The organism is Massiliimicrobium timonense (assembly GCF_002160865.1).
In the GTDB taxonomy this organism is placed as follows: domain Bacteria; phylum Bacillota_I; class Bacilli_A; order Erysipelotrichales; family Coprobacillaceae; genus Allocoprobacillus.
Genome location: NZ_NFLJ01000011.1, coordinates 1 through 57,671 on the forward strand (window position 1 = coordinate 1; position 57,671 = coordinate 57,671).

General features: G+C 30.0%; 51 protein-coding genes, 2 tRNA genes, 2 CRISPR repeat arrays and 1 other annotated feature (1 of these 56 running past the window's edge). Of the genes, 45 read left to right on the top strand and 8 right to left on the bottom strand.

Annotated elements, in window-relative coordinates; all coding sequences use genetic code 11:
* Positions 1–35: 35 nt before the first annotated feature.
* Positions 36–523: a CRISPR direct-repeat array (repeat unit 30 nt; unit sequence GCTTAATAACAACATATGATGTATTGAAAT).
* Between the two features lie 285 nt (positions 524–808).
* The 14 genes from cas6 to B5E75_RS04915 all read left to right on the top strand — a co-directional run bounded on the left by cas6 (position 809) and on the right by B5E75_RS04915 (position 22,795).
* Entirely contained in the window at positions 809–1,504 is a 696-nt protein-coding gene (gene cas6 / locus B5E75_RS04850; protein WP_087357661.1) for a CRISPR-associated endoribonuclease Cas6, read from the top strand.
* 18 nt (positions 1,505–1,522) lie between these two features.
* A complete protein-coding gene (locus tag B5E75_RS04855) occupies positions 1,523–3,313 on the top strand; it encodes a hypothetical protein (RefSeq protein WP_087357662.1) in 1,791 nt (596 codons plus the stop codon).
* Positions 3,306–4,232: a type I CRISPR-associated protein Cas7 gene (locus tag B5E75_RS04860; protein WP_087357663.1), complete on the top strand. Its 927-nt coding sequence runs from the start codon at positions 3,306–3,308 to the stop codon at positions 4,230–4,232. The genes B5E75_RS04855 and B5E75_RS04860 overlap by 8 nt, the downstream gene beginning before the upstream one ends.
* Before the next feature lie 2 nt (positions 4,233–4,234).
* Positions 4,235–4,939 carry a type I-B CRISPR-associated protein Cas5b gene (gene cas5b, locus B5E75_RS04865; protein WP_087357664.1) on the top strand — a complete coding sequence of 235 codons (705 nt, stop codon included), beginning with the start codon at positions 4,235–4,237 and terminating at the stop codon, positions 4,937–4,939.
* Positions 4,911–7,448, top strand: coding sequence for a CRISPR-associated helicase Cas3' (gene cas3 / locus B5E75_RS04870; RefSeq protein WP_162607634.1), 2,538 nt, complete (start codon positions 4,911–4,913; stop codon positions 7,446–7,448). Before cas5b ends, cas3 begins: the two co-directional genes overlap by 29 nt.
* A gap of 28 nt (positions 7,449–7,476) precedes the next feature.
* The gene (locus B5E75_RS04875; RefSeq protein WP_087357666.1) at positions 7,477–7,968 is read left to right on the top strand and encodes a CRISPR-associated protein Cas4; all 492 of its coding nucleotides are present in this window, start codon (positions 7,477–7,479) and stop codon (positions 7,966–7,968) included.
* A 15-nt stretch (positions 7,969–7,983) separates the two neighbouring features.
* Positions 7,984–8,985 carry a type I-B CRISPR-associated endonuclease Cas1b gene (cas1b, locus tag B5E75_RS04880; protein ID WP_087357667.1) on the top strand — a complete coding sequence of 334 codons (1,002 nt, stop codon included), beginning with the start codon at positions 7,984–7,986 and terminating at the stop codon, positions 8,983–8,985.
* Entirely contained in the window at positions 8,985–9,269 is a 285-nt protein-coding gene (cas2, locus tag B5E75_RS04885; RefSeq protein ID WP_087357668.1) for a CRISPR-associated endonuclease Cas2, read from the top strand. Before cas1b ends, cas2 begins: the two co-directional genes overlap by 1 nt.
* A 172-nt stretch (positions 9,270–9,441) precedes the next feature.
* Positions 9,442–11,236: direct repeats of the CRISPR family, unit length 30 nt; unit sequence GTTTAATATCAACATATGGTGTTTTGAAAT.
* 729 nt (positions 11,237–11,965) lie between these two features.
* A complete protein-coding gene (gene ltrA / locus B5E75_RS04890) occupies positions 11,966–13,264 on the top strand; it encodes a group II intron reverse transcriptase/maturase (RefSeq protein ID WP_087357669.1) in 1,299 nt (432 codons plus the stop codon).
* A 151-nt stretch (positions 13,265–13,415) separates the two neighbouring features.
* Positions 13,416–14,693: an IS1380 family transposase gene (locus B5E75_RS04895; protein WP_087357670.1), complete on the top strand. Its 1,278-nt coding sequence runs from the start codon at positions 13,416–13,418 to the stop codon at positions 14,691–14,693.
* 234 nt (positions 14,694–14,927) lie between these two features.
* Positions 14,928–16,415, top strand: a complete 1,488-nt coding sequence (locus B5E75_RS04900) for a TIGR02677 family protein (protein ID WP_087357671.1) — start codon at positions 14,928–14,930, stop codon at positions 16,413–16,415.
* Complete coding sequence (locus B5E75_RS04905; RefSeq protein ID WP_162607635.1) at positions 16,408–17,529, top strand: TIGR02678 family protein; 1,122 nt, start codon at positions 16,408–16,410, stop codon at positions 17,527–17,529. Before B5E75_RS04900 ends, B5E75_RS04905 begins: the two co-directional genes overlap by 8 nt.
* The gene (locus B5E75_RS04910) at positions 17,526–21,533 is read left to right on the top strand and encodes a TIGR02680 family protein (protein ID WP_087357673.1); all 4,008 of its coding nucleotides are present in this window, start codon (positions 17,526–17,528) and stop codon (positions 21,531–21,533) included. The genes B5E75_RS04905 and B5E75_RS04910 overlap by 4 nt, the downstream gene beginning before the upstream one ends.
* The gene (locus tag B5E75_RS04915) at positions 21,530–22,795 is read left to right on the top strand and encodes a TIGR02679 domain-containing protein (RefSeq protein ID WP_087357674.1); all 1,266 of its coding nucleotides are present in this window, start codon (positions 21,530–21,532) and stop codon (positions 22,793–22,795) included. The genes B5E75_RS04910 and B5E75_RS04915 overlap by 4 nt, the downstream gene beginning before the upstream one ends.
* A 49-nt stretch (positions 22,796–22,844) precedes the next feature.
* On the opposite strand, the gene B5E75_RS14540 is transcribed toward B5E75_RS04915, so the two are convergent.
* On the bottom strand, positions 22,845–23,021 hold the full coding sequence (locus B5E75_RS14540) for a hypothetical protein (RefSeq protein ID WP_162607636.1): 177 nt from the start codon (positions 23,019–23,021) through the stop codon (positions 22,845–22,847).
* A 212-nt stretch (positions 23,022–23,233) separates the two neighbouring features.
* A complete protein-coding gene (locus tag B5E75_RS04920; protein ID WP_087357675.1) occupies positions 23,234–23,980 on the bottom strand; it encodes a Type 1 glutamine amidotransferase-like domain-containing protein in 747 nt (248 codons plus the stop codon).
* A gap of 105 nt (positions 23,981–24,085) precedes the next feature.
* On the opposite strand from B5E75_RS04920, the gene B5E75_RS04925 reads away from it, so the two are divergent.
* The 3 genes from B5E75_RS04925 to B5E75_RS04935 are packed head-to-tail and all read left to right on the top strand — an operon-like array spanning position 24,086 to position 25,638.
* Entirely contained in the window at positions 24,086–24,697 is a 612-nt protein-coding gene (locus tag B5E75_RS04925; protein ID WP_087357676.1) for a hypothetical protein, read from the top strand.
* 40 nt (positions 24,698–24,737) lie between these two features.
* On the top strand, positions 24,738–25,259 hold the full coding sequence (locus B5E75_RS04930; protein WP_087357677.1) for a winged helix-turn-helix domain-containing protein: 522 nt from the start codon (positions 24,738–24,740) through the stop codon (positions 25,257–25,259).
* Positions 25,260–25,272: 13 nt separating this feature from the next.
* Positions 25,273–25,638 (top strand): restriction endonuclease, encoded by a 366-nt coding sequence (locus B5E75_RS04935; protein WP_275086204.1) that lies wholly within the window; start codon positions 25,273–25,275, stop codon positions 25,636–25,638.
* 359 nt (positions 25,639–25,997) lie between these two features.
* Here the strand turns inward: B5E75_RS04935 and B5E75_RS04940 are convergent, their stop codons facing one another.
* Positions 25,998–27,008 (bottom strand): HAD domain-containing protein, encoded by a 1,011-nt coding sequence (locus B5E75_RS04940; protein WP_087357679.1) that lies wholly within the window; start codon positions 27,006–27,008, stop codon positions 25,998–26,000.
* Positions 27,009–27,135: 127 nt separating this feature from the next.
* On the opposite strand from B5E75_RS04940, the gene B5E75_RS04945 reads away from it, so the two are divergent.
* From B5E75_RS04945 to B5E75_RS14825, 5 genes are all read left to right on the top strand, one after another.
* Positions 27,136–28,110: a hypothetical protein gene (locus tag B5E75_RS04945; protein ID WP_087357680.1), complete on the top strand. Its 975-nt coding sequence runs from the start codon at positions 27,136–27,138 to the stop codon at positions 28,108–28,110.
* A 102-nt stretch (positions 28,111–28,212) separates the two neighbouring features.
* Positions 28,213–28,908 (top strand): hypothetical protein, encoded by a 696-nt coding sequence (locus B5E75_RS04950; RefSeq protein ID WP_087357681.1) that lies wholly within the window; start codon positions 28,213–28,215, stop codon positions 28,906–28,908.
* An 11-nt stretch (positions 28,909–28,919) separates the two neighbouring features.
* Complete coding sequence (locus tag B5E75_RS14925) at positions 28,920–29,042, top strand: hypothetical protein (protein WP_275086203.1); 123 nt, start codon at positions 28,920–28,922, stop codon at positions 29,040–29,042.
* Positions 29,043–29,177: 135 nt separating this feature from the next.
* On the top strand, positions 29,178–32,414 hold the full coding sequence (locus B5E75_RS04955) for a DEAD/DEAH box helicase (RefSeq protein ID WP_087357682.1): 3,237 nt from the start codon (positions 29,178–29,180) through the stop codon (positions 32,412–32,414).
* 10 nt (positions 32,415–32,424) lie between these two features.
* On the top strand, positions 32,425–33,879 hold the full coding sequence (locus B5E75_RS14825; RefSeq protein WP_087357683.1) for a DNA-directed RNA polymerase subunit alpha C-terminal domain-containing protein: 1,455 nt from the start codon (positions 32,425–32,427) through the stop codon (positions 33,877–33,879).
* 6 nt (positions 33,880–33,885) lie between these two features.
* Here B5E75_RS14825 and B5E75_RS04965 read toward each other — a convergent pair whose 3' ends face one another.
* Positions 33,886–34,479: a metallophosphoesterase family protein gene (locus B5E75_RS04965; protein WP_087357684.1), complete on the bottom strand. Its 594-nt coding sequence runs from the start codon at positions 34,477–34,479 to the stop codon at positions 33,886–33,888.
* Between the two features lie 41 nt (positions 34,480–34,520).
* Between B5E75_RS04965 and B5E75_RS04970 the strand changes: the two genes are divergently transcribed.
* Positions 34,521–35,072 (top strand): RNA 2'-phosphotransferase, encoded by a 552-nt coding sequence (locus tag B5E75_RS04970; protein ID WP_087357685.1) that lies wholly within the window; start codon positions 34,521–34,523, stop codon positions 35,070–35,072.
* Between the two features lie 11 nt (positions 35,073–35,083).
* On the opposite strand, the gene B5E75_RS04975 is transcribed toward B5E75_RS04970, so the two are convergent.
* Positions 35,084–36,076: a WYL domain-containing protein gene (locus tag B5E75_RS04975; protein ID WP_162607637.1), complete on the bottom strand. Its 993-nt coding sequence runs from the start codon at positions 36,074–36,076 to the stop codon at positions 35,084–35,086.
* Between the two features lie 111 nt (positions 36,077–36,187).
* Between B5E75_RS04975 and B5E75_RS04980 the strand changes: the two genes are divergently transcribed.
* The 4 genes from B5E75_RS04980 (at position 36,188) to B5E75_RS04995 (ending at position 39,126) form a co-directional block, all read left to right on the top strand.
* Positions 36,188–36,484 carry an HIRAN domain-containing protein gene (locus B5E75_RS04980; protein ID WP_211964958.1) on the top strand — a complete coding sequence of 99 codons (297 nt, stop codon included), beginning with the start codon at positions 36,188–36,190 and terminating at the stop codon, positions 36,482–36,484.
* 76 nt (positions 36,485–36,560) lie between these two features.
* Complete coding sequence (gene ucpA, locus B5E75_RS04985; protein WP_087357687.1) at positions 36,561–37,361, top strand: SDR family oxidoreductase UcpA; 801 nt, start codon at positions 36,561–36,563, stop codon at positions 37,359–37,361.
* Positions 37,362–37,440: 79 nt separating this feature from the next.
* Positions 37,441–38,154 (top strand): DUF554 domain-containing protein, encoded by a 714-nt coding sequence (locus B5E75_RS04990; protein WP_241146623.1) that lies wholly within the window; start codon positions 37,441–37,443, stop codon positions 38,152–38,154.
* Between the two features lie 30 nt (positions 38,155–38,184).
* Entirely contained in the window at positions 38,185–39,126 is a 942-nt protein-coding gene (locus B5E75_RS04995; RefSeq protein WP_087357689.1) for a CobW family GTP-binding protein, read from the top strand.
* On the opposite strand, the gene B5E75_RS05000 is transcribed toward B5E75_RS04995, so the two are convergent.
* Positions 39,121–40,077: a biotin--[acetyl-CoA-carboxylase] ligase gene (locus tag B5E75_RS05000; RefSeq protein WP_087357690.1), complete on the bottom strand. Its 957-nt coding sequence runs from the start codon at positions 40,075–40,077 to the stop codon at positions 39,121–39,123. The two genes, B5E75_RS04995 and B5E75_RS05000, sit on opposite strands and share 6 nt — an antisense overlap.
* A gap of 94 nt (positions 40,078–40,171) precedes the next feature.
* On the opposite strand from B5E75_RS05000, the gene B5E75_RS05005 reads away from it, so the two are divergent.
* The 3 genes from B5E75_RS05005 to B5E75_RS05015 are packed head-to-tail and all read left to right on the top strand — an operon-like array spanning position 40,172 to position 41,914.
* Positions 40,172–40,672: a DMP19 family protein gene (locus tag B5E75_RS05005; protein WP_087357691.1), complete on the top strand. Its 501-nt coding sequence runs from the start codon at positions 40,172–40,174 to the stop codon at positions 40,670–40,672.
* Positions 40,673–40,730: 58 nt separating this feature from the next.
* The gene (locus B5E75_RS05010; RefSeq protein WP_087357692.1) at positions 40,731–40,952 is read left to right on the top strand and encodes an acyl carrier protein; all 222 of its coding nucleotides are present in this window, start codon (positions 40,731–40,733) and stop codon (positions 40,950–40,952) included.
* Between the two features lie 35 nt (positions 40,953–40,987).
* On the top strand, positions 40,988–41,914 hold the full coding sequence (locus B5E75_RS05015; RefSeq protein ID WP_087357693.1) for a magnesium transporter CorA family protein: 927 nt from the start codon (positions 40,988–40,990) through the stop codon (positions 41,912–41,914).
* Here B5E75_RS05015 and B5E75_RS05020 read toward each other — a convergent pair.
* Positions 41,909–43,246, bottom strand: a complete 1,338-nt coding sequence (locus B5E75_RS05020) for an aminotransferase-like domain-containing protein (RefSeq protein WP_162607638.1) — start codon at positions 43,244–43,246, stop codon at positions 41,909–41,911. The genes B5E75_RS05015 and B5E75_RS05020 overlap by 6 nt on opposite strands.
* A 123-nt stretch (positions 43,247–43,369) precedes the next feature.
* Here B5E75_RS05020 and B5E75_RS05025 point away from each other — a divergent pair, with 123 nt between their 5' ends.
* The 3 genes from B5E75_RS05025 (at position 43,370) to B5E75_RS05035 (ending at position 44,992) form a co-directional block, all read left to right on the top strand.
* Positions 43,370–44,698, top strand: a complete 1,329-nt coding sequence (locus B5E75_RS05025; protein WP_087357721.1) for a 6-phospho-beta-glucosidase — start codon at positions 43,370–43,372, stop codon at positions 44,696–44,698.
* 96 nt (positions 44,699–44,794) lie between these two features.
* Positions 44,795–44,885, top strand: a tRNA-Ser gene (locus B5E75_RS05030).
* Between the two features lie 30 nt (positions 44,886–44,915).
* Positions 44,916–44,992: transfer RNA gene (locus B5E75_RS05035), tRNA-Asp, on the top strand.
* A 72-nt stretch (positions 44,993–45,064) separates the two neighbouring features.
* Here the strand turns inward: B5E75_RS05035 and B5E75_RS05040 are convergent.
* Positions 45,065–45,595, bottom strand: coding sequence for an NUDIX hydrolase (locus tag B5E75_RS05040; RefSeq protein ID WP_087357695.1), 531 nt, complete (start codon positions 45,593–45,595; stop codon positions 45,065–45,067).
* A 225-nt stretch (positions 45,596–45,820) separates the two neighbouring features.
* Between B5E75_RS05040 and B5E75_RS05045 the strand changes: the two genes are divergently transcribed.
* The 12 genes from B5E75_RS05045 to B5E75_RS05095 form a co-directional block, all read left to right on the top strand.
* On the top strand, positions 45,821–46,801 hold the full coding sequence (locus B5E75_RS05045; RefSeq protein WP_087357696.1) for an RluA family pseudouridine synthase: 981 nt from the start codon (positions 45,821–45,823) through the stop codon (positions 46,799–46,801).
* A gap of 52 nt (positions 46,802–46,853) precedes the next feature.
* Complete coding sequence (locus tag B5E75_RS05050) at positions 46,854–47,774, top strand: ROK family protein (protein WP_087357697.1); 921 nt, start codon at positions 46,854–46,856, stop codon at positions 47,772–47,774.
* 92 nt (positions 47,775–47,866) lie between these two features.
* A complete protein-coding gene (mnmA, locus tag B5E75_RS05055; RefSeq protein WP_087357698.1) occupies positions 47,867–49,000 on the top strand; it encodes a tRNA 2-thiouridine(34) synthase MnmA in 1,134 nt (377 codons plus the stop codon).
* Positions 49,000–51,192: an SF1B family DNA helicase RecD2 gene (gene recD2, locus B5E75_RS05060; protein WP_087357699.1), complete on the top strand. Its 2,193-nt coding sequence runs from the start codon at positions 49,000–49,002 to the stop codon at positions 51,190–51,192. Before mnmA ends, recD2 begins: the two co-directional genes overlap by 1 nt.
* A gap of 42 nt (positions 51,193–51,234) precedes the next feature.
* Positions 51,235–51,372: a hypothetical protein gene (locus B5E75_RS14545; RefSeq protein ID WP_162607639.1), complete on the top strand. Its 138-nt coding sequence runs from the start codon at positions 51,235–51,237 to the stop codon at positions 51,370–51,372.
* A gap of 49 nt (positions 51,373–51,421) precedes the next feature.
* A complete protein-coding gene (locus tag B5E75_RS05065) occupies positions 51,422–52,459 on the top strand; it encodes an AI-2E family transporter (RefSeq protein WP_087357700.1) in 1,038 nt (345 codons plus the stop codon).
* Positions 52,460–52,515: 56 nt separating this feature from the next.
* Entirely contained in the window at positions 52,516–53,469 is a 954-nt protein-coding gene (locus B5E75_RS05070; RefSeq protein WP_087357701.1) for a Na/Pi cotransporter family protein, read from the top strand.
* 9 nt (positions 53,470–53,478) lie between these two features.
* Positions 53,479–54,006 (top strand): dihydrofolate reductase family protein, encoded by a 528-nt coding sequence (locus B5E75_RS05075; protein ID WP_162607640.1) that lies wholly within the window; start codon positions 53,479–53,481, stop codon positions 54,004–54,006.
* Between the two features lie 31 nt (positions 54,007–54,037).
* Positions 54,038–54,237 (top strand) — a binding site (T-box leader).
* A gap of 35 nt (positions 54,238–54,272) precedes the next feature.
* Entirely contained in the window at positions 54,273–56,882 is a 2,610-nt protein-coding gene (alaS, locus tag B5E75_RS05080) for an alanine--tRNA ligase (RefSeq protein ID WP_087357703.1), read from the top strand.
* A gap of 63 nt (positions 56,883–56,945) precedes the next feature.
* Positions 56,946–57,203 carry an IreB family regulatory phosphoprotein gene (locus B5E75_RS05085; RefSeq protein ID WP_087243145.1) on the top strand — a complete coding sequence of 86 codons (258 nt, stop codon included), beginning with the start codon at positions 56,946–56,948 and terminating at the stop codon, positions 57,201–57,203.
* Complete coding sequence (gene ruvX, locus B5E75_RS05090) at positions 57,203–57,625, top strand: Holliday junction resolvase RuvX (RefSeq protein WP_087357704.1); 423 nt, start codon at positions 57,203–57,205, stop codon at positions 57,623–57,625. Before B5E75_RS05085 ends, ruvX begins: the two co-directional genes overlap by 1 nt.
* Before the next feature lie 2 nt (positions 57,626–57,627).
* On the top strand, positions 57,628–57,671 hold the 5' end (the start) of the coding sequence (locus B5E75_RS05095) for a DUF1292 domain-containing protein (protein WP_087357705.1). The gene runs 205 nt beyond the window's last position; the window shows 44 of its 249 coding nt (coding positions 1–44); the start codon lies at positions 57,628–57,630; the stop codon falls past the right edge of the window.

Below are 57,671 nucleotides of genomic sequence, written 5' to 3' on the forward strand. Positions count from 1 at the left end.
TAACGAGTGTGATGTCTTAATATCAAAAGTCAAATGCTTAATAACAACATATGATGTATTGAAATTAAATTAATTTGCTATCGTTTGGAAAGAAATTATTAGCTTAATAACAACATATGATGTATTGAAATATCATTTTCATTCACCTTTTAATCTATAGTTATTTTGCTTAATAACAACATATGATGTATTGAAATAAGTTTTCATTCCCACTGCATGACGAGACTATCATGCTTAATAACAACATATGATGTATTGAAATATGTAGTAATATTGTGGTTCTAAACTATCCTTAACAGCTTAATAACAACATATGATGTATTGAAATATAGTTTTAGTGTGTTTTTATACTATTTTTATGTGCTTAATAACAACATATGATGTATTGAAATCTGACTTTTATGCTGCCTTCTTCCTTTCGTTCTGTAGCTTAATAACAATATATGATGTATTGAAATATATGAATATGCATGCCACAGGAGGAATTCGCTTTGTTTAATAACAACATGAGATGTTTTGAAATTATGGAAATGTAAAAGTTCATATGAACCTGAATAACAATTTACTTTATCAAAACAACTTATATAAGCATGTTAAAAAGTGATTTATATGTTTTAATAGTAGTAAGCTTATTGATGATTGTTACATTTGATATTTGTATTAATCAATTTTATTTACAGATAAGGAAGTGAGAGATATATGAAATATGTTTATAAATGGTTAATCATTTTACATTAGTATTAGATATGAGAATGTTTTGATATAGTATCTTTACTCAAAAAAATTACAAATGAAGTGAGGTTGAAAAATGAAAGTATATGAATACAAAGTTAAATTAGTATTGAAATGTGATATTCATTATGAGCAATTAGTCAATGTACTTAACTATTTCATCGACAGTGCTTTAACCAAAGATGAAAAACTAAAAGAATATCATAATGCTCATCATTATAAAGGCTACGTGCATGATTTTCTGTATCCTATAGAAAAGGATGGAATTTATAAAAAGAATCATCATTATACGATGAGAATAAGATCTGTAGAACAGGATTTGATTCAATATTTTTTGTCTCGTTTATCTTTTTATGAAACTAATGAAATAGAGGCATTGGGTGGAGAAGTGAGGATTATTTCCAACAAATTAATAAAGAGAATATATAGCATTACTCCAATTATTGTTAAAAATGATGAAAAAGGTTATTGGAAAAACTACATGTCCCTAGAAGAATTTGAGAAAAGAATAAAAGATAATCTAATGAAAAAATACAAACTATTTGTAGATGAAAATTTAGATGAGAACTTTATGATTTATGACTGTATAGAATTCAAGAACAAAGTTCCAGTAAAAGTTCCATACAAAAATATTCATCTTTTAGGAGATAAAATAAGTATAGAAATTGCTCAAAATGAAAGAGCACAAAAAATAGCATATTTAGCATTAGGAACAGGCGTTCTCGAAAATAATTCTAGAGGATTTGGATTTATGAATTATGAATATTTATAAAGGAAGGAGGTAAGGAAGTTGCTTCAAGAAATTTTAGAAGTGTTTGGTGAAGTTGTTCAACAAGATAGTAGAATTGTGACAGATTCATATAGTCTTAAAGATGGTACATATCGCCTTATTGAAATGAATAATCAAGATGGCTGGAAAATCAAAGAAACGATAGATATTTTCTATGATAAAAAAATGAAACAAATAAATGGTTCACAAAATACAAATTACACTTATATACAAGAGTTAGATTATTATAGTAAGCTTTTGGATATGAATAAACCCATTGATCCTAAAAAAGTCATTCATTCTTGCCATTATTTTGCTTTGTCTGTAAAAAAAGAGAGCGTTCTTTCAGGAAAACTCAATAAGGATATTATAAAAAAGTATTATGCTATTCTTAAAAATCCAATGTCTAAGTATGAGAAAAAATCAAATTCAAAAAAACTTTATGAAAATGTAGAAAAAGAAATTGGCCCAGTTGATAAAAAAATTATTGAGAGTATTGAAGAATATGTTTTACATACAAATATATTTGAAGGAATTGCTTTAGATAAAAAAGACTATATAAAAATCTTCTTTGTGTTTAGTGATCAAGATAAAACCTTGGATTATTATAAACAAGAAAATAAAAGGTATCTTTTACCAAATCTCTATAATAGCAATGATTATAACATTGAAGATGGTAATGAAATATTAGGTTTACCTAATAACAATATGAATCTTAATTCTAAGAAGCCATTTTTACTAAATAAGACAAGAAAAGTAAAGACACCCTATTTAGTTAATCAGGGACAAGCATTATTACAAGCACAATTCTTTGATTATTTATGGGGTCAAGTTTCTAAAGGATGCTATGATTTTTATATCAATACGTTTGGAAATGAAAATGAAATATTAGCTATTGCTGATGATAAAGACTTAAAGGGAAAAAATATTCAGGGTTATTATATACGCTGTCAAAAAGGAAAGAATGAGGCTGAAATTATAGATAGTCAAGTTGTTTCATCTTTTTCATACAGCTTAAAGAAATCTTTTTACTTAGAAAATTATATGGAAATATCTGATGAATATATAGAAAAAAGTGATATTCGCTATGAAGAATATTTAGACAATATGGTATCAATGTTTAACATAATTGATCAAGTATTCTTTGATGGTAAATTGAAAAGAAATCTCTATATGAATGCTAGTGATATGCAAATAAACAATGATTATTTAAAAAAATGTCTACTAACATATAGGGATCAGTTAAAATTGTTTAAAAATACAGGTGATTTGTTAATTTTAAAAAAGATTATAGATAAAATGTCATGGTATATAATCATCAATAGTATAAGTCAAAGTAGTCAGTTGATGTTAGTACATAAATTAAATTTGAGATGGTCTTTATTAGATTATTTTGATGATGAAAGGAAGATAGGTGAAAAAATGATGGATGTAAAAAATCAGTTAAGATTGCATATTAACCTTCCAAAAGAAAAAGATTGGGAGTTTAATGATGATAAGGAATTTAATTATGCAGTAGGACAGCTAGTAAAATATTTTGTGTATTTAAGCAAATCGTCAAAAAAGACGCATGTGTTCATTAATCAATATTTAAATTGTAAAGATATTGAACAATTGAAACAAAAATTAATACAGATGTATAAAAAATATAATTATGCAATTGATTTTTATTTGGAAAGTAGATGTTCTAAATTAGTAGAACATATTATGAAATATGATACAAACAACATTTTGTGTGAGTTTATAGTTGCAGGATTTAATGGACCACTATTAATTTTAGAAAAAAACAAGGAGGAAGATGAAGATGAATAAAAGGGTATATGGTGTTTTAGGTATCAGTTCAATTATGGCAAACTGGAATGCTGATTTTACAGGTTATCCAAAGACAATTTCTACAGGGGAAATTTTTGGAAGTGATAAAGCATTCAAATATCCTATGAAAAAACAATGGGATAATAATGGAGAAAAAGTTTTGTATATTAAATCAATGATATTGTCTAAAGATAAAGATGCAGTATCACTTGTTCCAAGAACATTAAAAGAAAGATATGAATATTTATTTGGAATTGAAGATTTATCAAAATGTAAAGATGTTTCTGAAGTATTGAAAAACTTATTTACAGCTGTTGATGTTAAAAATTTTGGAGCGACATTTGCAGAAGCAAAAATGAATATTTCTATAACAGGTGCTGTTCAATTTGGACAAGGATTTAATAAATATCCTGAAAGTGAAGCACAGGAACAACAAATTTTATCACCATTTAAAGATGGAACTGATGCTGATGCAAAAAATTCTACTTTAGGAACGAAGATTGTCAGCGATGAAGCTCATTATTTCTATCCTTTTGTTATTAATCCTCATGCTTATGATGAATTTGTTAAGCTGGGTGTTACAGACGGATATACAGAAGGAGATTATCTCCAATTTAAAGATACATCTTTATCTAGTGCGACAGCATTTGCTACAAATTCAAAAGAAGGTTGTGAAAATGAGTTTGGATTATTTGTAGAAACTGAACCAACATTATATTTACCTAATTTAACCGAATATATTGAATTTAAAAAAGGAAAAGATAAAAACACTATTTCTATTCATTTAAGAGATCTTTTGGAAGATGTAAAATCAAAAGTATTGAATATTGAAGTGTACTATAATCCTCATACAACTATGATTGATTGTGACTTGTCTGATGTTCATTATTATCATATTGTAACAAGAAAAGAGGTTTAAGTATGAAGGCGGTTAAGTTTACTCTGAAAGGAAAAACTGCATTCTTTAAAAATCCTGAAGTAAACAGTTATTTTTACTTTACCTATGGAAATATACATAAACCTGCTCTTTTGGGGATGTTTGGTGCTATTTTAGGCTATAAAGGTTATGAAAGCTCATTTGAAGTGTATCCAGAATATTATGATAAATTGAAAGAATTAAAAGTCGCTATTATTCCTCATCAAGAACATGGATGCTTTGCTAGAAAAGTTCAAGTGTTTAATAATTCAGTTGGATATGCATCTCAAGAACAAGGTGGTAATCTGATTGTCAAAGAACAATGGTTAGAAAATCCAAGCTGGATGATATATGTTTTAATTGACGACGATGAAAGTCAAAAGTTAAGTGAGTATTTGCTTGAAAGAAAAGCTGTTTATATACCTTATCTTGGTAAAAATGATCATCCTGCTATTATTGAAAATGTGGGTGTTGTTGATCTACAAATGAATAATTCTAAAAATATTCGTATTGATAGTCTTGCTAAAGCGGATGATTTTCAATTTGACTTCTTTCATATCCAATTTAAATATGAAGAATATTTACCTATATCTTTGAAAGAAAGTACAAATCATTATGAATTAGCAAAAATGATTTTTACTGATGCGACAATGATAGAAAGTCAAAAGGAAGTTTATAATGATGGAGAAAAAAACATTATCTTTTATTGATTATAATGATATTATTGATGATCAATATACATTCTATGCTCATAACATAGATAATCGAAAAGAGTTATTACACAATCACATTCATTTAAGTCAAGAGTACTTTATGAAACTGTATGATTATAAAGATATTGAAAAAATCGTTTATAAATTTTACGAAGTCATGGGATTTCAAAATTTTAAAGTGTCTTTTGAGTTTCTCAATAGTTTATTCGTGAATATAGTGACTTTTCATGATTTTGGTAAAATTAATCCAATGTTTCAAAAGTTGAAAATGAATAACAATATTGGAAATAAATATAAAGGACTTACCAAAAGTCATCATTCGTTTTTATCATCTTTGATATATCTAGATTACTTTTTAAATAAACTTGATAAAATGACAAATCTTTCTCATGAAGATAGATGTTTTATTGAAAGAACGATATTAGAACATGCTTATCTTATATCAAAACATCATAGTCATTTGGATTCTTTTTATGAATTTATTGAGAAATTAAAAAGTTCGAATACTCAAAACTTAATTGAACATTTAACGTATAAACCGCTTAAAGGATATAAGGGATTGAAATATTTGACCAAAGAGAAAATAAAATCTATATGTGATTATTTAGATTATTTTCAAGAAAAAGATTGTCTTACTAACCATCGACATTATAAATATTTTTATTATCGTTTAATTTATTCTATGTTGGTCATGAGTGATTACTATGCAACAAGTGAATTCCAATATAAACGACCTGTACGACTTTCTGGCAATTTAACAGATATTAAAGAGTTTGAAAAAGAATACTGTCGTTCAGGTTTGATGCAAGGAATTTATGAGTATGAAAGAGAAAAATATCATGAAAATGATAAAACGCTCAGCCATGTTCAAACAATGAATGATTTAAGATGTGAAATATTTTTGGATGCTGATAGAAATTTAAAGAAACATCATACGGATCCTATTTTCTTCCTTCAGGCTCCTACAGGTAGTGGAAAAAGCAATATAGCACTTCATTTAAGTTTTCAATTAATGAAAGGACGAAAAAAATTATTTTACATCTATCCATTTAATACCCTTGTAGAACAAAATAAACATAATTTAGAGTTATCATTTGATCATAAGGAATTAATGAAACAAATTGTTGTGGTCAATTCTATAACACCTCCGCCAGATTTGCATGATGAGGAAGATGAAGCGTATAAATATCAACAAATGTTGCTGGATAGACAGTTTCTAAATTATCCATTTATATTATCAACACATGTCAGTTTCTTTCAATTATTATTTGGGAATCAAAAAGAAAATATTATTGGTTTTCACCAATTAGCTGATTCAGTTATTGTTCTAGATGAAATACAGAGTTATAAAAATTATATCTGGGCAGAAATGATTGAAATGTTAAAAGCATGTGCCAACCTTATGAATATGAAAATTATTATTATGTCAGCAACATTACCTGATTTAGATCATCTTCTTCATTTGAATGATGGTGTGACAAGATTGCTACCAAATGCAAAGTTATATTATCAACACGAATTTTTTAAGGGAAGGGTTCATTATCATTATGATTTGTTAAAGTCTGAAATTACATTAGATGATTTGCAAAAACATGTTTTAAAGAATGTTTTTCCTCATACAAAGATACTTGTTGAATTTATAACAAAAAAGTCTGCTTATCAATTTTATCGTTTGCTTTTAAAATCAGGAAGAAATGACATTGATATTGAATGTTTAACAGGTGATGATTCAGCTATTGAAAGAAAGAGAATTATTTCAAAAATACGTGGTAAGGTTACAAAACCCATTATTCTCGTTGCAACACAAGTTATAGAAGCCGGTGTCGATATTGATATGGATATAGGTTATAAAAATATTTCTTTATTAGATAATGAAGAACAGTTTGCTGGAAGAATTAATAGATCAAATATGGAAAGTGGAGATATATACTTTTTTGATATTGATAATTTTCATGTGATTTATCGTCATGATTATAGATCGGATGATTTATTAACGCTTAAAAACCAGGAGATGAGAGAAATTTTAGAAGAAAAGGATTTTTCTTGTTATTATGAAAAGGTTTTAAAGGCATTAAAAGTCAATCGAAATCAAAATACTGATAAAGAAGGATTAAGTTATTTTTATAATGATATTGTCTATAAACTTAATTATCTAGAGGTTGCTAAAAGAATGATGCTTATAGATGATAACCAATGGATGGTAGATGTTGTTTTATGTAGACAAATTAAAAATAATGATGGTGAAATTATTGATGGTTTAGAAGTATGGAATCGTTATAAAGAATTGTTGGAAAATAATGCTATGAACTACAATAAAAAGCAGATAGAATTAATGGATGTGCGAAGCCAGCTTCATGATTTTACCTATCAATTTCCTAAAAAAACATTTATTCATTATAACGATTATATAGGAGATCTTCTTTGTGTTTTTGATGCTGATGACTATTTTGTTGATGGTAAATTGGATAGAGAACGTTTCGAACAAATTGAATATGACATTCTTTAATATTTGATTTATAAAGGAAGTGTTGATTATGAAAATAAATGGAACATTAATGAATTATTATATTCATTGTCCTAGACAATGTTATCTTCATGCAAATAGATTAAACATGGAAAATAATAGTGAAGATGTGAAGATTGGTAAAGCATTGCATGAAGAAAAATATAAAGATGATGATAGTAGTGAAATAGCAATTGACAATATTAAATTAGATAAATTAACAAAAGATTATTTAACTGAAACAAAGAAAAGTGATGCCGATGTTGAGGCTAGTCGATGGCAACTTATTTATTATTTATATGTGTTAAAAGAAAAAGGGATTAATCGAAAAGGAAAACTGGAGTTTATTCAAAAAAATAAAGAGAAAAAAGTTATGGTTGTAGAACTTAATGATGAAGTAGAAGTAGAGTTATTGAATAAAATGAATGAAATACAAAAGCTGATACAAAATCAAAAGGTTCCCGATGTTGTAGAAAGAAAACACTGTAAAAAATGTGCTTATTATGATTATTGTTTTATATAAAATAAGGTGAAGTGTATGGGAAAAACAAAATATATTACAAGTATGGGTGAATTAAGTCGAAAAGATAATTCATTGTGCTTTAGAAAAAATAATAAAAACATATATTTACCAATAGAAAATATTCATGAAATATATTGCATGAATGAAGTATCTATCAATACAAAACTGCTAGATTATCTTTCTACAAAACATATCGTTATTCATTTCTTTAATTATTATGGAAACTATTCTGGAACTTTTTATCCTAAAGATCAGTATAAAAGCGGGAGATTACTGATTAAAGAAGTTGAGTGTTATAATTCAATGAAAAGAATAGTGATTGCTAAGAAGATTGTTATTGCTATTGCAAAAAATCTTGATTATGTGTTATATCATTATTATAAACATGGGCGTAAAGAAGTTAAAAAAATCATAGACTGGATCAGACATGAATTTTATAAACAGTTGGAAGAAATTCAAGACATACAATCATTAATGCTTTTAGAGGGTACTTTATGGCAAATGTTTTATTCGTCATTTCAATATATCTTACCTGAAGATTTTATGATGAATAAACGTGTAAGGAGACCTCCTGATAATCCTATGAATGCACTTATCTCTTTTGGAAATTCTCTTTTATACACGAAATGTATTTCTGTTATTTACCAAACACATTTAAATCAAACAATTAGTTATTTACATGAACCAAGTGAAGCTAGATTTTCTTTGAGTTTAGATTTAAGTGAAACCTTTAAACCTGTAATTGTATTTAAAACTATCTTTGATCTTGTGAATAATAAAAAATTAAAAGTTAATGAACATTTTGAAAAGAAAGTTAATTATTGTATTCTAAATGATAAGGGTAGACAAATTTTTATTGAAGCGTTTGAAGAAAGATTAAATAGAGTTTTTTTGAATAAAAAGTTAAAACGTAAAATGACTTATCAAACAGCTATGAAAATGGATTGCTATAAGTTGATTAAATATCTTCTTGAAGATAAAGACTTTGAATTTTTCTCATTGAAGGAAGGATATTAATGAAAAAGTATAATTATAACTACGCTATTGTTTTTTATGACATAAAGGAAAAAAGAGTACAAAAAGTTTTTAAGATATGTAAAAAGTATTTATCACATTATCAATATTCAGTTTTTAGAGGTGATATTACTCCATCTAAACTTATATCATTAAAAAGAGAATTGAATAAAGTTATTAATAAAGAAGAAGATTTTGTTTGCATTATTAAAACATTTAATGATAATGTATTTGATGAAGAAATTCTTGGAAACAAAAAAACTGAGAGTGACAATCTTATTATCTAAATTTACCAAGTATTATTTTAGAAAAAATGAAAAAACGCTGATTATATCAATATAAATTGTAATTTTTGATAAAGATTAAATTTTATAGTTTTAGCTGGTAAAAAATTAAAAAAATATTGTTATAATCAGTATAATTTCATTTTAGTAAATAAAAAAGCATTGATTTTATTGGGTTTAATATCAACATATGGTGTTTTGAAATACATAATTAATCGTTGTCTTTCTAAGATTTCAAAAGTTTAATATCAACATATGGTGTTTTGAAATTTCTTCCTTTTGCATTAGCTTTTGTTACCTTGGTTGTTTAATATCAACATATGGTGTTTTGAAATCTATTGTTGTATCTAACAATGACAGTGTCTTCCGTGTTTAATATCAACATATGGTGTTTTGAAATTAATCTGTTTTTATCATTGACAGTTTTTCCTGCGTTGTTTAATATCAACATATGGTGTTTTGAAATATGAATACTGTCAATAACTATATTGCAGAAGTTAAGTTTAATATCAACATATGGTGTTTTGAAATATATATTAACATCAAAATTAATGGAAAATGATCTCTGTTTAATATCAACATATGGTGTTTTGAAATGCAGCTTCATTAGCCGTAGCAGCATCTTGTTGAGCTGTTTAATATCAACATATGGTGTTTTGAAATTGATACGCTTCATACATTTCTATGAAGTTTTCGTAGGTTTAATATCAACATATGGTGTTTTGAAATAATTGGAAATGAAAAAGAGTTTGTGATTGGGGTAGGGTTTAATATCAACATATGGTGTTTTGAAATATGAAAGATGTGAATTGATAGGTGCTATCCGTTTACGTTTAATATCAACATATGGTGTTTTGAAATATGTTTAATGTATTAGAGTTCTTAGCAACACCATAGTTTAATATCAACATATGGTGTTTTGAAATCCAGTAGCTTGAAAATCAATCTTATCACCATTATCGTTTAATATCAACATATGGTGTTTTGAAATTTAGGTGGAGGTCCAGCACTTGCAGGAGGTATTTTGTTTAATACCAACATATGGTGTTTTGAAATTCAACTCCTTCGACTTCAACATCTCCCATTTCATCGTTTAATATCAACATATGGTGTTTTGAAATTATACCTCCACCTTCTCTATAATTTTATTCCTTCGATGTTTAATATCAACATATGGTGTTTTGAAATTCTATCCATGTATCGCTTGATTTATCCCACAGAACGTTTAATATCAACATATGGTGTTTTGAAATTTCAAGGAACAAATTACAAAGAAGATATTAAGAGCAGTTTAATATCAACATATGGTGTTTTGAAATCTATAGTTAGTGTCATACGCTTGTTGAGCAGTTTCTGTTTAATATCAACATATGGTGTTTTGAAATTCCTTTTTGATAACTGGATTTGTCACTTCTCCCTGATTAATATCAACATATGGTGTTTTGAAATATGTTTTTTGCAAAAGCAAAAATGATTTTATGCTCTAATCAATATCAACATATAATGTTTTGAAATATGACAACCTGTGCAATCACAAAACACAGTTCTTGATCAATATCAATATATAATGTTTTGAAATGAAGATATGTATACAATCACAAAGGATAAAGAAAGTGATCAATATCAACATATAATGTTTTGAAATATGTATTCTTAGACACAAAAAAATAGAAACAACTCTGATTAATATCAACATATGGTGTTTTGAAATTCAACTCCTTTATAAAAGGTATTTCCAACTTTCCAGGATTAATATCAACATATGGTGTTTTGAAATACAAAGAGTTCAATTCCTAAGTCTTTTGCAGTTTTGATTAATATCAACATATAATGTTTTGAAATGCCATTGAACTTGCACCAGAGGGAACGGGATATCAATCAATATCAACATATAATGTTTTGAAATTTAGCCTGAGTAGCATTTTCTTTTGCTTCGTCCAAATCAATATCAACATATAATGTTTTAAAATTATACCGTCTTTATTTTGTTTCAGTAAATAACTATTAATTAATAACAATCCCAAATGACCAAAAATAAAAATATTATTTATACAAAACCTTAATTATTCATGAGATTATAATATAATCATGAAATATCCTTATTTCATAGGCATTTTCTGCTTTTATTTATTCTTTTTCTATTCACCCGTTGGGTGAATAGTTTTCTTGTGTGCCGGGCATGGCATGGATTCAGTTGGAGATAAACCAACCACAGGTAGTTGCCGCCAAGTGTAGTGAACCACAAGCCGTTGATAGTGATGTCATGGGTGAAGGAAGTGGTGTAGCGATTCTTTCGAACGTACGAACAGAAACCTGATATAAGGCTAAATGGTGGATAAGGTTGCAAGACAAACCGAAGTCCAAATGGTAAACGTAAAACCAAGACAGTAAATCAGGGCGTTGTGAAAGAAATAGGATTCATGAATTACCCCGGGAGGTCTTATGGACGAGGAAGTCTAATAAACTTTAAAATCAGTGATAGTACCCTCGGTCGAAAAAGGTTTATCATAAGAAGTCAGATGAAGTCATAGTAGGTAGAAATACTGAAGGACTGAAACGTTTATAGAGTGCAAATCACTATAAGCAATGTTTGGATAATCCGAATATGAGGATAGCCTAGAACTATGAATCGTAATCATAGATGGTAAAAGTAATTGGGATGGTTCCAAATAAATTTACAAATAGAGGAGGAGCAGCAAATGAAATTAATGGAAAAGATACTTAGTCAAGAGAATTTAGAAATGGCTATCAGAAAGGTCAAACAGAATAAAGGAGCACCTGGAATAGACAGAATGACAGTGCAAGAAATTGAATACTGGTTTGAAAAATATCAAGATGAACTTATCACAAAGATAATGAACAAACAGTATCGACCAATGCCTGTCAAGAGAGTTTACATTCCAAAACCTAATGGAAAGCAAAGACCATTAGGGATTCCAACAGTCATAGACCGAGTCATTCAACAAGCCATAGCACAGGTATTAAGTACAATCTATGAGCCAATATTCAGTGAACATAGTTTTGGATTCCGACCAAGACGTAGTGCACGTATGGCAATGGAAGAAGTGCTATATTATTTGAATGAAGGCTATGAATGGATAGTTGATTTGGACATTGAGAAGTTCTTTGATACGGTTAATCATGACAAGTTAATTTCAATCTTAAGAGAGCATGTCAATGATGCAGCAACATTACATCTTATACGAGCATATCTAAGAGCAGGTGTACTAGAGGACGGACTTATTAGAAGCACAACAGTTGGTACACCTCAAGGCGGACCTATCAGTGTTGTACTATCAAATATCTATTTAGATAAATTTGATAAGGAACTAGAATCAAGAGGGCTAAGATTCGTAAGATATGCAGATGATTGCATTATCTTCGTAAAAAGTGAAATGAGTGCAAATAGAGTAATGAAGTCGGTGATATCATGGCTGGAAAGGAAACTATTCTTGAAGGTTAGTGCCACGAAAACAAAAGTCATACGTCCAGTGAAAGGACAATTCCTAGGATTTACCTTTTATAAAGACAGACAGGTATGGAAATGCAGACCTACAGAAGATAGAAAGAAACGCTTATATAAAAAGATAAAAGTCATTTTAACAAGGAAACAAGCTGTTTCAAGACCATTATCCATAACATTTACGAAAGTCAATCAAGTAGTAAGGGGATGGATAAACTATTTTAAGATAGGGTGCGTAAAGAAATTCCTTGAAAAATTTGGACAATGGTTACGCCACAAGATACGATGTATCATCATTAAGCAGTGGAAGAAACCAATGACAATTTATGGAAATTTGATGAAACTCAACAAAGCATGTAAGTGCAACTTTAGTGATGAAGATATTTATAAATGTGCTAACACAAGACTAGGGTGGTATAGAAGAAGTGGACTCATTATAGTCAACAGCATTTTATCACCAATAATTCTAGGCATAAGAAAAGGGAATCGACCAGGTTTGGTCAATCCCCTTAGCTACTATCTTAAGAGCTTGTGATTCGATATAAATGTAGAGCCGTATACGAGAACCGTACGTACGGTTCAACGGGAGGGGCAATAAAACTTGATTCTATTCCTCTACCCTATTATATATAATAAAAGCTCCTGTATAATGTAAGTGACCAAACTACAATACAAGGAGCACTTATATGATACAATCTATTTTCAATTTTGACAACATAAATTTTAACGGTGGCAACATTTCCTGTGATGGTGGCAGCATCTTGCTTCTTTCATTTCTTAAAAAGTACAATCTGCTATCTTCATTAGATGACATTCCTTTCAATGATACAAGAAGATTGCCTAAGTATTCCAATTCTGACATTGTCACTCAAATTGTTTTACGTAACCTTTTAGGCTACTTCAATCAGGCTGATCAAATGACACTTGTTGATGATCCACTTTTATCACAATGCATCAATGCCTGTTCACAGCCTACTTTATCAAGATTCTTTGATAGAGTCAACATGAAAACCAACATGACCATTAAGGAACATATTCAAAGATTAGGTTGCGACTATGTCAATAGGCATGTTGAGAATATCATTCTTGACGTCGATTCAACAAAAACACAAACTCATGGACATCAGGAAGCTTCTGCATATATCTACCATTATGGTGTCAATGGATACCATCCAATGATGATTAATGAATATAATACCAAACTATTGTTAAGTTCCAACTTTAGAACAGGAGCAGCATACTCATCTAATGGATTCATCAATGAACTCAAGAAAGTACTGGCACATCTTGATAGAAAAGGCAAGACTGTTTCCATGAGGGGTGACAGTGCATTCTACAATACTGAATTCATGGATTATATGCATCATGAAGATATTCAATACTACATTAGAGCCAAAAGCTATGAAAAGATTCAAAATATGATCATTGAACATCTGGAAGACAATGGAATTGATTATTTGAATTACACAAATCAGGAATCCTATTATGGAGAGATAGAATACTCACCTAAAAGTCTATCCACACCATGCCGATATGTTTTTAAGGTATTTCCAGCACAGGATAAACAGTTGACAATGTTCCCAGTTATCTATTGCATCATAACAAATGACATGAAAAGATCATGCGAAGACATCTGTGACTTCTATGAGGAGAGAGGAAACTCAGAGAACTTCACAAAAGAACTGAAAGATGATTTCAATGGAGATAATGTAGGACATCATGATTTTGAAAAGAACTGTTTCCAGTTCATGATATCATCACTGTGTTATAACTTCTATCATCTATTTAGGATTCTTGTATTAGAAGGCAAAGATCAGAAGATACGAATGAATACATTTAGAAACAAGTATCAAAAGATAGCAGTAAAGGTCATACGACATGCAAGAAGAATCATATTGTCATTTAGCAGTGCATATAGATATAAGAAGAAATTCTTAAAATACTATCAAAAACTGCAGAATTAAAACATAAAATCCATAGTTTATTGAAAGTAGTTGAAAAACTACACTTTTTTAGCTACGGTTATTCACAATTTTACGGTGGATAACATTTTTTAAGCTAGAAAATAGACATGATTTATAAGTTTTTCATCACAAATTTGCTTTCATGAATAATTTGGGCAAAATATGTAAAAGATTGTTGCGATACATGATATTGAAAGAGTATAATGATTTCAAGTGAAAATATGGAGGAAGTTCATGAAAGTTTATGATAAATTACTTAAACCAATTAAAGAAGTCAATTATCTAAGAGCAGATAATGTTGATAGGTATCGTTTGATTATTAGATACTTCTTTTTGGAATACGAAAAGATTCATTATTGGATTCATAAAGAAGAAGTTTATGAAGAAATTAGACAGATAGAAGGCTATCAAGATTATACATTAGAACAATGTCAACAAGATCTTCAACAGCTTACACAATGGCAAAATTTAACAGCAAGTCAAGATAGTAATAAAGTCAGAACAATAGATGATTTTAAAAATAAAAAATATCGTTATCAGCTAAGTGAATATACTGTTGAGATTGAAAGAATGACACTAAGATTAGAGAACTTAGAAATTGAAGGGGCATCATTAGAACCGACTTTACTGGAAAGAATTTATCATCAATTAACTCAAGTGAAAGACATAAGTCAAAAAGAAAATAGTGATGTGAATGGATGGCTGAATTTGCTCATGAACGATTTTGTCAGATTAAATCAAAATTATCAGGATTATATCAAAACATTAAATAGTGCAAAAGCAGAAGAACTCATGAAGACAACAGAATTTCTTGTTTATAAAGATAAAATCATTATGTATTTAAGAGAATTTGTCATGACCATGCAAAATACAGGAGCTTTAATTTCCAGTCTTATGAGAAATATTGATGAAAATGATTTAGAATTAATTTTTCAAAAAGCAACAGACTACGAATTGTCTATTCCACGTATTGGACGAGCATTAAAGAGAGAAGATGTTTATCAAAATTTTAAAGATAAATGGTTGAGTCTATATTATTGGTTTGTAGGTCAGGATGGTTATAATGAAGTTGATCATTTATATGATATATCTAATGAAATCATACGTAAAATGACGCGTTATGCACAACAAATATCTGAAATGATAAATCGTGGATCACATCGTAAAGAACAATATATACACATTGCTGAAATTTTTGAGAAATGTCAGGATATTAATGAAGCTCATTGCATGAGTGCTTATATTTTTGGGGTAGAAGATTGCCTACATCTTAACTATATTACACCTCGTTTAAGTGAAGACATACATATGGGTGTTTATCAGGATCATCCTTCATATATTCAATTTGATCCTCATTCACGTATTGTTAGAAAAAAGACAGTCAGAAAACCTGCTGAAGACCATACTTTTGAACGTATGGAACAACAATTAATGATTGAAGCTGAATATGCAAAACAGATGGAAAAAATACAGGAACTCATTGTGAATAATCAAATTGATTTTTCGTCCTTACCAGTTATTGATGCGAATACAAGAAAAACATTGCTTATGTGGTTGTCAAAAGCTTTAGGTCAGGAATCTTTATCATCTAAAACAGACGATGGACGAGTTTATATGATTGATAAAAGTGAAGCTAATCAAATGTGTGAAGTTGAGTGTATAGATGGGCATTTTATCATGCCAAAATTTAAAATTATATTTAAGGAGAAAGTTCATGAATAATAAAGAAGTTTTACTTTCGCAAAGATGGGTCTTAAAGCGTAATGATCGAGAACGTTATTACCAAATTAAAGATCATATCAAAGAATTAAGAAATCTTTTTCAAGAAAAAGCAGGTTTTTCACTCATTTCACATCCTCAGTTTATAAGACTTGATAAAACACCTGGAAAAGCTGAACCCTGGATGGGAATTACTCAGTTTCAACATGTAGAAGAATATCAAATTCTATGTTATATACTTACATTTCTTGAGGATAAAGAAATTGAGGAGCAATTTATTTTATCCCATTTATGCGAATTTGTACAAATTCAATTAGGTGTTGATGAAGAATATTGGCTACAATTTAAACATCGAAAAATGCTTGTCAATGTTTTAAAGTATTGTATAAAAGAACAACTTATTATTCAAGATGATGGAAACAGTGACCAGTTCATGCAAGATCAGTTTGTAGAAGTTTTATTTGAAAATACTGGATTATCAAGATATTTTATGCGTAATTTTACAGCTGATGTTTTTGAATGGGTAGATCCTCAAGATGTGATGGAAAATGAATGGGTTTCTAATGACAGTCAAGATCGAGGACTTATTCGTATACAACGTGTCTATCGTCGTCTTTTACTGTCATGTGGTATTTATAGAGAAGATGATGAAAATGATGATTTTTCATATATTCGCAGATATAGAAAAAGCATTGAAAAAGATTTACAGCAATTTTTTCCATGTGATTTACAAGTTTATGAGTCCAGTGCTTTTTTAATTTTGGATGATGATGTGAAGGTAGGACAAATGTTTCCTAAATCAAATGCTTTAGATGAGTTGGTTGTTTTATGCTGTAGTCAGATTCGTAAAGGTATTAAAAATAGAGATTACAAAATTGATGAAAGAGAAATTTATATCGATCAAAAAGAAAGAATTTTGAAAAGATTTAAACTTGTCATACAAAAACAAATATCTTATTTACCCGCTACTTATCGACAAAAAAGTATTGATCAACTTGTAGACATGGTTTATCAGCGTTTTATGGAAATTGGTTTTATGTCTTGTCAAAATGATGATGTTATATTTTATCCAGTTGTTGCGAAACTGACTGGGGAATTTGAGGAGGGTCAATCATGAGTTTAAGTCGTTGGCACATGAATAAAATGGGACTGGTTGATTTCTGGTGTTACGAAAATGAAGTATTTGAATTTGAAAATGGACATATGTTGTTACGTGGAAGTAATGGAAGTGGAAAATCTGTAACGATGCAAAGTTTTATTCCTTTGTTATTGGATGGAAATAAAAGCAGTGAAAGACTGGACCCATTTGGAACACGTTCAAGAAAAATAGAAACTTATCTGATTGATGAAAATTCATCACGTGAAGAACGTATTGGTTATTTATATCTAGAATTTAAAAGAGAAGATAGTGAACTTTATAAAACAATTGGAATGGGACTTCGTGCTAGAAAAGGAAAACCATTAGACTCATGGTATTTTGTGATTGAAGATAATCGTCGTATTGGTATAGATTTTGCTTTAATGGAAAATCAGCTGACGTTAAGTGAAAAACAGCTTAAAAATATTTTAGGAGATCAGGTCATTGAGTCACAAAAAGAATATATGAAACGTGTCAATGAAGCATTATTTGGCTTTGAAAGTTTGCAGGATTATGGTGATGCCATTGGTTTATTATTACAGCTTCGTTCACCTAAATTAAGCAATTCTTTATCACCACAAAAAATTAATGAAATCTTAGCTTCCTCTTTACAACCATTAAGCGATGAAGATTTAAGACCAATGAGTGAAGCCATTATGAATATGGATAATCTTCAAGATCAGTTAGAATTGCTGAAACAAAGCTTACAGGCAGCTCAGAAATTAAAAAATATTTATCAAACTTACAATCAAGTTCTTTTGTTAGAAAAATGGACAAAATATATCAAAGAACAACGTTTATATCAACAAATTAATCAAAATATCAAACAAAAAGATAAAGAGAAAAAACATTTTTATCAAAATTTATTAGATAATCATCAAAAATTAGATACCAATAGAATTCAATATGAAGTTAAGACAAATGAACTTTCTTCTATGAAAACGCATGATATTGAAGCATGGATAGAATCTATTAGTGAATACAATCAGGAACTGACTCAATATCAAAAAGAATTAGATAAGAAAATACATATTTGTGAACAAAAAGAAGAAGTCTATCAAGATTTAAATCAGAGTATTGAAGAATACCAAAATCTCATTGATCAAAAAGAATATGAATGCCAAAAGTTGATTCAAGAAATGAACGCTTTTAATGAAATTTTATCTTTAACTGAGCATTTAGCTATTAAAGAATGTTTTGAACAACGCAAGAAAAATTTTGAATTTTCATATACACGACAAGTTTTACAAAATGATATGAAACAAATTCAAGATGGTTTAGCAATGTGGAAAGATTATGAAACACAATCTCAATTAATTGCATTTTATGAAAATGATGAAAGTCAAAAGCAGGAACAATACATTGTTTTACAAACACAAATGGAACATTTACAAAAAGAATATCAACAAGTGATAGAAGAATATTTAGAAGATTATCATCGTTTTAATGAAAACAATGAGATTTTAAAAATATCTCAACAAGATATGGAAAAAATAAGAGAACATTTGATTGATTATGAAATGACTCATGATTACTTTGTGATTCAAAAAGTGATAGATGATATTTATCAGCATATGTCAAGACAATTGATAGAAGAACAGATGCGTTATGAAAGATTGATTCAAGAAAATGAAAATGAATTATCAAAACTCTACCATGAAAAAGAATATTTGGAATCTTTGGAAGATATTGAACCACAACAAACACCTGAAAATCAGTTGAATCGTCAATATTTAGATGAACATCATATTGACTATGTTCCATTTTATCGCTTACTTGAATTTGATGCATCATTGACAGATCTTCAAAAACAAAGAATTGAAGAAATCTTATCTCAAATGCAATTATTGAATGCTTTGGTTGTGCATAAAAATGATCAATATCGTATTCAAGAACTGCCTCAAGGATGTCAAGATTTTTATCTTTGGACAAATCAAGATGTTAATCAGCTTCAAACTCTGACAATCTCTCAATTCAATAATCAAAATGATTTGTTGTTTATTTTAGAATGTTTAGGTATCGAAACAAATCAACAAGTTGTCATTCAAGATAAATATTTCCAATCTGGAATTATTGAAGGGAGTCTTTCCTTAAATCAAGAAGCCATTTATATTGGTTATGAAAGTCGTATGAAAATGAAACAGGACAAGATTGAATCTTGTTTACTTCAAATTCAAGAACTGGAAACTTTCAAAGAAGAAAATATGCAAAAAGAAAAGTTGACTAAAGAAAAGCAGCAAACGCTTTTATTGGAATATCAAAGTTTTCGTGATGAAAAACAATTAAAAGAAAGTCTTGATAATGTGGAAATGCTAAGAAAAGAGCAGGCAACATTAGAACGAAAGATTCAAGAGCTGCAACAATTGATTTTATTAGAAAATCAAAAATTAACAGACATACATAATCAGATAAAAGTTGTAGCATCCAAATTGTTATTGCCAGTACAAAAAGGAGTGTTTCAAGCTTATAAAGATGATTTACAAGATTATCAGGAAACTTTTGAATCTTTTAAAGATAGTTATACTCAGATGCTACAAACGATGGATTTAAAAGCTATACAAGATGAAAAAGCCAGTCAGCTCGTTGATGATTTAGATGAGTTGCATTATGAAATTGAACAGTACCAGCATAAAATCAGTGTGGTCACACAAAAGCGTGATTTATTACAGGAAAAATTAAATGAGTCTGGTTATCAGGATATTGCGCAAAAAATTCAAGATCTGCAAAATGAAATCAAAAGATTAGAAGATGAAAAAACAGCTTTAGAAAAAGAAAAATCCGTTTTAGAAACAAAGATAGAACAAGTAGACATAGATATACAAAATTTATCTGATCAAAAGTTGGAACAAGAAAATCATATGCTTATCTATAAAGATATTTTTATGCAGGAAAAAGATTTACATTTTATTATTAAAGAAGATATGTCTGATGAGGATATAGGAAAAATAATGCGTGATTTGAATCAGGAATTTTCACATAAAAAATCTATTGCTGATTATCAAAATCAGTTACAGCGTGTTTATTTTGAACAAAATATATATTTAAATCAATATAATGTTGTACAAGAAAATGTACCATTATGCCATGATGTTGATGATGTCCCATCTAGACTTATTTTAAAAGCGACAAATCAAGGGAAAAGGATCTCATTTCTAGAACTGACAGATATATTAGAACAAAATATAGAAATGCAGGAGTTATTAATTGTTGATGAGGATCGTCATATCTTTGAGGATATTCTTGTGAATACCATCAGCAAGAAAATAAGAGAACGCATCCATGCCAGTCGTCAATGGGTAGATAAAATTCAAAGTTATATGAATGATATGAATACAAGTAGTGGTTTACAATTAAGTTTAAAATGGAAAAGTCGTAAGGCAACAGATGATGGTCAATTGGATACACAAAAATTAGTTGAGTTATTAGAAATGGATTATCATGTGTTAAAAGACAGTGATCGTAAGAAAATATCTAACCATTTCCGCTCTAAAATCAATAGTGCCAGAAAAATGAGTCAGGATGAAAATACGACAGCTTCTTTCCATCAACTCATGAAAGATGTCATGGATTATCGTCAATGGTTTGATTTTACATTATATGCGAAAAAACCTAATGAAAATCGTAAAGAATTAACTTCTCATGTGTTCTATGCTTATAGTGGTGGAGAAAAAGCATTATCTATGTATGTTCCATTATTTTCAGCAGTGGCTGCTAAATTTGAAAGTGCCAGAAAAGATGCTCCATTATTGATTGCTTTGGATGAAGCCTTTGCAGGAGTTGATGAAAACAACATTGATAATATGTTTGCCTTGATTACAAAATTTGGTTTTGATTATATTATGAATTCACAGGTATTATGGGGAGATTATCCTTCTTGTTTATCATTAGCTATTTATGAGTTATTTAGACCTAATAATGCACCATTTGTGACGGTCATTGCCTATATATGGAATGGAAAGAATAAGAGGCTGAAATATTCATGAGTGTAGAACAAGAGTTGGCTGATTATTTAAATCAATCAGGATTTCAACGATTTGTACAGGCATGGATTAGACAATATCAGCGTTTAGGACATTTAGGTGGTAAAATTGTTTTAGAAAATTTAACTGATGATGAAAAACAATGTTTAGGTGGTTTAGGATGGGATTTATCTCAAAACAGATTGGAATTAACTTATGCACAGTTTCTTAAAAAATTAAAGAAAACACGTTATGGAGAAGCTGATTTTTTGAAAACGTTAGAAATTTTAAATCAGTCTTTGATTTATAGTCGAAAGGAAATCAAGGAATTAAAGATTTTGGCATTTGATGAATTCAAAGAAAATTTGTTTCATATCTTTCAAGATACCAAATCTTATGCGTGGTTAAAGACATATCTATCGACAGATAGATATGTCAAAAGATATTTTGAACAGAATCAACATATGTTTCAGTCAGTTCTTGAAAATGTTTGTCGTGCTTTAAATCAATTACCAGTTTATCAATTGAGCTTTGAATTATTACCTGTCTTTTCACAAAATATTACAAAAAATCCGCATTATTTTGATGAAGATTTACCAAGAGAACTCTTATTAAAAGGAATAGTCTATGATTTATATCATGAAGATATGTCTTTAGATTCATTCAAAATGATAGATGTTTTGTATAGTGCTGGTATTTTAAAAGATGATTTATCTAATTATTGTTATATATGTCATATTCAGCCACAAAAGGCTTATCCCTCATGGCAGGGATTTTATGAAGCTTATGAACCTTGGAATATGAATCTTTATAATATCAATGTAATGAAAGATTTGTTTATCCCTTTGGATATTTTTATCTTTGAAAATCCATCTGTTTTTCGTATGATGTGTAATTTTATTAAACATCATAAAATGGATGTCGGACTTGTTTGTAGTAATGGGCAAATTAATTTTTGTACATATCTATTATTAGATAAACTTGTTGATAGTGGCTGTTCATTATATTATGCAGGAGATTATGATCCTGAGGGATTAGTGATTGCTGAAAAATTAAAACAAAGATACCAGGATTTACATTTGTTTTGTTATAGTGTGTCATTATTTGAAAAAATTAAAATCAAACAAATAGATATCTCATCAAAGAGATTACAAATGTTAAATCAAATCAAAACTGATAATCTCAAAATCATAGCTCAAGCTATTCAACAAGAACAGGCATTTGGTTATCAGGAAGGACTTATTGATGTTTATCAAAGAGAACTCAAAAAGATGAAAATTATATAAAATCAACATAAAAGAGTCTAAACAGTGCATAGACTCTTTTATGTTGGGCTTAACGGTTGATGACTTTATCAAGAATATTTGACAGCATATTGATAGAATTTTTTCTATCAGATAATGCAACGGCAAGACTTGTGTGACCATAGATATCCATGACTTGATCAATGGTCCAATCATCACCAATACTTTTCATTTCATCAATAAATAGCTGAGCATCTTTTTGGTTCATATATATTTCCTCCTCGTTCTTTCATTATATAAAAGTAGTTTTAAAATTCAAGAAGATTTGATGTTTCTCCAGTAATGAAATCATCAGTAATAGAAAATCACTTTCAAGAAAACATATATTATTTTTTGAATGATTCCAATAAGAAATTTTATCCGGTATTTTACTTTATAAGCTACAAAAGTAAAAAATATAAATGTATCATCCTTTTGACTTTATTCAATTTTCATCTCTTTGAAATCTATTGTTTCATTTTCATGGCATATAAGTTGGATATGCTCGTTATAAATCAGATAACTTTCTCCATGAATCGTTACACATTCATTGATTAAGACATAACTACCATCAACTAATACAATGAATGGATGATGAATGCTATCTTTATAAGTGATGTCTTCATATAGTCTTAATCCATCCAAGTATCTATCTTTGACCATCTGATAATGAGGAATGATGTTGAAATGAGTAAGCCCTAGACCTCGAATCCATCTTTGAAAATGAGAATCTATAGCTTCACCATTTTCTTCAGGCTGACAATAAACAATATCAGCACAATTCATGCTGCCAGCACTGATGCTTATCACAATGCCTTGAAAATCTTCAATTTTTTCTCTAAGTTGAATGTCTTGAAAGAATTGATTTTGTGTAGGAACATGACCACCACCTAAGATAATGACATCATATTGTTGGAGATCGTCTCTTGTAAAGTTACTATATCTTTTATCAATCAAATCAAAACATTGCAAAGATAAACCTTCTTTTAAAAAGATTTCTCTAAAGAAATCACACATGTCATCATTTTGTTTATAAGCATCTGGACTTGCTGCAATCATGCAACAACGACTATTGTTTTTCCAATATTTTTTTAATTCATCAACAAAATGATTTTTCTTATCTAAACCATCAACTTGTCTACTGCCATCTAATGGACCAGTAGGGCTACTCGTTAAAAAAATGACCATATATTTCACCTCGTGTTTATTTTATCACGAAAATAATCGAAACAAGATAAATAGATTAGAAAAATCTGTTATAATAATCATAGAATCAAAAAGGAGTTGATCAATATGCATTTAAATGATGAAGAAAAAAGGGCAATGTTAAGACAAATGCAAGATGGTTTTATTAGGTATCATCAAAGAGAAGAATATATGAAAAATATATCTATTGATGATTTATTAAAAGAAATCAATCAATTAGGTTTTCAGTATACTGAACAAGACATACTGGATAAGTACCAAGAATATATGAGTGTAACAGACACTGATGATTATTTTTTTAAAAGAGATCAAATGAGCTGGGAAGCTGTTGACGATAAAGCACAAATGCTGAATTCTGATGCTTTGCTTAAACTTATATGTAAAATAGTCAAAAAACATTATGATGTAGAAACAATATGCGACCCATGGTTTATTATGGAAAGAATCGATGCACTGGATGATGTTCCAAAAAATGAAGCACAAGAAAAAATATTAGGAATTATTGAATCTATAGTAGAATATGGGAAACTACGACATATCAATAGTGTTGAAGAAATTATGGAAGATTATGATATGAATGCGATTTTAAAAGATCAGATTCGTCGATGTCATCAAAGAGATGCTCATTTTAAGCAAGTGATCAAAAGTTATTATGATACATTTATAGATGCCGATCATAGCATTTATAAAATAAAGTAGAAATGTTATATATTTTGTAAAAAAGTAAAGGAGAGAACAAATGATACCACAATATAATGAAATGTATAATGAAGTGTTACAGGTATTAAACAAACATCATCAGTTAAGAGTACGTGATATGGTGGAGGAAGTGTCTGATGTATTACATTTAACTGAGGATGAAAGAAATCAAAAGATGGAAAACAGTCATAAAACAGTGATTTATCATCGTTTGGGATGGACAAAAACATATTTAACAAAAGCAGGATTGATTCGTTCTGTAGAAAGAGGTGTTTATCAAATTACACCTCAAGGGGAAAATATACTATCTTCTCATATTCATGTTGATGATGATTATTTAATGCAATATGAAGAAGTTAGACAGTTTATGAATCGTCATAATGAACAACCTGAATATCAATCAAAACCAAAAGAGTCTACACCTTTAGAAAATATTGATCAATCTATTAAGATGATATCATCACGTGTCAGTGATGAACTATTAGATATGATTATATCTAAAGATCCAGCTTTTTTTGAAAAACTTGTTTTAGATTTGTTAGAAAAAGGGTTATGCTTATGATAAAGAATCTATCATTTCTACTGATTATAGTGGTGATGAAGGTATAGATGGAATTATCAATGAAGATCAGTTTGGATTTAATAGTATTTATATTCAAGCTAAGAAATGGAATAGAAGTAGTGTGGGAGGACCAGAAATTCAGAAGTTTTTAGGCGCAGTAGCTGGTCAAGGTGGTACAAAGGGATTATTTATTACCACATCTACTTTTACAAGGGAAGCCATTGATTATGCAAAAAAACAATTACAAGTTAAACTCATTTTAATTGATGGTAAAATGTTAACGGATTTAATGATAAAATATAATTTAGGTGTGAGTGTTGTGCAGACTTATGAAATCAAACAATTAGATTTAGATTATTTTGATAGTGAACTTGTTTAATGTTGATATTTATAAATGATATATAGTGACAATCTCTCAATAAACCGAGATTGTTTTTTTATTGCCTATCTAAAATTAACATTGATATTTTTATAAGAAAGACGATTGTAAACAGAATAATCAAATAATTTAAATTTTATAATAACTCTCATTGAAAAAAATAAAATATAGCTTTATAATGGCAATGTCATGGATGACGTCTTATTGTAGCCTTATAGGCTAGTGCTGCTCCATGATATAAGTTCCCTTATTGTTTTATGGTAGGCTTTTAGCTGAATCCACGTTTCAACAATGATAGGGAACTTTTATTGTATATGTATGCAACTGAAGTGATATATGCATGACAATCTAGAATCTTTTTAAATGAACGAAAATAATCTTGTTAAGTTTATACCATTATCTTGTTTATATAATTCTATGGAGTGAAAAGTTTCTTTGATTTGAGATATGAACTTTTGAATATTAAAATGATGAAAACGTTGGTTTATGTAATAAAAATGACAGCGTTGATGATGATATTCATAATCACAAGTGACATAACCAATTCTTTGATTTTTTAATAAATGATATTGTTCACTCATAAGACCATCACAATCTTTCATTGAACTGAAAAATTCACATAATAAAGCTTCTCTGTATTGATCAGGACAATGAATATAAAATAAACATATTTTATTGTCTTCATATTGATGAACTTTATAGAAAACTTGACCTAAACATTCTTGAGAAGGATAAGATATCATTTCAAATGTTTTGATATGATTTTTTTCTTTTGTTGAAAAAGAAAATGGGTTTTGAAATATAAATTGACAGTAATCAAAATCAGATTGTTGAAAATATTGACTTGTTAAACAACAATATGAACCAAATTCTCGTAATAAGTCATAATCATCATCGATGATGATAAAGTAATCAATAAAATGTTGAGATAGATAATGATGAATACATCTTTTTTTATCATTATCTTCATTAATAATATCAATAATGAAATTATCTAAATCATAAAGTTTAAATAAAGCAATTATTTGTTTCGTTGTATTATATCTGCCCCATGTAGAATGCAACACAATATGACTACCTGTTTCTTCTATCAATTCTTTAAGATAGCCTAATGCTATATATGACCAGTCATAATACGCAGCTGCTAAATCATATTTATCAAATGTCAAATATATATCATCGCTATATTTATTGGCTAGATAATATTGTAACGCCTCCATATCATGATCAAATCTTCTTTCATAAGAGGGTGGCTGTATAACCCCATCAATATCTAAAAAGATAATATTTTTGTCTAAATGATTTTTAATTCTGATATCTTTTTCATAGGCCTTTATAGATTTGTTAATAAATTGTCTTGATTTATGCATGTGTGAATCTCCTTTTTTATTTGCTATAAGCAATTATAACACATAATTTTAATTAGGAAAATAACAAGTGATACTGTTTAGAAAAATATTATGATATAATAATGAAGAATCAAGAGAGGAATAGAGAATGAAGGTTAAAGAATTAAGAGATTTATTAAAAGACAAAGATAAGAAATTAATCACTGATGCTTTTGTAGAAGCTTATAAAGCTTTACCAAAATCAAAAAAAGAAGAATTAGATGATGTAATTGAAAGTATTGTAAGTGGCGAAGGAAAGAAAAAAGCAACAAAACATGAAGAGGTTTCATTAACTGATTTATTTGTTGAGATTCAGGATTTTTTACAAGATGCTTATCATGGGTATTATATTGCTCCTAACCGCATTGTTCCTAAAAAAGAAAGACCTAAGTGGCGCTTTAAAGTCAAAAGATACTTAAAAATTTTATTAGATGTTCCATCAGATCATCCTTATTTTTCACAAGTTGTCACATTGATTCGTGAAATTTATAAGATGTTAAGCTATGGTTGTGGTGTGTATATTTTTTCAAGTGATGATCCCTTTGCATCCATAGGTATGGAACAAGAAAAATTATATGGGGAATATGTTGCTCGTCAGCTTCAACTGAATATTGATGAAGCATCAATTATTGAGATGGTTAATGGAGCAACACATTGTTATTTGAGTCGTGAATGTTTGCATGTTATGTTATTTGGTGTTTTAGATCATTATATTCAAAAACAGGAATATCGAGATATGGTTTTGAATTATTGTCAAAAATTTATTAAATCACAGAAAGACTTTATCGCAACGTTAAAGCGTCATGATGATCGTTTGTATGAAGCTAAAGAATTGCTTACCAATATGAATCAACTGGCTTTTATATTTCATAATGATACTTTTGAGAAAGCATTACAGTATTATTTTCAAAATGAAATTATAAAAAATCCAGAAATCAGTCTATATACGTTATTGATGGTAATAGACATTTTCTATTCCTACAAAGAATGGATTGAAGCTTATGAATATGGAGTTGAAATCAAACATATTCAGCCACGACAAAAACTTATGGATAAATATGAAAGATATAAAAATGAGGTGTAAATAATGTCAGAAAGAAAATATATAAGAAGTGCAACAATGGAAGTGATTACTAATCAAATTAAAGATCATTTAGTTGAAAAAACAACAGAGTTATATTAACAGATGTTAGATCAAGGAATGAGTGAAAAAAGATCTATTGAATTATTAGCGTTTTATTTAGAAATGTATATTAAAGATAATATACAAACTGATGATTTCAGTAATGAAAAATGGGAAGCATTTTTAGACGAAATCAATCCTATTTTTCATGTGCCTGGTGAATATGAATTTGATGTACAGGAAGAACGTCGTAACTTAAGACATATTCAAAAACAATATGGAAAACTGAAATCTGATGTAGGAGCATTAGAAGAAGAACTTTATAGTTTAGAAGCTCATTTTCTTGCGATACATACGCTTTATAAAATTGATAGCCGTGAAACGAAGAAGATTATACATATTGTGCTTAATCGTTTATTAGATTTTAAAAATCATTATACAAGTGATTATACAGACTATGCTCATGAAGATCTTTTATGTCTGGCAGATGGTTTAGAACAAATGTGCAATCCTTATGTGAATCCACAACTCTATGATTATTTATCAGAGTTTGTTGATTTAAAGGATGAATCACAGTTTGATTATATTTTTAAAAATGTTTTTCTATGTTTAACAAGAGTATTAGTAAGTATTGATACATTTGATAAAGAATTTGGTGTTAATGGATATTTCCGTTTTATTAGTCAGTTTTTGGATGTAAGGGCATGTATTGAAAATGGACCTGATTTCTTCTTTAATGACAAAACATTGGAGAAATAGGAGATAGAACTATGGAATATAAAGATTATATGAATCGGATTCAACAAAGATTAAAAGAAATGAGTGAAGAAGAAAAGAATCGTTGGATCTATCACTATACGAGAGTTCATAGAGTAATAAGAACGACATTATAGAGGTTACATTTTGTTACCATATGGATTTTGGCTAGGAGAGATTAAAAAAATGAAAAATCATTTTCTATTAAACCGTTAAAAACGGTTTTTTTGTTGTTGAATATGCTATAATGCAAAAGTAAGGAGAGTTCATACATGAAAACTGAGTTTAATTTATTAACATTATTTTCTAATCGCAATAATATATCTATCGCAAGAAGTTATGACCGTTATGATAATGTTTTAAGCATTGATATGAAACAAGAAGATACTTTGTATTATGTTCAAGCTATGGTGAAAGTCAGGGGAGAAGAATTTCTGTGTTCTTTTACATTTGATAGCGAATATCATTTACATGAATATCAGTGTGAGTGTACCTGGTGCACAGATGATAGCCCATGTGCTCATATTGGAGCTGTTTTGTTGAAGTTAAATCAACTGGAGATTCCTTCTTTTCCATATCATTATATTAACACTGAATTTGAAGAAGAAAAAAAGCGTCAGGAAAGACGTCATCAACAACAACTTCAACGTGCTTTGGCTATACGTGCTTTGGAAACGAATGATTTGATTAAACAGAATAAAGAATATTATCATAATCAAGTGAGCTCATCCATTTCACATGAAAAATATAATTTAACAGCTATCTTGAATGAAGATGATGATGTCTTATATCTTGATTATAAGATTGGTAATGCTAAAAAATATATTATTAAAGATGTTGATGAATTTTTAGAACATATAGAAAATAAAGATCAAATGAAGTATGGTAAATATTTACAGTTTGTACATACACGTGAATCTTTTACAGATGAAGCTTTAAAACAGATTGCATTTCTTGAACGTGCTAAAATTGCAATGAATAAAGTTAATCCTGAAAATTATTTCTTTAATTTTCGTAGTTTATTGAACTTTGGTAGATATGTCTATATTCGTAGTGAATTTCTTGATGATTTTTATGATGTCTATAAGGAATTAGGGTTAAACCACTGTCTTTTTAAAGATATCGACTATACAATAAAAGCGAGTTTGGTTAAAGAACAAGAATACTATGTACTTAAAATTATTGATGAAAATCAATTTTATTTTGGAAAACAGTATATTTATTTTATTTCTACTTTCAAACATCAGACAACAATTCAACGTATTCAAATGGATTTAAATGAGAAATCATTTGATATTTTACTTGATTTGTTTGAAAATCCAATGTTTATTAAAGAAGAAGACCTTCATGATTTTTATAAATATATATGGGCACCCATGCAAAATTATTTTGATTTAACATGTGATTTTGATTTTGAACAGTCATCATATACTTTCATTAAAATATATGGAGATATCAATGAAAATGAACAGATTTATTTTAAAGTTTACTATGAAGATGAAAATCAGAATCATATTCATGCATTCCAAAACGACACAATTACAACAATTGATCAGGATATTGTTGAAGCATATTTACGTCAACAATGTCATCAAATTGACGAGAAAAATGGGTGTGTCTATTTTGATAGTTATGATGAAAAAACATATGAATTTATGCATGATGGGATTGAGTTTCTCCAACAATATAGTGAAATATATATTTCCGAAGCATTAAAGAAGATGGGAAGACCAGTTCATTATCAGATTCAGGTAGGGGTTAAAGTTGATCATGATCTTTTATCTTTAAATATGGAAAGTGCTCAAATTCCGCAAATGGAAATTGCTGAAGTTTTGTCAAAATATCGTCGTAAAAAGAAATTTCATCGTTTAAAAAATGGAGAACTATTATATCTTGAATCACCTGATCTGGAGGAATTATCAAATTTAATGGATGAATATCATATTCAAGCCAATGATATTCAAAATGGAAGTCTGACTTTAAATAAAAATCGTGTGTTCGCATTGGATAATGATGTAACAGAATTGCAACATATACAAATCGAAAGAGATGCGTCCTTTCAAAAACTCATTCAACAATTTCATCAACATACACAACATCTTTATCCCTTAACATCCTACTACAATCAGCTATTGAGAGATTATCAAAAAGAAGGTTATCAGTGGTTACGAACACTTTATGAACTAGGATTTAACGGAATATTGGCTGATGATATGGGACTTGGTAAAACATTACAGGTGATTGCTTTATTGGATCAATTAGAAACAAATAAACCAAGCTTAGTTGTTTGTCCTTCTTCGTTAATTTATAACTGGGAAGATGAAGTGCATAAATTTTCAAAAAGCTTACCTGTGACATGCATTGTATCAGATGCGAAAACAAGAGAAACAATGATACATGCTATTCATGGTAAACATCTTTATGTGACTTCTTATGATTATATGCGTCGTGATGTAGAGTTATATGATTCTATAGAATTTGAATATGTGATTTTGGATGAATCACAATATATTAAAAATCAAAAAACAAAGAATGCCATTTCTGTCAAGCAGCTTCATGCTTTACATAAACTGGCATTATCTGGAACTCCCATTGAAAATTCATTGGCTGAATTATGGTCAGTTTTTGATTTTCTAATGCCTCAATATTTATATAACTATCATTATTTTCAAAAAACATTTGAAACAGATATTGTGAAAAATCAAAATCAAAAGAAAATTCAACAACTTCAAAAAATGGTTTCACCATTTATTTTAAGAAGAAACAAAAAAGATGTCTTATTAGAATTACCTGATAAGATAGAAAAAACACAATTGATTCCTTTTACACAACAAGAAAGTGAATTGTATTTTGCTAATCTCGCTCAAATTAATACACAACTTCAAGAAATATTTCAAATGGAAAAGATTGATAAAATTGCTATTTTAGCGATGTTGACAAAATTAAGACAAATCTGCTGTGAACCTAGAATGATCTACGAAAATATAAATCAAAGTTCATCTAAGATGAAAGCTTGTATGGATTTGATTTGTAACTATAAAGCTAACCATCAACAAGTCTTATTATTTTCATCTTTTACAAAAGTCTTTGATTTGATGGAAGAAGAATTAAAGTTAAATGGAATTCGCTATTTTATTTTAACAGGTGAAACTTCAAAAGAAAAAAGACGAGAACTCGTCCGCCGTTTCCAAGAAGGAGAAGCTGATGTCTTTTTGATTTCTTTAAAAGCTGGAGGAACAGGATTGAATTTAACAGCTGCTCAGGCTGTCATTCATTTTGATCCATGGTGGAATCTTTCAGCACAAAATCAGGCAACAGACCGTGCTTATCGTATTGGACAGCATAACAATGTTATGGTTCATCAATTGATTATGAAAGAGAGTATTGAAGAAAAAATTCAAGTTTTACAGGCTAAGAAAAAAGAACTCGCAGATATGTTTGTAGAAAACAGTGAAGGAAATATTTCTTCATTATCAACAGAAGATTTAAAAGAATTATTGGCTATGTAGGAGGAAGACTATGAGATATTATATCAAAGAATTATTAAATCACAGTTATGAAATAGCAGCTATGGATGGTTATGACGCCTATGTTAGCATATATAATCATGAAGATATCCATTTAACTTCTCAACAAAAAGAAGCTTTGTCCTGTTCATCTATTGATAACCAGTATTATTATGGTATTGGTCAAGAAGAATGTCATGACTACTATCAAATAGCTCAATATTTAGATATGGATCCATTACGATTTTTACAATTCTATCCATCATCACGTGATTATGGAAATTATAAAAGTTTTTCTCAATTTCAAGACATTCATCATTGTATGGATTTTAGAAAAATTATAGAAGATGAAATCAAAGAGTTTGTCTTAAAAAAACAGTTGCATTCAGATTCATTATTGTATACTCTATTAAAAGCAAAAGGCTATGTTTATCAGTCATCTCATGAAAGCATACCTCAAGAATTGCTTCATACGCCTATTGAAAAGTTAGATTTAAGTGTACGTAGTTATAATTGCTTAAAAAGAGAAGGAATTCATACTTTACATGATTTAAGACAAGTCATGAAAAATGATGGACTCTATAAAATAAGAAATATGGCTCATAAGCTTGTTAAAGAAATTATTGATGCATATTGTCAGTTTCTGAATCAGAATTTTTCGTATCATTTAGAGTTGCATTTCATGCAAAAAAAGAGTCCTATCATATTTGTATATGATAAACAAGGTTTTGGATTAAAAAGTATTGTATCTAGTATTTTTCTTGATTTTTTTCCAGACATGAATGAAAGCTTATTCAACAATCACGATGCCTTGTTTACATCAAAAATTACAAATATTCTTTTATGGATGGGTTACAGCACTATTAAAGATGTTGAACCTCATTTACCAGAATTCGATAATTATTTCTATAAACTTTCGCTCACATCAAAACCTAATGATCTACAAAAAAGATATGATGACTATCTTCATGCTCATATTATATATCATGAAATTCCATATTCTCTTTATCAAAAACTTATCCATCAAAAGGCTTCACAAAAAGATATACAAAATGCCTTGCAACAATATAATGCATATATTGATAGTGTTGTTGAACAAATTAATCGTAAAATATATTATGTTGAAAATGACAAGACAAAAGAGTTCTATCATGATGAACAAAACGATACTTTTGATATATATGATATGGGTTTCTATGAGTGTATTCAATACGATGATTTAAAAAAGATTATAGATTCATTAGAAGATATTTGTGTTGTCAAAAAGGTAATGAAAAAGATAAGATTATCTCATTCTTATCATATTCTTAAGAATCTTGATGAATATAAAGCACAAGTAGATATGATTGTTAAAAATCATTCTCAAATAGAAGCAAATAAACTTATAGAACAATTATTAGAAGAACCATTTTTATTAAAACATCAATACAAAGAATTACTTCAGTATATTCAAGAACAAGTGAAATAATGAATTTTATACTTGATGATCATTTAATAATTCTCGAGCAGTTTTGGGTTGATAATGTATATAAGGCATCATACATCCTACATTAATAGCGATACAATGATAATGATATGTCTGATTCAATGTTTGAATAAATGATTGATAGATGGTTTCTTCCAGACTGTTATGAACATGACCATATAAATGAATGTTGATGGGAAGATCATTGTTGAGATGATGCTGGTGATTCCAGAACATGATAGGATAATGCTGTAAAATAAAGGAATACTTTAAACCATCAATGATTTCATGAACTTCTTTATAGGGTGTGATTTCAACAAATAATGAACGATATGCTTCATTTTTAAGTCGATCATGATTTCCAATAATGAGATGCTTTTTTCCTTTTAAAGAGGAAACAAATGCTATAGATTGTTCATTTTCTTTCCAACAAAAATCACCTAAAATATAAACATCATCATTATCTGTAATATATTCATTCCATTGTTGTTGTATAAAATTCATCATTTCATCCATTGTTTCAAATGGACGCTGATCAAAGTTCTTTCCTTCTTTGCACACGTTTTTATGTAAAATATGTAAATCAGAAATATAGTAGTTCATATGATACATCTCCTTTGTTATAATGATGTAGAGGTGAGATTATGAAAACCACAAATATCAGTCGTTATATTGCTTTGCTTTTACGTCATCACCCAGAAAAAGCAGGACTTTGTTTGGATGAACATGGATGGGTAGAAGTAGAAGCATTGATTCTAGGCGTCAGACGACGTTATCCAGAATTTAATCGAGCAGTTCTAGATGAAATTGTTGCCCGTGACAGTAAACAAAGATATGCTTATAATCAGAATAAGACATGTATTCGTGCCAATCAAGGTCACTCTATCCCAGTTGATGTGGAATTAAAACAGGCTTTACCACCAACAATTCTCTATCATGGAACGGGTGAAAAATATGTAGAATCAATACAAAAAGTAGGATTGATCCCTAAATCAAGACTCTATGTTCATTTATCGACAGATATTCAAACAGCTATTCAAGTAGGAAAAAGGCACGGCCAGCCTGTTGTCTATCAAATTGATACTCAACAGATGCTTCATGATGGCTTTATTTTCTATATTTCAGCAAATCATATCTGGCTAACTAAAGCTGTTCCAGTACAATATTTAAAAATCATTGAAACGAATCCAGTATAAAGATTCGTTTTTTATAAAAATTGCTCTTTTAGAAAGTTTTGAAATCTTTCTATCTGTGATTGACCACCCACAATTTGAATAGCACCTCCAAATCCAATAATCCATGAATAAAAAGTATTATTAATAAAATGTTTAACCTGAATGCGATAGTGATTTTCATCAACATAACGTGGTTTGATACCTTTACCAAATTTATCAATCATATTCGCATAAACTGAAGGATGAAATTCTAATTCAATACTTTCTAGTTGTCCTTGACCATACATATAAGTTGTATTTTTCACTTTTTCATGAAAGGCCTCTAATTCCATTTGAGAAAATATAACTTGTGAATCTTCAATGATTTTGACATCTTGAATATAATCAAGTCGATAAAGAATACAATCCATTGCATTTTTAGCACCTTGACAGAGAAGATAATACTCATTATTAGAAAAGAGTGTGTCAATTGGAGCTAAGGTTGTTTGTTTACCACAACGAGTTGTTAAGGCTGGTTTTTGATAAGTGAATTGTATCTTTTTATGGCTTTGAATTGCTTTGGTGATGACTTCTAATTCTTGGTAAAATGACTGTGAATTTTCATTTTTAGTTATATGCGGATTTAAATTTTTATGAAAATAACTTTGATAATGAAAGCTAAACATATCTTGAATACGTTTTTGATAATTTTTCTTTGTCTGTAAAGTAAAGAAATCAGAACTATAAACAAGATCAACAATGGCTTTAGCTTCCATCATATCTAAATGACGATCAGCAAAATAAAAATAAAGATTTCTTCCTTCTTTATACATTTGGATGACATCATCCTCATAATATTCATTATAAAATTCAATATATTTTTTAATAGCACGATAATCAATTTGAAAATTCCTTTTTTGTTGATAAAACTTTTCTTTAATTTGATTGACTGTTAAAGGATGTTTTTCATCACTGTTTTTCATAATAATATCAATAATTGCAATAAACTTAAGATATTGGTCTTTATCTTTGTTTCGTCTTTGCATTTTTCTCATCCCCTTAAAAATAGCATAACATAGATAATAAAAAATACAAACATATATAAGTCTGTATTTCAAAATAATCAATGTTATGCTTAAGGTAAGGAGGGACAATTTATGGAAATACTTATAACAATGACAGGCTTACAACATTATATTGAACCAGAAGAACTCAATCCCCATCAGGAAGTCATTTTAAAGAAAGAACCAGAAAATAAATATGATCAAGAAGCTATAGCTATTTATCTAAATGATACAATAAAGATAGGTTATGTAGCCAATTCTGTTCATACACAGGCTAAAGGAACTTATTCAGCAGGACGCTTATATGATAAGATACCAGAAATGACCAAAGCGAAGATTCTTGTAATCATGCTTCAATGTGCCATTGGTGTTGTATCAATTGAAAAATAATTGATGATATGATGGAAACTTTTAACAAAAGAGTTTAAAATAAAAATATATACAACACAAAAAGGAGAGAAAGCTTATGGGAAAATTAGATGGAAAAGTGGCTATCATTACAGGGGCAGCTGCTGGTTTAGGTGAAGGAATTGCTGAAGCTTATGTGAAATATGGTGCCAAAATCTGTATGATTGATTTATCAAAAGATGTTGAACAGGTAGCCCAAAAATTGCGTGATCAATATCATGGTGATATCATCACATATGTGGGTAATGTTGCTGATAAGGGACAAATGAAAGATGCTGTAAAAAAAACAGTGGATACATTTGGTGAAGTTAATATTGCCTGCTGTAATGCAGGGGTTTGTCGCTTAGCGCCATTTGAACAAATGATTGATGAAATGAGAGATTTTCATATTGATGTTAATATCAAAGGAGTCTGGAATACTTGTCAGGCAGTCATTCCTTATATGTTAAAACAAGGCAAAGGAAGTATTGTTATAGCGTCTTCGGTCACAGGAGATCTTGTCGCAGATGCCGGAGAAGCAGCCTATGCGATGACAAAAGCGGCTTTGGTTGGACTGACAAAATGTTTAGCTGTTGAATATGCCAGTCGTCATATTCGTGTCAACTGTTCACAACTTGGTTATGCCAGAACACCAATGGTAGAAAAGATGGCAGTAGAATCTAATCCGGACAATCCAGAAAGTGCAATCCAGGATATCGCTAAAGGTGTACCAATGGGACGATTAGCAAAACCTATTGAAGTTGGTGAATTATTTGCCTTTTTAGGTAGTGATGAGTCAAGTTATATTACTGGTTCACAATTTGTCATTGATGGTGGAAGTACTTTGCCAGAAACAATGAGTATAGGAACAAATGATTAGAGAGAACAGCGTTTCTCTTTTTTTGTAGAGTGATGTCAAGAATTGTGTTACAATATATATCAATATAAAGGGGATATGAATGATGCGTGGAATGGGTACAATTGCTAATGTATTGGCCATTATCATTGGTGGAAGTTTAGGACTTTTTTGTAAAAATTTATTAAAAGATCGTTATCAGGAAACAATAATGAAAGCTACAGGTATAGCGACAATGTTTTTAGCACTCTCAGGAACTTTATCAAAAATGTTTGTGATTCAACAAGTTGGGATTCAGACAACCGGTTCAATGAACGTGATTTTATCATTGGTGATAGGTGCATTAATAGGAGAAATGATTGATATTGATCATCTCTTTGAAAAGTTTGGAAACTGGTTAAAGCTGAAAACAAAGAGTCAAGGTGATCATCAGTTTGTCAATGCTTTTGTCACAGCGTCATTGACTGTCTGTATTGGGGCTATGGCTATTATGGGAGCAATTCAAGATGGGATTTATGCGAATCCTTCAATTTTGTTTGCTAAAGCTGTTTTGGATTTTGTAATTATTCTAGTGATGTCTTCATCAATGGGAAAAGGTTGCTCTTTTGCTTTTATTCCTGTTGCTTTTTTACAAGGAGCATTAACAGCGTTATCAGTTGGTTTAGCACCGTTTATGACAACATCACTTTTGAATCATTTAGATATGGTGGGAAATATTTTGATTTTTTGTGTAGGAATCAACCTGATATGGCCTCGTACAATCAGAGTTGCGAATCTGTTACCAGCTTTAGTTATTTCTATAATACTTTCATTTTGATGATAAAGATTAAAAAAGGAGATGATATTTTTGACAAAGATTGATTTAATTACAGGTTTTTTAGGTTCGGGAAAAACCACCTTTATTAAACATTATGCTTCTTATTTAGTAGCACAGGGTTATAAGGTTGGTATTCTTGAAAATGATTTTGGTGCAGTCAATGTAGATATGATGCTTTTACAAGATGCATTAGGACATCAATGTGATTTAGAAATGATTACCGGTGGGGGAGATCAACAAACACATCAAAGATGTTTTAAGACAAAGCTCATATCAATGGGGATGTTGAAATATGATTATTTATTAGTTGAACCTTCTGGAATTTATGAAGTTGATGAATTCTTTGATGTTCTTCATGAAGAACCTTTAGAAAACTGGTATGAAATAGGTCATGTTTATACTATCGTTAATGCCAAATTGGAACAGAATCTATCAAAATCTTCACGTTATTTATTGGCTAGTCAGATGGCTCATGCCAGTTGTATTTTGTTAAGCCATTATGATGAAGCCTTACAAGAAGAAATACAACAAACAAAACAATTATTACAAAAATATCTCCAGGAGATTCAATGTTCAAGAATTCTTCAGGATTATGATTTTTATACGCATTGGAATCATTGGAATGATGAAGACTTTCAATGGATGATGTCAAAACAGATAATCTTTTATGATTATGTGAAATACGATATGGATTATCAAAAGGCATATACATCTCTTTATTTTATGAATACTCATTTGAATCAGGAAAGTTTAAAGAGAACTGTCCAATATCTTTTCAATGATACAAGATGTGGAGATGTTTTTCGTATCAAGGGCTTTATTTGTGAAAATGATCAGTGGTTTGAAATGAATGCGACCAGACAATCTATGTCTTTAACACCTATTTCTATAGGACAGGATGTTATGATTGTGATTGGTGAGCATTTAAATAAAGAAGAAATTCAATCCTATTTTCATAAAAAAACATCATGATGATGTCCTCTTACGAATAGAAATTTCACCGGAACTGAGGTTTTTAATCCCTTGTTCACTTTGAATTTTTAAAGAAGCATCATCATTGATGTCTAAAACATAGGCTGGATAGGCTTTATTGTTTTCATAGACTGTAATGTCTTGATGTAAGATATAAGAATGTTGGCGATAGAAATCTAACCACGATAAAGTTGACAACATGAGATAATCCTGATAAAAGATATTGAAAAAATCAATCAATAACTGTTCTCTGGAAGCTTTTATAGAGCAGAAATCTTCAATACAGGCAGCTATATTTTGAAGATAATCAGGCATAGAATAAGAATGGACATTGATGCCGATTCCTACAATCATCTGCTCAATTTGTGCTGTATTCATCTCTAAACTGGCTTCACATAAAATACCAGCAATCTTGAAATCATGAATCATAATGTCATTGACCCATTTGATTTGAGGATGTACAGGATAATTCTTTTCGATAGCTTTAACGAGTGATACAGCCAGACATGCAGTGATTTTTAAGGAATCATAGATAGTTAAATCTGGTTTTAAAACAAAAGATACATAAATACCCTTTTGTTGAGGAGAATAAAAGCTTTTTCCATTTCTGCCTTTTCCTTTTGTTTGTGATTGCGCAATCACAATATCTCCCTGTTGATGAGAAGTTCTTTTTAAATAATCATTCGTTGAATCCATTTCATCAAAATATTTGATATTTTGAAAAAAATCAGGAATTGCTGATTTGATATTTTCAATAAGAATCACATCATTATCCTCCGTTAGACAATATCCTTTTTTTGTAGATGATATAATATGGTATCCTTTCTCTTTTAATTTTTTAATGCAAGATGATATTGTCATGCGAGAAACACTTAAACTTTCACTTATTTTTTGTCCAGAAATATATTCATTCTGGTTATTCTTTAAAATTTTTAATATTTCTTTTTCCATATGTCTATTATAATCATCTTTATAGTAAAGATAAAGGGATAATTCTATACTTTTAAGCAAAAAGAGTATACAATAAAAAAGAGGAGGTTTGTTTATGCCGACGGTAGAAGATGTTTTAGATGATTTGACCTTTCAAGCAAGTGAAATCATTGCACGTCAAGATCAAAGTCACTTGGTGATAGATTTATACAATATCATTTGTCAAAAATGTGAAAATGGGGATTTAATAAATGAACTCAATGGTATTGAAAGAGTCTTCTATTTATGTCAAACTTTTGTCTTGAGAATGTGTGATGGAGGTATTGAATCTTATTATAGTGAAGCAGCTGGTAATTTTGCTAATGAAACAGTTGAAGCATTATTGGAAATGAAAGCAAAACGTACAGCATTGATTTTAGATCGTGGTAATGGTCTTTTTCAAGAAGGAATTGTACCAGAAGATCAACAACAAAGAGTTGAAGAATTAAAGAGTCTGGATTATAGTGAAGTTTCATGGTTATTTGATTTGTTGGATCATGAATTTCAAGAATTAAAAGAAGATTTAGAAGCCTTGAGTTTACAATATGTTCTTTGTCATAAAGAAGCGTTTATGTAAGAAAAGAGATTGTGTTTTGATAATGTTATGATTATAATGAAAATGAGGTGAATACAAAATGGATTATTTTGATAAAATCAAAGAAAGATTATCTTCTAAATTGAAAGATCAGACACTCACAAAAGAATCATCATTTAAAGATTTAGGTATTGATTCATTAGATCTTGTTGATCTTGTTTTTGAATTAGAAGAAGAACTGGGTGTGGAATTTCAAGATGATGAATTATTAAAAATTACGACAGTTCAAGATTTATTAGATTTAATTGATACTAAAAAATAGGGGAGAAAACCCTATTTTTTCATAGGAGGAAGATTATGATTTATCAGGTTGATCATCATAAAGTACAAGTGAATATTCAAGATATTCAAGAAAATCATCGTTATATTGGAATGATGAGTTTAGATGAATTAAAATCTTGTTATCAACAATTAGGTATTGAACAGACTTCTATTGAACGACTGGAAGATCCATCTTTGTTTCATCAAAATATGATTATTCCTGCCTATCATTATTACTATGGTTTAATACATTTAATTAATGCTCGTGACATTTTTGTAAAAAAGGATACCCTAGCCTTATTTATCTTTAAACATTTATTTTTAGTTGTCGTTATTGATGATGAAGATCAGCATATTCGTGAAGTCTTTCAATCATCAACAGATGATGTCTTACAAAGAGATGTTTCTATTACACGTCTTGTTTATTATTTTTTAAGTGATTTACTGGCAGCAGATTATCGCTATTTAGAAGAACTTCAAAATGAAATAGAAGAACTAGAATCACACGAAGAAGATGCTATGAGTTTTACCAATCAATTACGACAGTTGAATAAAGAACTTTTGCTTTTACAAAATTATTATGAAAACCTGATGACTATAGGAGAAGACTTAGAAATGAACCATCATCATATTTTTGAAGATGACGATTCACGTTATTTTGAAATTTTTACACGTCGCATTGAACGTTTATCTAAAAATGTAGAAATGTTAAGAGAAATCTTGAATCAGGCTCAAACAGCACATCAATCAAGAGAAGATTACAAATTGAATAAAACAATGCAGTTTTTTACAGTTGTCACAACAATTTTTATGCCATTGACTTTGATTGCTGGATGGTATGGTATGAATTTTGAAAATATGCCAGAATTAAAAAGTGTTTATGGTTATCCGGCTATCATTGTTTTGAGTGGCATCATTGTGGTGGGATTGATTATTTTATTTAAGAAAAAGAAATTTTTATAAACAATCTAAAAAGGTTTGATAAAATAATTCAAGGGCTTTTTTTAAATCCTGATGATCAATTCTAGCTAGACTTAAACGAATAGAATTTTGAAAATGTGAAGGATCATAAAAACATCTTTCGTTTCTGGCAATCTCTATATGATTTTCTCTTAGTTTTTGTTGAAGGACATCTAAGTTAATAGGAACAAGAAATTGAATCGTGAAATAATAACCTGAATAACTTGAAATCACTTTTAAAAGTTGAGAGTCCCAGCTTTGAGTGATTTTTTTAATGACTTGATAATTTTTTTTGAGATGATTTTGAAGTTGTTGTGTCTGTTTGTCATAGAGGGAGCTTTTAATATAAGATTCTAATGTTGCCTGAGAAATAAGGGATGGCAACTGATAAGAATAATAGTAAGATTGATGAGTCATTTGGTCAAATGTTTCTTGAAAATCCTGATGAACGATTGCGACACCAATACGGATATAAGGAATGGTTTTTGAAAAGCTTGTTAAATAAATACAGTTTTTTCCTTCCATATAATAAAATAAAGGCAGATAGTGAGAAGTTGAACTGCAATGACCAAAGTAATCATCTTCTATAATATAGACATTATATTTTAATGCGAGAGCAGCGATTTTTTGACGTAATTTGGTAGGATAGGTTGTTCCCAGTGGATTATGGTTACGAGCAATAGTGTAAAAGAATTTAATATCATAATGTTCAAAAAGAAAATGTAACTGTTGTAGATCAATGCCATTTTCATCACGAGAAATTGTTAAAACAGGTAAGGATAAAGATTGAAGAAAGCGTACATAATAACTATAAGTGGGTTCCTCGATTAAAATATATGAATGATGATTGGGAAAAGTCATGGATGATAAAAAAGAAAGTGTCTGAGTAATGCCTTGAATCAGATAAATAGAGCTTTCTTTTGTATAAATACCCATTTGAAAAAAATAATCTGCCAGTGTTTGACGTAATGATTGAACTCCCTGTAAAGAAAGAATTAAAGACGATTCACGATATTCGTCGATGGCTAAAGAAAGGCAATGTTTGGCATCTTCCAGTGAAGTTGCATGAATAGGTGGATTACCTGTTTCTAAGGAATAATGATGGGTAGAAGGCGATGGTAAAACAGGGCTACTTAAAACATAATAGCCACTTTGTGCTTTAGCATAAATCAAATGCTGATGCACTAACAACTGATAGGCTTTGATGACTGTTTCTTTACTGCAATGATATTGTTTAGATAGCATTTGAATCGAAGGAAGTTTTTCTCCACGTTTATATTTTTGATTGATAATATCTTGTTCTAATAATTGGGCTAAGTATTCATATTTTGTCATGTCAATCACCATTTTTATTATACCACATAAATAATTATACCGGTATAGTTAATGATATGATGGATTGCATTTTTATATAACTATTTTATAATGAAGACGTCAAAAAGAAAGAGGTGTCAAATGATGAATAAAGATGGTGTGAAAATTGTAACAATTGGAGGAGGAAGTAGCTATACTCCAGAACTTGTGGAAGGATTTATCAAAAGATATGATCACTTACCAGTAAAAGAATTATGGTTAGTAGATATTGAAGCAGGACGTGAAAAATTAGAAACAGTTGGTGCGTTAGCCAAACGTATGGTTAAAAAAGCAGGAGTACCGATGAAGATTATTTTAAGTTATGATCGTCGTGAAGCTTTGAAAGATGCTGATTTTGTCACAACACAAATGCGTATTGGACGTTTACCAGCACGTGTTTTAGATGAAAGAATTCCATTAAGTCATGGCATGATTGGACAAGAAACCAATGGAGCAGGAGGAATGTTTAAGGCTTTTCGTACCATTCCAGTCATCTTAGATATTGTCAAAGATATCGAAGAATTATGTCCAAATGCATGGCTGATTAACTTTACTAATCCAGCAGGAATGGTTACAGAAGCTATTTTACGTTATACAAACTTTAAAAAAGCCATTGGACTTTGTAATGTTCCAGTGAATATGGTTGCTGGTTTTGCAAAGATGTTAAATGTGGACGAAAGTCAAGTGACAATGCAAATTCAAGGTGTTAATCATTTTATTTTTGCGACAGATGTTTTTGTTGATGGTGTTTCTCGTTTTGATGAATTATTAAATCAATATGCACATTTAAAACCAGAAGATACAATTCAAATGAAAAACTTCGTATCGTTACCATATTCTCCATCCTTTATCAAAGGATTAAAAGCTATTCCATGTCCATATCATAATTACTACTTCTTTACAAAAGAACAGTTAGAAGAAGAATTAGAACAATTTAAAACAGGAACAGTGCGTGGAGAAGTTGTCAGCAAGACTGAAGAAGAATTATTTGAATTATATAGTCATGAAGAACTTCAAGAAAAACCAGAACAGCTGGCAATGCGTGGTGGAGCAAAATATTCAGATGCTGCATGTAATTTAATTGCTTCTATCTATACAAATAAAGGTGATATTCAATACGTAGATGTACGCAATAATGGAGCGATTGCAGATTTACCAATGGATAGTGCTGTAGAAGTGGCTTGTCGCATCACTGCCAATGGACCACAACCAATTGCTACTGGAACTTTGAAATTACCAATCAGTGGATATGTACAAATGATGAAAACATTTGAACGTTTAGTTATTGAAGCAGCGATTAAAGGGGATCGTGATTTAGCAGTCACTGCTTTAAATATGAATCCATTATGTCCAAGTGACGAAATCGCTAATACTGTTATTGATGAATTATTAGAAGCACATAAAGATTATTTACCACAATTTTTTAACAAGTAGGAGTTGATTTTTCAACTCCCCTTTTTTTATATAAACTTTTTTCATTTTAGTATTGAAATCTTTAAAAAGGTATGTTATTATAGTTAGGCAACTGAAGGAGACATACTCAAGAGGCTGAAGAGGCGCCCCTGCTAAGGGTGTAGGTCGGGAAACTGGCGCGAGGGTTCAAATCCCTCTGTCTCCGCCATTGAAAAACTCTTGGCAGTGTATATATATTGGTCTGGTAGTTCAGTTGGTTAGAATGCCGCCCTGTCACGGCGGAGGTCGCGGGTTCGAGCCCCGTCCAGACCGCCAATATAAAAGTAAGGTTATCCATATGGATAACTTTTTTTGTCTTATAAAATAAAAAAAGTGGAAAACCACTTTTTAATGATGAACTTGCTGATATGCATACATAATCGCAATAACTGTTTTCGCATCAACAATTTCTCCACTTAAAACTTTTTGATAAGCCTCATCAATATCTAATTTGATAATATCAATAAATTCATCTTCATCACCCTCTAAAGCATCATCAACTTCTTCAAAATCAATCGCTTCATAAAGATATAACCATTCACTTGTATAACCGGGAGATGGTAAGACTTTCATAATAAACTTCATCTCACGTGCACGATTGTTTGTTTCTTCCTCTAATTCACGAAAAGCACAATCTTTGGGATTTTCATTTGCTTCTAGTTTACCAGCAGGAATTTCTAATGTTTCTATACGATTAGGATAACGAAACTGTTTTACAAGAAGAATCTGATGATTTTTGATAGCTAAAATGCAGACACCACCATGATGATAAACAACTTCTCGATAAGCATGTTCACCATTTTCTAATTCAACTTCTTCACGTGTTACCTGCATAATTTTCCCATCATAAATCACTGTTCTTTGAATTTCTTTTTCCATGATTTTCACCTCATGCCAATTATAACATAAAAAGAAAGTATGCGGGGGAGCATACTTTCTTTTATCTCTATTATTTTACACGTTAGGGTAATAATAGGGGGTATGTTTAAGTGAGAACCACTTAACATAGATAATTATAACAGAGATTTAAAAGTTGTAAAGGCTTTCAATTAAAAATGTATATTTTTTTCTATCAAACTTTGTTAAAATGAAAGAGGTGATGACATGAAAACTTTAAGAATAGATGAAAATTATGAAAATCAAAGAATTGATAAGTATTTAAAAAAATTACTTTCTCAAGCACCACCTCAAATGATTTATAAGATGTTAAGAAAAAAAGATGTGAAAGTGAATGGTGTCAGAGTAAAAGAAAACTATATTTTAAAAAAAGGAGATCTGGTTGAATTATTTTTGTATGAAGATCGTTTTTTAGAATTAACACAACCACAAAGTATTTTTGATTTACCCATCACTTTTGATGTTTTATATGAAGATGATAATGTTTTGATTGTTAATAAACCAGCCGGATTATTAGTTCATGAAGATATCCATGAAGATGTCAATACATTATCCAATCAAGTTTTAACATATTTATATCAAAAGGGGGAATATGACCCAAACCAAACTTTAGGTTTTACACCGGGTCCTGTTCATCGTTTGGATCGTAATACAAGTGGAATTGTCATTTTTGGAAAAACAATGAGAGCTTTACAGGATTTAAATGAAATGATGAAAAAACGTCATTGTATTGATAAAACTTATTTAACGATCTGTAAAGGCTATATGCCTAGTGGTGAGTTAATTGGATATATGAAAAAAGATAGTGATCGCTCTTTGGCAAGAATGGTATCACCTTCGACTGAAGGCGCATTAAAAATGCATACCATTGTTGAAAATATTCAATCAAATCAAAAATATTCATTATTAAAAGTGAAAATTATTACAGGAAGAACGCACCAGATACGTTTACATTTATCCAGTGCTGGACATCCTATCATTGGTGATAGTAAATATGGAGATTTTGAATTGAATCGTTATTTGAAAAAAACTTATCATTTTCAAAATCAGTTTCTGCATGCTTATTCTATTTGTTTTATTAAACCAATAGGTTCTTTAAAATATTTACAGGATCAGGTGATTACTTGTCCTTTACCACATCATTTAGAAGTTTTGAAAAATAAATTGTTTCATGAAAAGAAGCTATGAAAACGGTTTGTTTTATTGTATAATAAATATAAATGAAGGAAGGAGAACTAGAATGAAATATTATATTGGGATTGATTTAGGTGGAACAAATGTACGTACTCTTTTGGTTGACGAAAATGGACAGTCATACAGTGAAGTCAAAGATGCGACTGAAAGAGAAAATGGACCTGACTATGTTTGTTCAAAAATTATCAGACAAATTGAAAGTTTAGATTGTTCAGTTTGTGGTGGTATTCAAAATGTTCAAGGAATTGGAATTGGTGTTCCGGGACCAGTTGATACAGAACATGGTGTCATGATTATGGCAACAAACTTACCGGGATTTGAAAACTATCCTATCTGTGAAAAACTTTCAACTCGTTTTAATTTACCTGTATTTATTGATAATGATGCCAATGTTGCTGGATTGGCAGAAGCTTTACTAGGAGCTGGAAAAGGAAAACCAACTTGTTATTATGTGACAATTTCTACAGGAATTGGTGGCGCATTTGTTGTAAATGGTCAACTTGTATCTGGAGGACGTGGTCATGCTGGTGAAGTAGGAAACATCATTGTTAAAAATAATGGATATAAATTTGGTGCCTTAAATCCAGGAGCTGTTGAAGGTGAAGCAAGTGGAACGGCGATTACACGTAAAGGGAAAGAAATTTTAGGTGAAGAACGTGTACATCATGCTGGAGATGTTTTTAGATTGGCTGATGAAGGAGATATGAAAGCCAAAGGTATTGTTGATGAATGTATTAGTGAACTGGCAACAATGTTAGCTGATATTGCGCATACTGTTGATCCACATTGCTTTGTATTAGGTGGCGGTGTCATGAAATCTAAAAAATATTTCTATGATCAATTGGTTGAACAGTTTAATGCAAAAATCCATGTTGGTATGAGAGGACATATTCCTATTTTAGAAAGAGAATTAGAAGACTGTGGTGCTATCGGTGCTGCGATGCTTCCAATGTCTAAATTGAAATAATAATGAAAATCGATAAAGTTGTTTTACATCTTTATTGATTTTTCTTTATAATTTGTAAAGAAAATGATAGAATAACCAAGAAGGAGGCGTCTATGAAACAAAGAGTTGTATTAGGTTTAAGTGGTGGTGTGGATAGTGCAGTTGCTGCTTATGTTTTAAAACAGCAAGGGTATGAAGTCATTGGTGTTTTTATGCGAAACTGGGATTCATCTTTAAATAATGATATTTTAGGAAATCCAACGAATAATGATGATATCTGCCCACAGGAAAAAGATTATAATGATGCCAAGAAAGTTGCAGAGCATCTAGGTATTGAGTTAAGACGTGTAGATTTTATTAAAGAATATTGGGATCATGTTTTTACTTATTTTTTAGAAGAATATGCCAAAGGAAGAACACCGAATCCAGATATTTTATGTAATAAACATATTAAATTTAAGGCATTTTTAGATTATGCCAGATCTATTGAGGCAGATTATATTGCGACAGGTCATTATGCACGTGTAGAACATCATGAAGGTGCAGATTCTGTTATGTTAAGAGGGGTTGATTCTAATAAAGATCAGACATACTTTTTATGTCAGTTAAATCAATCTCAACTACAATCTTCACTCTTTCCTATTGGTCATATGACAAAACCAGAAGTTAGAAAATTGGCAGAAGATTTAAAGCTTCCGGTTGCTCATAAAAAAGATAGTACAGGAATCTGTTTTATTGGAGAAAGAGATTTTAGAGAGTTCTTGAAAAATTATATTCCTGCAAAAGCTGGAAAAATGGTAGATATTGAAACAAATCAGGTTGTTGGTCAACATCAGGGGATTATGTACTATACAATTGGACAACGTAAAGGTTTAGGCATTGGTGGCGCTGGAGATGCGTGGTTTGTTGTAGGGAAAAAATATGATGAAAATATTTTATATGTGTGTCAAGGTGATCAAAATCAGTGGTTAATGAGTGAAGGTGCTTTGATTACGGATGTCAATTGGATCAGCAGCCAAAAACCACAAGGTGATTATGATTGTACAGCAAAATTTAGATATCGTCAAAAAGATAATGATGTGTCTGTCCGTTTTATTGATGAAAATACGCTTTTCGTTACTTTTAAGCAACCTGTTAAAGCCGTTACTCCAGGACAAGCAGCAGTTTTTTATGATGGTGATGTTTGCTTGGGTGGTGGCACAATTGAAAAGGTGTATAAAGATGATAAGGAGATTACATACTTATAATGTTGACATATACGGGAATTATAAAACGTATTAAATTTTATAGTGAAGATACTAAGTTTATTGTCTGTCTGATTGATAGTGAACAGGAAGATAAACCGATTTTAGCGACAGGTTATATGAGTTATGTCAATCTTCAAGATAAATATCATTTTCAGGGAGAATATATTATTCATCCTAAATATGGTAAACAATTTCAAATTCAATCTTATGAGATTGTTTTAGCGAATGAAGAAAGTGAAATCATTCGCTATTTATCTAGTCCTTTATTTAAAGGCATTGGTGAAAAACAGGCAACAGCTATTGTAGAAGTTTTAGGAAAAGATGCATTAACCAAAATCAAAGAAGATAAACATGTTTTAGATCATGTTCGTGGTATGAATGAAACCAAGCGTGAAACCATAGCTAGTGTTTTGTCTTCACAGGATTTTGATCAGGAAGTTTTGATGTTTTTTATGGGACATGGCATTTCTACACGTCATCTGGCTTTAATTCAAGCTGTTTATCAAGAAAAAACATTGGATATTTTACAAAATAATCCTTATCAGCTTATTGATGATATTGATGGAATAGGATTTAAGACAGCGGACGATTTAGCTTTAAAGATAGGTGTTGATCAATATGATCATCATCGTATACAGGCAGCCATTGTCTATGCTTTAAAAGAAGCCTGTTTTCAAGATGGAAGTACTTATCATAACTATGAAACAATTGTCAAAAGATTTCATAGATATATACCTCAAATAGATGATGAGAGTTTTGAAGCAGCATTTACTGATGTTTTAGAACAAAACAAGATTATTCAAGAAGAAGATCGTTATTATCCTTATGAGTTATATCAAAGTGAAATCAACATATCACAAATCTTTAAAAGATGGCTACATACACCTCTTTATGATATTAATTCAAAAGACATAGACAAGATTTTAGAAGATTTAGAAAAAGAACTTTTTATTGAATATGATGATTTTCAAAAAGATGCGATTAAACTTTTTATGGAACATTCAGCCATGATTATTACAGGAGGACCGGGAACAGGAAAAACAACAATTGTCAATGCGATGATTAAGATTTATCAACGTTTAAATCCTGATCAGCGATTAGCCATTGTTGCCCCAACTGGGAGAGCTGCAAAACGTTTAAGTGAAGTCACTGGTGTTGAGGCATGTACAATTCATCGTTTATTAAAATGGGATTTACATACCAATACTTTTGCGGTTAATGAAAAAAATCCTTTGGATGTTGATTTACTCATTATTGATGAGTTTTCAATGGTTGATTCGTTGTTATTTTCCCATCTTTTATTAGCGTGTCAAAAAGTTAGTCAGATTTTATTAATTGGTGATGATCAGCAATTACCATCTGTTGCACCAGGACATGTTTTAAAAGATTTAATAGAAAGTGAATGTATTCCTACCATTGCTTTGCATTACATCTATCGTCAATCTAAAGAAAGTGGTATTGTCCAACTGGCACATAGTATTCGTAATGATCAGTATGATGAAAACTTGTTTTTTCAATATTCAGATATACATTTTCAAACATGTACACCTTATGATGTTGTGAAGTATGTACGTGTTCTTGTATCCAAAGCATTAGAAGATGGCTATGATGGACAAGATATCCAAGTTTTAGCACCGATGTATAATGGAGTTGCTGGTATTGATGCTTTAAATGATTGTTTACAGGAATTGTTGAATCCATCGGATGGATTTAAAAATGAATTGCGTGTGGGCAAAAGAGTATTTAGAGAAGGAGATAAAATCTTACAGTTAAAAAATCGTGTTGAAGATAATGTTTTTAATGGTGATATAGGAACTTTAGTAGAGATTTGTTATAAGGATAATTTTGAATATTTAACAGATAAGATGATTGTAGATTTTGATGGAACGATTGTAGAATATACACCACAGGAGTTTTATACTTTAACTCATGCTTACTGTATGAGTGTTCATAAATCACAAGGGAATGAGTTTAAAATTGTGATTATGCCTGTGCTTAAAGACTATTATATTATGTTGAAGAAAAATCTAATTTATACTGGACTCACACGAGCAAAACAATCTTTATGGTTTTTGGGAAGTCATCAGGCTTTTGTTTATGGTGTTACACATAAACAGGATGAAAGAAGAAAAACAACATTAATTGAAAGAATGAAAAAAACTCCAGAGATTTCTTTGTATGATTTTGAATAATGAGGACATACTAAGAATGTACTTTTAAAGGAGTGAATAATCATGTCAAAATTAGCTGTTGCTTTTTTCTCGGCAGGAATTGTTGCTGCGGCAATGATTATGATGAGTGATATGCCATGTGCAGATAGCATTGAACATAGTGTTCATAAAGCCAAAAAAGCGATTAAAGAACAACTTTAAGAAGTACAAAAGGACTGATGAACAGTCCTTTTCTTCTCGAGGAGGTTTTATGAAAAAAGAAAATATAGCAAAATCTCTTATTTTATTGAGTCTATGTGCGATTTTATTATACTATGTGTATACATTGTTTCGTATTGGAGCACTTATCAGCTATCTTTTACGATTGATATTTCCATTGTTAATAGCTTTGTTTTTTCATTTCTTAATTGATCCTATTATTGATTATTTTACAAATGATCGTTTATCAAGAAAAATCGTTGTTACACATCTTTATTTATCATTTTCATTATTATTTATTCTAAGTTGTTATTTTCTTATTCCTTATTTATTAGATCAATGTCTTTTATTTTATCATCGCATTTGTGATAGTCAAATCATGGTTAATCCCATCTTTTCAACATTTATTCATTTTTTAGAAGACTATCAGATTATTAATTATTTTATTGATATTTTTAATGGTTGGACACAGGCCGTTATTTATTGGGCAGGTAATATATTAATTGCTTTAGGTATTTCTTTTTATTTATCTTATGATAATTTACATCTCATTGAAAAAACGATTATCTACTTACCTTTTGAAAAACAAGGTATCTGTATGCAAACACTAAAAAAACTCAAATTAACAACTTATCAATTTATGAAATCTATGATTTTAGATTTTATCTTTTTCTTTATCATGTGTTTGATACCTTTTTTCTTTATCAATCAAAATTATGCAATCTGGATTGCTTTATTTTTAGCTTTGACAAATCTGATTCCTTATGTTGGACCTTATATTGGTGGTATTCCTGTGATTATTTATGAGTTTTTTATTGATCAACATTTAGGTTATGCTTCTTTTGTTGTTGTTATGGTTTTACAATATCTGGAATCCTCCTATTTACAGCCTTATCTTTTTTCTAGAGGCATTCAAATACACCCCATCTATCTTATTATAGCATTAACCTTCTTTGGTGATTTATTTGGTATTGTAGGTATGATCTTTTCACCATTATTGTTATCTTATGTGATTTTTCTTGTAGAATTATTAAAGAATTTACATATTAGAGAAGATATTCAAAGAATAATGCATCATGAAAATGAATAAGAATTTCTCAAATTTTCTTTTTATTATCATATATGATAATAAAGGGGTGTGAAATCATGACAGCAACACATTATTTGGGTTTATTAGGAGGACTGGCTTTATTTCTTTTGGGAATGAATATGTTGTCACAAGGATTGACATCAGGACTGGGAGAAAGATTAGAAATCATTCTTTTAAAATTAACCAATCATCGCATGAAAGCGATAGGAGTGGGTATACTTTTAACAGCTTTGATCCAAAGTTCTTCAGCTATGAGTGTGATATTGATTGGTTTTTTAAATGCTCATATTATGACTTTAAAAAGAGCAATATGGATTATGATGGGAGCCAACATTGGAACGACTATTACTGGACAGATGATAGCCTTAGATATCGGTGCTTTTGCACCGGCATTATCATTTATAGGAGTTTTGTTTTATTTGATTAGTCAAGGTATCAAACAGCTTATAGGTCAAGTCATGATGGCTTTAGGTCTTTTGTTTATGGGGTTAGAAATGATGTCACAATCCATGCTGCCATTACAACATTCCTCATGGGTTATTGGTCTTTTTATGCAACTTCAAAATCCTTTATTATGTGTTGGTATGGGTATGTTATTTACGGCACTCATTCAAAGTTCATCAGCATCCGTAGGCATTTTACAAATTTTAGCGATGCAACAGCTTGTTTCATTTCAACAGTCAGTTTATCTTTTATTAGGTTTTGACTTAGGAACCTGTATCACAGGTTTTTTAGCTTCTTTATCTGGTTGTCGTAATGGTAAACGTCTGGCTCTTTTTCATTTCCTTTTTAATCTTGTAGGAGCTATGAGTTTTCTTGTTTTATGTCAATGCCTACCTTTGATTGATATGATTAAAAATATATCACCCTTATCCCCAAACCATCAAATTGCCAATATGCATACTTTCTATAATATACTCACCACATTCATTGTTTTATTGTGTGAACCTTATTTAATGAAAGTCATTCAATGGATATATCCAAGTCACTATAAAAATCATGGAAAGTAGGAATCAATGATGCGTAAAGTTATTTTATATATTGCAATGAGTTTAGATGGATATATGGCTGATCAAGATGGTCGTATTGACTGGTTACATGGTGACAATACTTCATATCCACCAACTGAAAGCTACTATCATCTTTTAAAACATGTTGATTGTGTCATTATGAGTGAAAAAGCTTTTCAAATGATGCAAAAGAAACTAGAGCAACAGATTCATCAGGGATTGAAAATTTATGTTTTATCATCGATAACACAATTATCTTTTGATAATATTGTCTTTACTTTGGAAGATATCTGCACTTTAGTTAAAAGACTAAAACAAGAAGCTGGAAAGGATATCTGGATTTGTGGAGGTCAACAATTTATTACTCCATTAATCCAAGCTAATATGATAGATGAGTATCATATTTCTATGATTCCTGCTTTAATTGGTAAAGGAGCACGTCTATTTGAAGACTTTGATCATGAAAAAAGATTATCTTTAATCAAGACATATGTTTATAATGGGATTGTTGATATTGAATATGAGAAGAAGTATTGATTTTTTATGATAAATTGGATATAATATCAAAGTCAAATCGTTGAAGAAGAAAAGTATTTATAAGTGAACTTATAGAGAGGAAATGGTTGGTGCAAATTTCTAGAAGCTTATAAAGAAAGCTACCTTCTAAGAGTGATGAAAACATCAACGTATGTCGGCGTTAACGATTAAAGAGCATAATGAATATTCATTATGAATGAGGATGGTACCGCGATAATAGTCGTTCCTTTTCAGGAATGACTTTTTTTATTCAAAGGAGGAAAATTATGAAACAATTAACAGGAAATCAAGTACGTCAGATGTTTTTGGATTTTTTTAAGTCTAAAGGACATATGATTGAACCAGGGGCATCATTGATTCCCCACAATGATCCTACTTTATTATGGATCAATGCTGGTGTTGCAGCATTAAAAAAATATTTTGATGGAACAGAAAAACCAGCTTGTAATCGTATTGCAAATGCACAAAAATCTATTCGTACAAATGATATTGAAAATGTAGGGAAAACTGCCAGACATCATACATTTTTTGAAATGTTAGGAAACTTCTCAATTGGAGATTATTTTAAAGAAGAAGCCATTCCTTTTGCTTGGGAGTTTTTAACAAGTCCAGAATGGATTGGGTTTGATAAAGACAAATTATATGTCAGTGTTTATACTGATGATGAAGATGCTTATCGTATTTGGACAGAAGTATGTCATGTTGATCCAAGTCATATTTTAAAAACATATGATAACTTCTGGGAAATTGGTGAAGGACCAGGTGGACCAGATTCAGAAATTTTCTATGATCGTGGAGAAAAATATGATCCAGAAGGATTAGGAGAAAAACTATTCTTTGATGAAATGGAAAATGATCGTTACATTGAAGTATGGAATGTTGTCTTTTCACAATATGACTGCAACCCTGCCATTGATCGTAAAGAATATAAAGAATTACCACAAAAAAATATTGATACAGGAATGGGTCTTGAAAGACTTGTCAGCATTATTCAAGAGGGAGAAACAAACTTTGATACAGACTTGTTCTTGCCTATTATCCATGCGACTGAAAAGCTTGCAAAGGTTCCATATCAAGATAACAAAATGGCTTATCGTGTGATTGCTGATCATATCCGTACTGTGACTTTTGCATTAAGCGATGGTGCGTTATTTGATAATGCTGGACGTGGTTATGTTTTAAGAAGAATTTTAAGACGTGCAGTACGTTATGGTAAAAAGATTGGTATTGATCATTCATTTATGTATGAACTAGTTGGTGTGGTTGCGGATATCATGAAAGATTTCTATGATTATCTACCATCAAAAGTAGACTATGTCAGTGGTTTGGTGAAAAAAGAAGAAGAAGCATTCCACAAAACATTATCTAATGGTGAAAAATTATTAAATCAGATGTTACAAAAGAGTGAGAATTATTTATTAAATGGTCAAGATGCTTTTAAATTATATGATACATATGGTTTCCCATTAGAATTAACTGTAGAAATTGCTCAAGAATCAGGCTTTGAAGTCGATGAAGAAGGATTTAAAGCAGAAATGAAAGCGCAACAGGAACGTGCCAGAAATGCACGTGGAGATATGGAATCAATGTGTTCACAAAAACCAGATTTAATGGCTTTTGATGAACCATCTGAATTTATCTATAATCCTGCACCAATTCAGGCAAAGGTCATTGCGACATTTGTTGATGGAGTCAAATGTGATGCGATTGATACAAAAGGTGAAATCATTTTAGATCAGACAACCTTCTATGCTGAAATGGGTGGTCAATGTGCTGATACAGGAACAATGAACAATGAAAGTACTGATGTTAATGTGACTTATGTTTGTAAAGCTCCACATCAACAACATTTGCATACTATTCATGTGACAAACGGAAGTGTTAAAACAGGTGATGTTCTTACACTTCATGTAGATATGAAAAAACGTGCTTTGATTACACATAATCATACAGCAACACATCTTTTACAAAAAGCGCTTAAAAATGTATTAGGAGATCATGTTTCACAGGCAGGTTCTTATGTTGATGATCAAAGATTGCGTTTTGACTTTACACATCCTCAAAAAGTAACAGATGAAGAATTGAAACAAGTAGAAGATCAAGTCAATGAACAGATTTTTAATGGTTTAGATGTTTGTATTCAATCTATGAGTAAAGATGAAGCAATGAAATCTGGAGCAATGGCTTTATTTGATGAAAAATACGGTGATGTTGTACGTGTTGTCAGTGTCGGTGATTATTCTAAAGAATTATGTGGTGGATGCCATGTTTCTAATAGTATTGAAATTGGTATCTTTAAAATTGTTGGTGAAGAAAGCATTGGTTCTGGTGTTAGACGTATTGAAGCTGTCACATCTATTCAGGCTTACCGTGCTTTTAAAGAAAGTGAAGCTTTATTAAATCAGGTTCAAGATTTATTAAAAATTAAAAATAAGAATGAAACAATTGAAAAAGTAACACATTTTATCGAAGAAACAAATGAATTAAGAAAAGAAAGAAATCAATATTTAGATCAAATCAATGCCTTATCAGCAAAAGAACAGACAAAAAATATTGAAGATATTAATGGTGTTCAATTCCTATTTGTAGAAGAAAGTAAAGATGTTGCTTCAGCAAAACAAATGGCTTTTGATTTAAGAGATCAATTACAACATGGTTTTGTTGTGATGGTTAATACTTATGAAGGAAAAATCTCATATTTTGTGGCACTTACAAAATCTATGGTTAAAGATGGTTATAAGGCTGGAGATATGATAAAAACAATCAATCAAGTGACTAATGGTCGTGGTGGTGGAAAGCCAGACTTTGCTCAAGGTGGATGTCAGGACGCATCACAGATTAAGGAAGCTATTGCACAAATCAAAGCACAATTCTAAGTTTTACTAGCAATTTGCAATTATTTAGTGTAATATAGATTATATAGATGGGAGGTAGTACAAATGGGAAAAGATTTTACTCAAACACGTCTATTTAATTCAGAAGAAATTAAAAGAGAAGTTATCCATTCTCATTTAATGACAGTTGCTAATGCTTTAGATGAAAGAGGATATAATGCAGTTCATCAAATTGCTGGTTATTTGATTTCTAACGATCCTGCTTATATCTCAAGCCATAAAGGGGCACGTTCAATTATTCAACAGATTGATCGTGATGAGATTATTGAAGAACTTGTGAAGTTCTATCTGGAGTCTAAATAGTGGAAAAAATATTAGGTTTAGATTTAGGTTCAAGAACTTGTGGGATTGCGATGAGTGATGCTTTGGGAATGATTGCTCATGGTGTTGAAACTTATCGATTTGAAGAAAATAATTATAAGAGTGCTGCCAGACATATTCAAAAAATTGTTGAAGAACATCATATTCATACAATTGTTCTTGGTTTACCTAAACATATGAATGGTGATTTAGGAGAAAGAGCACAAATTTCTATGGCTTTTAAAGAAAGACTGGAAAAGATGATGGATGTTGAAGTTGTTTTGATTGATGAAAGATTAACAACGGTGATGGCACAGAATCAATTGATTTTTGCAGATGTTTCTCGTAAAAAAAGAAAAAAAGTCATTGATAAGATGGCAGCTGTACAAATTTTACAAGGTTACTTAGATGGTCAAAGGAGATAATCATGGACGTTAATAAAATAAAGGTCATTGATGATGACGGTAATGA

Coding starts and splice junctions, on each gene's coding strand:
- B5E75_RS04900 (WP_087357671.1), top strand. CDS start 14,928: ATGAAAGTTTATGATAAATTACTTAAACCAATTAAAGAAGTCAATTAT.
- cas2 (WP_087357668.1), top strand. CDS start 8,985: ATGAAAAAGTATAATTATAACTACGCTATTGTTTTTTATGACATAAAG.
- B5E75_RS14545 (WP_162607639.1), top strand. CDS start 51,235: ATGTCAAAATTAGCTGTTGCTTTTTTCTCGGCAGGAATTGTTGCTGCG.
- B5E75_RS04860 (WP_087357663.1), top strand. CDS start 3,306: ATGAATAAAAGGGTATATGGTGTTTTAGGTATCAGTTCAATTATGGCA.
- B5E75_RS05020 (WP_162607638.1), bottom strand. CDS start 43,246: ATGACAAAATATGAATACTTAGCCCAATTATTAGAACAAGATATTATC.
- B5E75_RS04980 (WP_211964958.1), top strand. CDS start 36,188: ATGGAAATACTTATAACAATGACAGGCTTACAACATTATATTGAACCA.
- B5E75_RS05025 (WP_087357721.1), top strand. CDS start 43,370: ATGAATAAAGATGGTGTGAAAATTGTAACAATTGGAGGAGGAAGTAGC.
- B5E75_RS04875 (WP_087357666.1), top strand. CDS start 7,477: ATGAAAATAAATGGAACATTAATGAATTATTATATTCATTGTCCTAGA.
- B5E75_RS04940 (WP_087357679.1), bottom strand. CDS start 27,008: ATGCATAAATCAAGACAATTTATTAACAAATCTATAAAGGCCTATGAA.
- B5E75_RS05010 (WP_087357692.1), top strand. CDS start 40,731: ATGGATTATTTTGATAAAATCAAAGAAAGATTATCTTCTAAATTGAAA.
- B5E75_RS05075 (WP_162607640.1), top strand. CDS start 53,479: ATGCGTAAAGTTATTTTATATATTGCAATGAGTTTAGATGGATATATG.
- recD2 (WP_087357699.1), top strand. CDS start 49,000: ATGTTGACATATACGGGAATTATAAAACGTATTAAATTTTATAGTGAA.
- cas5b (WP_087357664.1), top strand. CDS start 4,235: ATGAAGGCGGTTAAGTTTACTCTGAAAGGAAAAACTGCATTCTTTAAA.
- B5E75_RS05050 (WP_087357697.1), top strand. CDS start 46,854: ATGAAATATTATATTGGGATTGATTTAGGTGGAACAAATGTACGTACT.
- B5E75_RS05015 (WP_087357693.1), top strand. CDS start 40,988: ATGATTTATCAGGTTGATCATCATAAAGTACAAGTGAATATTCAAGAT.
- alaS (WP_087357703.1), top strand. CDS start 54,273: ATGAAACAATTAACAGGAAATCAAGTACGTCAGATGTTTTTGGATTTT.
- B5E75_RS14825 (WP_087357683.1), top strand. CDS start 32,425: ATGAGATATTATATCAAAGAATTATTAAATCACAGTTATGAAATAGCA.
- B5E75_RS14540 (WP_162607636.1), bottom strand. CDS start 23,021: ATGAACCAAAAAGATGCTCAGCTATTTATTGATGAAATGAAAAGTATT.
- B5E75_RS04990 (WP_241146623.1), top strand. CDS start 37,441: ATGATGCGTGGAATGGGTACAATTGCTAATGTATTGGCCATTATCATT.
- B5E75_RS05000 (WP_087357690.1), bottom strand. CDS start 40,077: ATGGAAAAAGAAATATTAAAAATTTTAAAGAATAACCAGAATGAATAT.
- B5E75_RS05045 (WP_087357696.1), top strand. CDS start 45,821: ATGAAAACTTTAAGAATAGATGAAAATTATGAAAATCAAAGAATTGAT.
- cas3 (WP_162607634.1), top strand. CDS start 4,911: ATGGAGAAAAAAACATTATCTTTTATTGATTATAATGATATTATTGAT.
- B5E75_RS05070 (WP_087357701.1), top strand. CDS start 52,516: ATGACAGCAACACATTATTTGGGTTTATTAGGAGGACTGGCTTTATTT.
- B5E75_RS04925 (WP_087357676.1), top strand. CDS start 24,086: ATGCATTTAAATGATGAAGAAAAAAGGGCAATGTTAAGACAAATGCAA.
- B5E75_RS04920 (WP_087357675.1), bottom strand. CDS start 23,980: ATGGTCATTTTTTTAACGAGTAGCCCTACTGGTCCATTAGATGGCAGT.
- B5E75_RS05065 (WP_087357700.1), top strand. CDS start 51,422: ATGAAAAAAGAAAATATAGCAAAATCTCTTATTTTATTGAGTCTATGT.
- ltrA (WP_087357669.1), top strand. CDS start 11,966: ATGAAATTAATGGAAAAGATACTTAGTCAAGAGAATTTAGAAATGGCT.
- B5E75_RS04970 (WP_087357685.1), top strand. CDS start 34,521: ATGAAAACCACAAATATCAGTCGTTATATTGCTTTGCTTTTACGTCAT.
- B5E75_RS04905 (WP_162607635.1), top strand. CDS start 16,408: ATGAATAATAAAGAAGTTTTACTTTCGCAAAGATGGGTCTTAAAGCGT.
- B5E75_RS04955 (WP_087357682.1), top strand. CDS start 29,178: ATGAAAACTGAGTTTAATTTATTAACATTATTTTCTAATCGCAATAAT.
- B5E75_RS04950 (WP_087357681.1), top strand. CDS start 28,213: ATGTTAGATCAAGGAATGAGTGAAAAAAGATCTATTGAATTATTAGCG.
- B5E75_RS04930 (WP_087357677.1), top strand. CDS start 24,738: ATGATACCACAATATAATGAAATGTATAATGAAGTGTTACAGGTATTA.
- ucpA (WP_087357687.1), top strand. CDS start 36,561: ATGGGAAAATTAGATGGAAAAGTGGCTATCATTACAGGGGCAGCTGCT.
- B5E75_RS04915 (WP_087357674.1), top strand. CDS start 21,530: ATGAGTGTAGAACAAGAGTTGGCTGATTATTTAAATCAATCAGGATTT.
- B5E75_RS05005 (WP_087357691.1), top strand. CDS start 40,172: ATGCCGACGGTAGAAGATGTTTTAGATGATTTGACCTTTCAAGCAAGT.
- mnmA (WP_087357698.1), top strand. CDS start 47,867: ATGAAACAAAGAGTTGTATTAGGTTTAAGTGGTGGTGTGGATAGTGCA.
- B5E75_RS04895 (WP_087357670.1), top strand. CDS start 13,416: ATGATACAATCTATTTTCAATTTTGACAACATAAATTTTAACGGTGGC.
- cas1b (WP_087357667.1), top strand. CDS start 7,984: ATGGGAAAAACAAAATATATTACAAGTATGGGTGAATTAAGTCGAAAA.
- cas6 (WP_087357661.1), top strand. CDS start 809: ATGAAAGTATATGAATACAAAGTTAAATTAGTATTGAAATGTGATATT.
- B5E75_RS14925 (WP_275086203.1), top strand. CDS start 28,920: ATGGAATATAAAGATTATATGAATCGGATTCAACAAAGATTAAAAGAA.
- B5E75_RS04945 (WP_087357680.1), top strand. CDS start 27,136: ATGAAGGTTAAAGAATTAAGAGATTTATTAAAAGACAAAGATAAGAAA.
- B5E75_RS04910 (WP_087357673.1), top strand. CDS start 17,526: ATGAGTTTAAGTCGTTGGCACATGAATAAAATGGGACTGGTTGATTTC.
- B5E75_RS05040 (WP_087357695.1), bottom strand. CDS start 45,595: ATGGAAAAAGAAATTCAAAGAACAGTGATTTATGATGGGAAAATTATG.
- B5E75_RS04965 (WP_087357684.1), bottom strand. CDS start 34,479: ATGAACTACTATATTTCTGATTTACATATTTTACATAAAAACGTGTGC.
- B5E75_RS04975 (WP_162607637.1), bottom strand. CDS start 36,076: ATGCAAAGACGAAACAAAGATAAAGACCAATATCTTAAGTTTATTGCA.
- B5E75_RS05085 (WP_087243145.1), top strand. CDS start 56,946: ATGGGAAAAGATTTTACTCAAACACGTCTATTTAATTCAGAAGAAATT.